Source organism: Bacillus cereus group sp. Bc010 (assembly GCF_027716745.1).
GTDB classification, from domain to species: domain Bacteria; phylum Bacillota; class Bacilli; order Bacillales; family Bacillaceae_G; genus Bacillus_A; species Bacillus_A pacificus.
The window spans coordinates 1-48,404 of sequence record NZ_JAQFUY010000032.1; the positions used below are offsets into that span (position 1 = coordinate 1).

Sequence of the window (48,404 nt, forward strand, 5' to 3'; positions counted from 1 at the left end):
CGGAAGTTAAGCTCTCTAGCGCCGATGGTAGTTGGGACCTTGTCCCTGTGAGAGTAGGACGTCGCCAAGCAACTAAAAACACAAGTCTTTTGACTTGTGTTTTTTTGTGTTTTCAAACAGTATGCAAAAAGAAGTAATGGTAATACAAACACGTTGCCCAAGGATGAATCATATTATATAAGAAATCGATGTATATTTTTCTGTAAATTGTTAAGGAATAGAAGTATAAAATATGTCCATTTAAATAGGGAGGAAAAGATATGAAATCACAAAACGAAGTTTGTATTGTTTGTGAGACAGAAAGAAAAGAAGGGATATATGTTTATAATAATTTAATATGTTATGAATGTGAAAAGGACATGGTGAATACAGAAACAAATGATCCGAAGTATATATATTATTTAAAACAGCTTCGGAAATTAGAAGTATCATATTTTTAAATAGGCATATGCCTATTATTTTTTTTGTTCTGTATAATAGATAAAGAATGAAATAATAAGGAAGAGATATAGATGAATCAAAATCGCATACCTTTATATGAAGCATTAATAGAGTTTAAAGAAAGAAGGCTGTTATCTTTTCATGTTCCAGGTCATAAAAATGGTTTAAACTTCCCTCAAGGGGCAGTAGAGGGGTTTAAAGATATACTATCTATCGATGTAACTGAGTTATCAGGGTTAGATGATTTACATAGTCCGTTTGAATGTATAGATGAGGCACAACAATTATTAGCTGATGTATATGAAGTGGAAAAAAGTTATTTTTTAATTAATGGTTCAACAGTCGGGAACTTAGCAATGATTTTGTCTTGCTGTAGGGAACATGATATTGTTCTTGTACAAAGAAATTGTCATAAATCAATTATTAATGGTTTAAAATTAGCAGGAGCAAATCCAATTTTTTTAGATCCATGGATTGATGAAGCTTATAACGTACCCGTGGGAATTCATGATGAGATTATTAAGGAAGCAATTGAAAAATATCCAAATGCGAAAGCACTTATTTTAACACATCCTAATTATTATGGTATGGGGATGGATTTAGAGGCAAGCATTGCTTATGCACATGCACATAAAATTCCTGTGTTAGTAGATGAAGCGCATGGAGCTCATTTTTGTTTAGGCGGGGCATTTCCAAAGTCAGCTTTAGCATATGGTGCAGATATTGTAGTTCATTCCGCACATAAAACATTACCTGCGATGACGATGGGATCCTATTTACATATAAATAGCCGCTTAGTGAAAGAAGAAAGAGTTTCTACTTATTTAAGTATGCTACAATCTAGTAGTCCATCGTATCCAATTATGGCTTCTCTTGATATTGCACGCTTTACGATAGCGCGTATAAAAGAAAAGGGACATGATGAAATTGTCGAGTTTTTACGGGAATTTAAAGAAGAATTGTCTTCTATCCCACAAATAGCTATTTTACAATATCCATTACAAGACGAGCTAAAAGTTACCGTACAGACACGTTGTCAGTTATCAGGATACGAATTACAATCTGTATTAGAAAAGGTTGGTATATATACCGAAATGGCAGATCCATATAATGTCTTATTTATTTTGCCTTTGCAAGTAAATAAGACGTATATGAAGGCTATAGAGATGATCCGGGCGGCATTGCAATCTTATGAGGTGAAAGACAAGACAGAATCTATTCGTTATACTTATAAAGGAGAAATTTCTCCTTTACCGTATACATATAAACAACTGGAAGGATATGAAACAAAAGTAGTATCTGTAGAAGAAGCAGTTGGGATGATAGCGGGGGAAATGGTAATTCCATATCCACCTGGTATTCCATTGATTATGTATGGGGAAAGAATTACTTCAGAACATAAAGAGCAAATTATGCATTTAGAGAGAGCAGGCGCCCGTTTTCAAGGTAGCACGAAATATATGAAAGTGTATGATATAGAAAGTAGGTTTTAGGATGAAGGGATTATTTGTAACAATTGAGGGGCCAGAAGGTTCGGGTAAAACAACGTTAATTCAAGGTTTATTGCCATACTTTGAACAAAAGGAACAAAAGGTAATGGCGACGAGAGAACCAGGTGGTATTGCAATTTCTGAGGATATTAGAACGATTTTACATAAGCAAGAATATACGATGATGGAAGCACGTACAGAGGCACTTCTATATGCCGCTGCACGTAGACAACATTTAGTGGAAAAAGTTATGCCGGCACTTAATGAGGATTACCTTGTATTATGTGATCGTTTTATAGATAGCTCTTTAGCGTATCAAGGCTATGCAAGAGGGTTAGGTATGGATAAAGTATTTGAAATCAATCGTTTCGCAACAGAAGATTGCATGCCTAGTTTAACAATTTACCTAGACATTGAACCAGAGGTTGGTTTAGCTCGAATTGCAAAAGATGCAGGACGTGAAGTGAATCGGTTAGATATGGAAGATATCACTTTCCATAAACGTGTGCGTGAAGGGTATTTACAAGTTGTAGAACGTTTCTCGGATCGTATTGTATTAGTAAATGCTGATCAACCAATGGAAAAACTTATAGAAGAAGTTATTCAAGTTATAGAAGATAAATTGTTATAATAGAAGGAAAGAATGAAATAAGTGAGGTATGCATTATGACGAAGACGTGGGAGCAGCTTTCTGCTATACAACCCATCGGTGTAAAAATGTTGATGAATAGCATCGCAAAAGAGCGTATATCCCACGCTTACTTGTTAGAGGGAGGGAAAGGGACAGGAAAGTTTGCGACAGCAATTCAAATGGCAAAGAGTTTCCTCTGTTCTCAGCGGAATGGGGTAGAGCCTTGTCATGTATGTACAAATTGTAAGCGAATTGATTCAGGTAACCACCCAAACTTACATATTGTAAAACCAGACGGATTATCTATTAAGAAGCAGCAAATTCATGATTTACAAGAAGAGTTTTCAAAAACAGGATTAGAAGCAAATAAAAAAGTATATGTTATTGAGCACGCAGACCGTATGACAGCAAATGCGGCGAATACACTGTTAAAATTTTTAGAAGAACCAAGTAGTGATACAACAGCTATTTTACTTACTGAACAAAGTCATCAAATTTTAAATACGATTTTATCTCGTTGTCAAGTTGTTACATTTAGACCGTTACCTACGGAATCTTTAATTAGAAGATTACAGGATGAAGGTGTTACGACATCTTTATCGACACTTGCTGCACAACTCACAAATAGTTTTGATGAAGCTTTAGCTTTATGTAGTGATGAATGGTTTGCACAAGCACGAGCTTTAGTGATAAAATTATGTGAAGCGCTCGAAAAAGATAAAGCCTCTATTTTTTTTGTACAAGAAAAATGGGGAAAACACTTTGGAGAGAAAGAACAATTACAGCAAGGTTTAGATATGTTACTCCTTATTTATAAGGATTTATTATATGTTCAACTTGGAGAAGAAGATCGTCTTGTTTTTCATGAGCAGAAAGAGATGTTTGAATCTTTCTCCTACGCTCAGAAGCGCATTGTATCAGCTCTCTTTAATATATTAGAGGCAAAAAATAGAATCAACGCTAATGTAAATGCGCAGCTTGTGTTCGAACAGTTAGTGTTGCGGTTGCAGGAGGGATGACCGTTTTGTATGATGTAGTAGGTGTTCGCTTTAAGAAGGCCGGAAAGGTGTATTACTTTGATCCGAATCAGTTCGATATCTCTGAAAATGAGTTTGTAATTGTAGAAACGGTAAGAGGTATTGAATACGGAAAAGTAGTTATTACCAAAAAGCAAGTTGATGAAAACGACGTTGTATTACCGCTAAAAAAGGTTATTCGCATTGCAAATGAAAACGATCGTACCATTGTTGAAGAGAACAAACATGCTGCAAAAGAAGCATATCAAGTTTGTCAGCAAAAGGTAGTAGAACATAATCTTGATATGAAACTTGTAGATGTAGAGTATACGTTCGATCGCAATAAAATTATTTTCTACTTTACTGCGGATGGTCGGATTGATTTTCGCGAACTAGTGAAGGACTTAGCAGCAATTTTTAGGACAAGAATTGAACTAAGACAAATTGGTGTTCGTGATGAAGCGAAAATGCTTGGTGGTATTGGTCCATGTGGTCGTATGCTTTGTTGTTCTACTTTTTTAGGGGATTTTGAACCTGTATCCATTAAGATGGCAAAGGATCAAAATTTATCATTAAATCCTGCAAAAATCTCTGGTTTATGTGGTCGCTTAATGTGTTGCTTAAAATATGAGAACGATGAATATGAGGCAGCAAAGGAACAACTTCCTGATTTAGATCAACGTATACAAACCCCGCATGGTACTGGCCGTGTTATCGGATTAAATATTTTAGAAAGATTAATTCAAGTGGAACTAGTAGACAAGGAACGGATAGTAGAATATACGTTAGATGAGTTAGTGAATAAAGGGGTCGTTTCGAGTCAAACCACAGATTAATGAGGTGGGTGCTTGTGGAGAAAAAAGATATTTTTGCATCGGTTTCTAGTATGGAAGAGCAAATTGGACATTTATACAAACAGTTGGGAGAATTAAAACAACATCTTGCAGAGTTACTGGAAGAAAACCAACATATAAAAATGGAAAATGAAAATTTGCGACACCGCTTTGAAGAAGTGCAGATTAAAGAAAAACAAAAAACTCAAAAACGTAAAGAAGTGAAGCCGAAGACAGATATTGGTGAAGGCTACGATAATTTAGCAAGACTATATCAAGAAGGTTTTCATATTTGTAATCTGCATTATGGAAGTGTACGTAAAGAGGGAGATTGTTTATTCTGCCTGTCATTTTTAAATAAAAAGTGAAATTACCTTTCCAATAATAATTGGAAAGGTAATTTTTTATACATGAGAGTAGAATCGAATATGTTTTTTATTAGTAGAAGATGAAATAGGGTAGGTTAAGTGTAAGAAAAGGAGCAACATATGAATTTATATGAAGATGAACGTTTAGATTACTTATTAGCACAAGATTTGAAGATTATACAAAGCCCATCAGTATTTAATTTCTCGTTAGATGCTGTTTTACTTGCAGACTTTGCTTGGGTGCCAATTCAAAAAGGTAATTTACTTGATTTGTGTACAGGTAATGCCGTTGTGCCCCTTCTATTAAGTACAAGGACGAAAGGGAATATTACTGGTGTAGAAATTCAAGAACGCTTATATGATATGGGAATAAGAAGTGTTCAATACAATAAGTTGGAAGAAAGAATTCACTTAATACACGGGGATTTGAAAGATATGCTGGAGAAACTTGGACGTCATCAATATGATGTTGTCACATGTAATCCGCCTTATTTCCAAACACCTGCAACTTCTGAAAAAAATATGAATGAACATTTAGCAATAGCTCGTCATGAAATTATGTGTACACTAGAGGATGTTGTATCTGCAAGTAGTCAGCTAGTAAAGCAAGGCGGGAAAGTAGCATTTGTACATCGTCCAGGTCGTTTACTAGACATTGTTACATTAATGCGTAAGTATAAAATTGAACCGAAGCGTGTACGATTTGTTTATCCTAAGGCAGGAAAAGAAGCGAATACATTGTTAATTGAAGGAATTAAGGACGGAAACGCAGATTTAAAAATATTGCCACCTCTTTTTGTATATGAAGAAAATAATGAATATACAAAGGAGATTCGTTCTATTTTATATGGAGAAGAATAAGCATTGTTTTTATGTAGTGGAGTGCTCTGATGGAAGTTACTATGCTGGATATACAAATCATATAGAGAAGCGGATTGAGACCCATAATAGCGGAAAAGGGGCTAAGTATACGCGTGCTAGACTTCCTGTTGCTTTAAAATACGTAGAGTTTCATGAAGATAAGCGTACAGCTATGCAAGCAGAGTACTATTTTAAGCAATTAAATAGAAAACAAAAAGAAGAATATATGCAAAAAGGAGAACCTTATGTGGCAACAAAAAAGTTTTCAACAAAATGAAAAGGGCGTTTTATATTTAGTACCAACCCCTATTGGGAATTTAGAAGATATGACATTTCGTGCAATCCGAATTTTAAAAGAAGCGGATTTAATTGCTGCTGAAGATACGAGACAAACGAAAAAACTTTGTAATTACTTCGAAATTGAAACGCCTGTTATGAGTTACCATGAGCATAATAAGGAAGTAAGTGGGAAGAAAATATTAGATAAGTTAGACGAAGGAAAGACAGTAGCACTTGTTAGTGATGCTGGTATGCCGTGTATTTCCGATCCAGGTTACGATATTGTTGTAGAGGCTGTAGCGGAACAGTATCATGTTATCCCGCTTCCTGGGGCAAATGCAGCCCTTACAGCATTAATTGCATCAGGCCTTGAAACAAAACAGTTTTATTTCTATGGATTTTTACAAAGAAATAAAAAAGAAAGAAAAATGGAGTTAGAGAAGCTTCGTTATATACAAACTACAATGATGTTTTATGAAGCACCTCACCGTTTGGATGATACTTTAATCTCGATGCAAGAAGTATTGGGAAATAGAGAAATTGTATTGTGCCGAGAGTTAACAAAAAAATTCGAGGAATTTATTCGTGGAACAGTTGAAGAAGCAATTGAGTGGACGAAACAAAATGAAGTTCGTGGTGAGTTTTGTATTTTAGTAGCTGGTTCAACGGAAGAACCTGCTCCAGAGGAACAATGGTGGGAAACTATTTCGGTATATGACCATATTGAACATTATATAAACGAAAAAGGTATGAATTCAAAAGAGGCGATAAAAACAGTTGCTAAAGATCGAGATTTGTCGAAACGCGATGTATATCAAATCTATCATGTCGATAAAAAATAAGCTTCTCATAATTGAGAAGCTTATTTTGCTGTTTCGATATAATCTTGAAGCTCGTTTAAGATTTGCTCAGCGCCTTCTTTGCTTAAGATAATTTTACCTTCAGCTAAAGATAGGTTACCATCAGATACTTCACCAGTTACTTGGCAAGTCATGTTTGGCTTATATTTTTTTAAGATGATTTTCTCGTCATCAACATAGATTTCAAGAGCATCCTTTTCTGCAATACCTAAAGTACGGCGTAATTCAATCGGAATTACTACACGACCTAATTCATCAACTTTACGAACGATACCAGTAGATTTCATAATTCTTTTCCTCCTAAAGAAATAGTTTATAAGTTTCGAGTCTATTTTTAGATTCGTCATTTTTCGACAAAATACCCTATGGACATATGATACCAATCATTTACATTTCCGTCAATTCTTTAATTCTATATTTTTTAAAAAGATTTATAGATTTCTTACTTCTTATATATAATAGAATTTGAGTAATTTCTACTATTATTTCACTTTATTTTCAGAAAAGTTCAGAAATTATAGGTAATGACTGTATATTTTCTTGAAATATGAGTAATAGATGATAAATATAAAAATATGAAGTTGTTTTTATCCTGCATTAACGAGTAGTAAGATTCTAAATTTTAAATTCGGCTGGGCCAAAGAAGTTAAGTGGAAGTCGGATTGCTCGTAAAAGTCCGATTGGTGTGGGTTGATAATCCGTGGGAATGAACAAGATCCTCACAGATTAAAGTTTCACTTTATATATAAGTTTTTGATATACTATTTATAAATACATATGAGGTTATCCGGGAGGTCCAAAACAATGACAAAGGAAAACAAATCCTTTTATATTACTACCCCAATTTATTATCCAAGTGGAAAATTACACATTGGACATGCTTATACAACAGTAGCAGGGGATGCTATGGCACGATATAAGCGTATGCAAGGATATAATGTTCATTATTTAACAGGAACTGATGAGCATGGACAGAAGATCCAAAAGAAAGCAGAAGAATTAAATGTTACACCACAAGCATATGTGGATAACATCGTTGCAGGAATTAAAGAACTTTGGGAGAAGATGGATATCTCCTATGATGATTTTATTCGTACAACGGAAGATCGTCATAAAGATGTTGTCGAAAAAATCTTCAAGCAACTAGTAGATCAAGGTGATATTTATCTTGATGAGTATGAAGGTTGGTATTCTGTACAAGATGAGACATTCTATACAGAGCATCAATTAGTAGATCCAATTATGGAAGGTGACAAAGTAGTTGGGGGAAAAAGTCCAGACAGTGGTCATGATGTAGAACTTGTTCGTGAAGAATCATATTTCTTTAGAATGGGTAAATATGTTGACAGACTATTAAAGTTCTATGAAGAGAATCCACATTTCATTCAGCCAGAGTCTCGTAAGAATGAAATGATTAATAACTTTATTAAACCAGGCTTAGAAGATTTAGCAGTTTCTCGTACTTCATTTGAATGGGGAGTTCGTGTTCCAGGTAATCCGAAACACGTTATTTACGTATGGGTTGACGCATTATCTAACTACATTACAGCATTAGGTTATGGAACAGAAAATGAAGAGATGTATAAGAAGTTCTGGCCAGCAGATGTGCATTTAGTTGGAAAAGAAATCGTTCGTTTCCATACGATTTATTGGCCAATCATTTTAATGGCATTAGATTTACCTCTTCCGAAAAAAGTCTTTGCTCACGGTTGGATTCTAATGAAGGATGGAAAGATGAGTAAGTCAAAAGGAAACGTAGTAGATCCAGTTACATTAATCGATCGTTACGGATTAGATGCATTACGTTATTACTTACTTCGTGAAGTTCCATTTGGATCTGATGGCGTATTCACACCAGAAGGATTTGTGGAGCGTATTAATTTCGATTTAGCAAATGACTTAGGTAACCTATTAAATCGTACAGTAGCTATGATTGATAAGTACTTTAACGGAGAAATTCCTGCATTTAAAGCAAATGTAACGGAATTTGATGAAACATTAGTAACGTTTGCACAGGATACATTGAAAAAAGTGGAAGAAGCAATGGAGAACATGGAATTCTCTGTAGCTCTAAGCTCAATTTGGCAATTGATTAGCCGTACGAATAAATATATTGACGAAACACAACCGTGGGTATTAGCGAAAGATGAGAATGATCGTGAAAAGTTAGCCTCTGTAATGGCTCACTTAGCAGAAGTACTTCGTCAAACAGGTATTATGCTTATGCCATTCTTAACAGTAGCACCAAGCAAGATGTTTGCTCAGCTTGGCCTTACTGAAGAAGCACATACATCTTGGGAAAGCCTGTCTACAATTGGATGCATTCCAGCTGGAACAAAAGTAGAAAAAGGAAACCCGATTTTCCCTCGTTTAGAAATGGAAGTAGAGGTAGCGTACATTAAAGAACAAATGAAAGCCTCTGCTCCTAAAGTAGAAGAGAAAAAAGAAGAAGAACCGAAGGCAGAAGAAATTACAATTGATGATTTCTTTAAAGTAGAATTACGCGTAGCTGAAGTTCTATCTGCGGAACCTGTGAAAAAAGCAGACAAGTTGTTAAAAATTCAACTAGACTTAGGCACAGAAAAACGTCAAGTGGTTTCTGGCATTGCAAAGTTCTATTCGCCGGAAGATTTAAAAGGTAAAAAAGTTATTTGTGTAACAAACTTAAAACCTGTAAAATTACGCGGTGAATTATCACAAGGTATGATTTTAGCAGGTGAAGAGAATGGCGTATTGTCATTAGCATCAATCGACCAAAATCTACCAAACGGTACAAAAATTAAGTAATTAAGACAAGAAAAGAGATGTTTCACGTGTAACATGTGTGAAGCGTCTTTTTTCTTTTTACACCTCAATTTTTGCATTAAGATTGTAGTATTGTTATCGTTAAGTTATAAAAGAGCTTATTTGCGTAGAATAAATTTGATTTCAATATAAAAGGAGTTATGTATGATGTTGTTTGATACACATTCACATTTGAATGCAGAGCAATTTGAAGAAGACTTGCAAGAAGTGATTGTCCGAATGAAAGAAGCGGGTGTTACTTATACAGTTGTTGTTGGTTTTGATGAAGTAACGATAAAAAAGGCGATTGAATTAACTGAAGCCTATGATTTTATTTATGCTGCGGTTGGATGGCACCCTGTTGATGCAATCGACATGACAGAAGAGCATTTAACTTGGTTAGAAGAACTTGCTTCTCATCCTAAGGTCGTTGCACTTGGAGAGATGGGCTTAGATTATCACTGGGATAAGTCTCCAAAAGAAATACAGAAAGAAGTATTCCGTAAACAAATTGCATTAGCGAAAAAAGTAAAATTGCCGATTATTATACATAACCGCGATGCAACTCAAGATATTGTGGATATTCTAGAAGAAGAGAATGCAGCTGAAGTAGGAGGCATTATGCATTGCTTTAGCGGTAGCGTAGAGGTAGCGGAGCGATGTGTTGATATGAACTTTTTAATTTCGTTAGGTGGACCAGTTACATTTAAAAACGCTAAGAAACCGAAAGAAGTTGCTACGGAGATTCCATTAGAGAAATTATTAATAGAGACGGATTGTCCGTATTTAACACCGCATCCATTTCGCGGGAAACGAAATGAACCAAGTTATGTAAAACTCGTAGCAGAAGAAATTGCGAACTTAAAAGGAATTTCTTATGAGGAAGTAGCAGAAATGACAACGAAAAATGCAAAAGCTTTATTTGGCGTTGAATAAAAGAGTGGGAGAACCCATTCTTTTTTATTTTTGTGAAAAAATAGCAGGCGTGACAGAGAAGATAAGGGCGAATGAGTAAGTGGTACAATAAGGAGAGAGAACAAAGTTTTGGACATTCTACTTTTTAAAATGTAACAATGGGGAAAATAATAATGGAAAAGTCGTCATTTTTTTGTTTTACTAAGTAGAGACGAAACGAGTGTGGAGGCAAGCATGAAAATTAAAGAGATTATCGTTGTAGAAGGTAAAGATGATACAGTTGCGATTAAGCGTGCTGTTGATGCGGATACAATTGAAACGAACGGTTCAGCAATCGGTGATCATGTTATTGAACAAGTTAAATTAGCGCTGCAAAAACGAGGCGTTATTATTTTCACAGATCCGGATTATCCTGGAGAGCGTATTCGAAAAATTATTTCTGATAAGGTGCCTGGATGTAAACATGCGTTTTTACCGAAGGAAGAAGCACTTGCTAAGAGGAAAAAAGGTGTCGGAATTGAACATGCTTCTAATGAATCAATTCGCCGTGCTTTAGAGAATATACATGAAGAAATGGAAGCTTACACAAGTGAAATCAGTTGGAGCGATTTAGTCGATGCAGGTTTAGTGGGCGGAGAAATGGCAAAGAGTCGCAGAGAAAGAATGGGTAAGCTATTAAAGATTGGTTATACAAACGCAAAACAGTTACATAAACGTTTACAAATGTTTCAAGTTTCAAAAGAATCATTTGCAGAAGCGTATAAGCAAGTCATACAGGAGGAAAGAAAATGAAGGATATCGCAACGCCAAATCGTACGAAAGACATTGTTGAAAAGTATGGATTTTCATTCAAAAAAAGTTTAGGACAAAATTTTTTAATTGATACGAATGTATTAAATCGTATCGTTGATCACGCTGAAATTGGTTCAGAAAGTGGTGCAATTGAAATTGGACCAGGTATCGGTGCATTAACAGAACAATTAGCGAAGCGTGCTAAAAAAGTAGTGGCTTTTGAAATTGATCAAAGGTTATTACCGATTTTAGATGAGACGTTAGCTCCATATGGCAACGTTACTGTTATCAATAAAGATGTACTAAAGGCAGATGTACATGAGGTGTTTAGTGAGCAATTTGAAGAAGGGCAAGATGTAATGGTAGTAGCTAACTTACCATACTATATTACGACGCCAATTTTATTTAAATTGCTGGAAGAGAAATTACCGGTTCGTGGATTCGTTGTTATGATGCAAAAAGAAGTTGGGGATCGTTTAGCGGCTAAACCTGGAACGAAAGAGTATGGTTCTTTATCCATTGCTATTCAGTATTATACAGAGGTAGAAACAGTTATGACTGTACCGCGTACGGTGTTTGTACCACAACCAAATGTTGATTCTGCAATTATCCGCCTCCTAAAGCGTCCGAAACCAGTGGTAGAGGTAACAGATGAGACATTCTTCTTTGAAGTAGTACGAGCAAGTTTTGCACAGCGTCGTAAAACTTTAATGAATAATTTATCAAATAATTTAAATGGTTTCCCGAAAGATAAAGAGCTGTTGGATCGAATTTTAACAGAAGTAGGAATTGATCCGAAACGAAGAGGCGAGACGCTATCTATCGAGGAGTTTGCAACATTAAGTAATGCATTAGTTCTTCATAAGTTATCATAAGAATATAAAAGGGACAGTTCAACTTGAACTGTCCCTTTTGTCACCTTCCCCCTCTTACATTCATACTTTAAAAACAGGTAAGATGGCCTAATGAGTTTGGAGGTAGGAGAATGGCTTTACATGTTGGAGAATTAGTGGAACGATACTCTCATAATAGGGATATTCTTTTTCGTATTATAGAAATAAAAGGCGAGATAGCTATATTGTTTGGAGAGGAAATTAGATTGGTGGCAGATGCGCCACTTGAAGATTTAATTAGTATAGATCAACGAGAACATAAAAAGAGAGCGAAGCGTGAGAAAGAAACGATGGAGCGGACGTATCGTTTGTTTCAACAAGATTACGTATTAATGAAACAAAGGCATGAACACACTTCAACTGGTGGATATACAAGTGAAGTGAATTATTTTCAAATGCCAGGGCGTGTCTTGCACATAGATGGAGACCCGTTATATTTGCGCAAGTGCCTAGATTTATATAATAAAATTGGTGTTCCTGTACAAGGTATTCATTGTAAAGAAACAGAGATGCATGAAAAGGTAGTAGATTTAATAGATCATTTTCGTCCGGACATTTTAGTTATTACAGGGCACGATGCGTATACAAAATCAAAAGGAGTAAAGGGAGATTTAGCAGCATATAGGCATTCAAGGCATTTTGTACAGGCTGTTCGAGAAGTGCGAAAAAAATATCCATCGTTGGATCAACTCGTTATTTTTGCTGGGGCATGTCAATCACACTTTGAAGCATTAATTCGAGCAGGCGCTAATTTTGCTAGTTCCCCATCTAGAATTAATATTCACGCACTAGACCCTGTATATGTGGTTGGTAAAATTAGTTTTACGTCATTTATGGAAAGGGTTAATGTATGGGATGTTGTACGTAATACGATTACTGGTGAAAAGGGACTTGGCGGGATTGAAACAAGGGGGATTTTACGAACTGGATTACCTTTTCAACATTATGAAGAATAAGCAAGGTACATATGTATCTTGCTTTTTTGTATGGAAAGGATTTAAATCAGTTTGGATAAAAAGAGACAAGAACGCACAGACTACATAATGATACTTTTACAATATAGTATTTCTTCTATCTATTCGAACGCATGATGCTTTTATAATGATATTGTCTGTGAGTTGCGGTTAATAATTGGGATAGATATATCGTGTTTTAAGTGTTCAATCTAAATTACAGCGAGGTGTAACGAAGTATATGTCAAAACGTTTAGATGAAATTAAAAGCGAATTAGATCACCATCTTGGACAGAGACTGATGTTAAAGGCGAACAGTGGGAGAAGAAAAACTGTAGAACAATCAGGTGTACTTGCAGAAACGTACCGTTCTGTTTTTGTTGTACAACTGGATCAACAAGAAGATGCGTTACAACGTGTATCGTATAGCTATGCGGATGTTTTAACAGAGACAGTAGAGTTAACATTTTATGGTGAACCTCATAATGAAGTGATTTTATAATTCATGTATCGTTACATATATTCCCACAAATGAAAAGCTATATTATTTTGCATACTAATGATACCGTAGCAAAATAAGGAGGGACTCTGCATTGAGTAGACGAAGAGGTGTCATGTCAAATCAATTTAAAGAAGAGCTTGCAAAAGAGTTGGGCTTTTATGATGTTGTTCAGAAAGAAGGATGGGGCGGAATTCGTGCGAAAGATGCTGGTAACATGGTGAAACGTGCTATAGAAATTGCAGAACAGCAATTAATGAAACAAAACCAGTAGTTGTAAGATACTTTCTATGCTACGGTAGCCGAGGAGTGATTCCTCGGCTTTTTGTACTATAAAAGGTGCCATCATTTTACATAAGTAGTTTCATTCTGAATGCTTTTCGTTATAATTAGGGAAGTGTCATCGTCTTACTATAAATTTATGGTAAAATAAACGATAAAAGATTGAGTACATAGAGTGGGTGAATAGATTGAAGCTACTAGTGAAAGCACCAGCAAAGATTAATCTGTCGTTAGATGTACTGGGAAAAAGACAAGACGGATATCATGAAGTGAAAATGATTATGACAACAATTGATTTAGCGGATCGTTTAGAACTAATGGAATTAGCAGAAGACCGTATTGAAATTTTATCCCATAATCGGTATGTCCCAGACGACCAAAGAAATCTGGCTTATCAAGCAGCGAAATTATTAAAAGAGAAGTTTAATGTAAAAAAAGGTGTATCTATTACTATTGAAAAAACGATTCCAGTAGCAGCTGGATTAGCGGGTGGAAGTAGTGATGCAGCAGCAACATTACGTGGTCTTAATAAATTATGGAATTTAGGGCTTACAATTGATCAGTTAGCAGAGCTTGGCGCAGAAATTGGGTCAGACGTATCGTTTTGCGTATATGGTGGGACAGCAATTGCCACTGGAAGAGGAGAGCAGATTGAGCACATAAAAACTCCACCTTCTTGTTGGGTTATTTTAGCAAAACCCCATATTGGTGTATCTACTGCTGATGTGTATGGAAATTTAAAGTTAAATCGAGTTACACATCCAAATGTAGATAAAATGGTGGATGTCATAAATGCTGGAGACTACAAAGGGATTTGTGATACTGTCGGTAACGTTTTAGAAGATGTAACGTTTGCGATGCATCCTGAAGTTGCACGTATTAAGGCACAGATGAAGCGATTTGGGGCAGATGCTGTATTAATGAGTGGTAGTGGTCCAACTGTATTCGGTCTGGTGCACCATGATTCGCGAATGCATCGTATATATAACGGGTTAAAAGGATTTTGTGAACAAGTATACGCAGTACGTTTATTAGGAGAGCGAGAAACGCTTGAATAAAGACGTATAATACGTTATGATTTGTTTAGAATATTCGTGATTTGAGGTGAGAGTATGAAAATTAGACGAAGTACAAGATTAGTCGATATGACTTATTACTTGTTACAAAACCCTCGTCAGCTAGTTTCTCTCACTTTTTTTGCTGAAAGGTATCAATCAGCTAAATCTTCTATTAGTGAAGATTTAGTTATTATTAAGCAAACGTTTGAACAACAAGGGGTCGGCACATTGCAAACGATACCAGGAGCAGCAGGAGGAGTGAAATATATACCATATATAAGTGAAGAAGAGGCAGATCTAATTATTGGTGAGCTTTGTAGCTTATTCGAAAATCCAGATCGTATTTTGCCTGGTGGTTACTTATATATGACAGATCTTTTAAGTAATCCTCGTCATATTAATGGCGCAGGTCGTTTGTTTGCTTCTGTTTTTGCTAGGCAACCAATTGATGCAGTTATGACGGTGGCAACGAAGGGGATTCCACTTGCATATGCAGTGGCGAACTACTTAGATGTACCGGTAGTGATTGCAAGAAAAGATAATAAGGTAACAGAAGGACCCACTGTTAGTATTAACTATGTATCAGGTTCTTCTAAGCGAATTCAAACAATGACGTTAGCAAAGCGTAGTCTTCCGGAAGGATCAAATGTTTTAATTATTGATGACTTCATGAAAGCTGGCGGGACAATTCAAGGTATGATGAGTATGTTAGAAGAGTTTAAGGCTAATGTTGTTGGTATTGGTGTATTAGTAGAATCCACGGATATTGAAGAAAGACTAATTAATAACTATGTATCATTGATTCGTCTATCGGAAGTTGATGTGAAAGAAAAAGCGATTCAAGTGGAAAAGGGAAATTATTCACTGGCACCATTTGATGAAGGGCTTGTAGAGGCTGAGTAAAAAGGTAAAGCAAATAGCTTTATCTTTTTTTATTCTATTTATAAGTTACAAAATAGATGGACAAACTGCTTTTCGTGCACTATTTTTAAAGAGTAAAAATAAATAATAAAAGGGTGAAAAGTATGAAAGTTGTTCAAACAAAAAATGCACCACAAGCAATTGGACCATATTCACAAGGGATTATTGTAAATAATATGTTTTACAGTTCAGGACAAATTCCGTTAACTGCAAGTGGAGAGCTTGTAGCAGGAGACGTAACAGTACAAACAGAGCAAGTATTTCAAAATTTACAAGCAGTATTAGAAGAAGCAGGTGCTTCATTTGATACGGTAGTAAAAACAACAGTATTCTTAAAAGATATGGATGATTTTAATGCTGTTAATGAAGTATATGGATCTTATTTCTCTGCTCATAAGCCAGCTCGTTCTTGTGTACAAGTAGCAAAATTACCGAAAGATGTTTCAGTTGAAATCGAAGTAATTGCCCTAGTTAAGTAATTCTTTGTAAGCGATAACCTCTACTAATCTCTATATTCAATTACATTAAAAATTTTTATCTTAAAAATTTTTAAAAAATTAAAGGGAAAATAGAAATTTTGTGGAATTTATACAAATATATCGCTTATTTAGAAAAGGGTGGTGAACACAAGATGGAAGTGACTGACGTAAGATTACGCCGCGTAAACACAGAAGGCCGCATGAGAGCAATTGCCTCTATTACTCTAGACCATGAATTTGTTGTTCATGATATTCGTGTAATTGATGGTAATAATGGATTATTTGTAGCAATGCCAAGTAAACGTACTCCAGATGGAGAATTCCGTGACATTGCACATCCAATTAATTCTGGTACACGCTCTAAAATTCAAGATGCGGTTTTAACAGAGTATCATCGTTTAGGCGAGTTAGAAGAGGTTGAGTTTGAAGAAGCGGGTGCTTCGTAAAATTCGAATGAAAAGGGCTTTTTAGAGAAGCCCTATAATTTTGCAACAAACTCCTGTAAGCATTTACAGGGGTTTGTTTTTTTGTGTTTATACATATATTTTATTCGGAAAATTCTAAATTAATAAAAAGAAGGGTGGGAACTTCTAATTTTTTCAAAATCATTTTAAATAGTATAGCTTATTTCTTAAAAAAGATACTAAAGAGTAAAACATCTTATAAGAATTATGGTAAAATTTAATAGTTAAAATGTGTTTCTTGAAATATATGATGATTTAGGATAATATCGTTAATGGATAAATAGGTTGCGATGGAGGGTCTATATGTCAAACAGATTTGCAGTGATTCTAGCGGCAGGTAAAGGCACACGTATGAAGTCTAAACTATACAAGGTGCTTCATCCTGTATGTGGAAAACCTATGGTACAACATGTTGTCGATCAAGTATCTCAATTAGGATTGCAGAAACTTGTAACAGTCGTAGGACATGGTGCTGAAATGGTACAAGAACAGCTAGGAAACGTAAGTGAGTTTGCATTACAAGCAGAACAACTTGGCACAGCACATGCTGTAGATCAAGCTGCAAGTGTACTTGCAAACGAAGAAGGAACAACTTTAGTTATTTGTGGTGATACACCGCTAATAACTGCTGAAACGATGGAAGCATTACTTCAGCAACATAAAGAAGCAGGGGCAATGGCAACGGTATTAACAGCTTACATAGAAGAACCTGCTGGATATGGTCGTATCGTTCGTAATGAGAATGGTCACGTTGAAAAGATTGTTGAGCATAAGGATGCAAATGAGAAAGAATTAGCTATTAAAGAAATCAATACAGGTACGTATTGTTTTGATAATAAAGCTTTATTCGCTTCACTTTCTAAAGTTTCAAATGATAACGTACAAGGTGAATATTACCTGCCAGATGTTATTGAAATTTTAAAAAATGAAGGTCATATTGTATCAGCTTATCAAACAGAGCACTTCGATGAAACGTTAGGTGTTAACGACAGAGTCGCTCTATCGCAAGCGGAAATTATTATGAAAAACCGTATCAACCGAAAGAACATGGTAAATGGTGTTACTATTATTGATCCAAGTAACACGTATATTTCTGCTGATGCAATTATCGGTAGTGATACAGTTCTTCATCCAGGAACAATTATTGAGGGGAACACTGTAATTGGTTCTGATTGTGAGATTGGACCGCATACAGTAATTCGCGATAGTGAAATTGGAGATCGTACGACAATTCGTCAATCTACTGTACATGATAGTAAGCTTGGTACAGAAGTATCGGTTGGCCCATTTGCACATATTCGCCCAGATTCAGTTATTGGAGATGAAGTACGCGTTGGAAACTTCGTGGAAATCAAAAAAACTGTTTTTGGTAATAGAAGTAAAGCTTCACACTTAAGTTATATCGGGGATGCACAAGTTGGAGAAGACGTGAATCTTGGTTGTGGTTCAATTACGGTGAACTATGACGGTAAGAATAAATTCAAAACTGTGATTGGTAACGGGGTATTTATTGGATGTAATTCAAACCTTGTGGCTCCTGTAACAGTTGAAGACGGTGCTTATGTGGCAGCAGGCTCTACAATTACAGAGAATGTTCCATCAAAAGCATTGTCTGTAGCACGTGCACGTCAAGTTAACAAAGAAGACTATGTTGATCAATTGCTGAATAAGAAAAAATCATAATGTGGAGGGTTAATCTAGATGTCGACTCAATATCTAAATTCTAATTTGAAAGTATTCTCTTTAAACTCTAATAAGGAACTTGCTGAGCAAATTGCAAAGCATATTGGAGTAGGACTAGGAAAATGTTCTGTTGATCGTTTTAGTGATGGAGAAGTTCAAATTAACATTGAAGAAAGTATCCGTGGTTGCGATGTATTCATTATTCAATCTACAAGCTTCCCAGTAAACGAACATATCATGGAATTACTTATTATGATCGATGCATTAAAGCGTGCATCTGCAAAAACAATTAATATTGTTATTCCTTACTATGGTTATGCGCGTCAAGACCGTAAAGCGCGTTCTCGTGAACCAATTACATCGAAACTTGTAGCAAACTTGCTTGAAACAGCAGGTGCAACTCGTGTAATCACTCTAGATTTACATGCTCCACAAATTCAAGGGTTCTTTGATATCCCAATCGACCACCTAATGGGTGTACCGATTCTTTCAGATTACTTTGAAACAAAAGGTCTTAAAGATATCGTAATCGTGTCACCTGACCACGGTGGAGTAACTCGTGCTAGAAAAATGGCAGATCGCCTAAAAGCACCAATCGCTATTATTGATAAGCGTCGTCCTCGTCCGAACGTATCTGAGGTAATGAACATTATCGGTAATATTGAAGGTAAAACAGCAATTTTAATTGATGACATCATTGATACAGCTGGTACAATTACATTAGCAGCAAACGCTCTTGTTGAGAACGGTGCTTCTGAAGTATATGCTTGCTGTACACACCCAGTATTATCTGGTCCAGCAATTGAGCGTATCCAAAACTCAAATATTAAAGAGTTAGTTGTAACGAACTCTATCGTATTACCAGAAGAGAAGAAAATCGACAAAGTACATGAACTTTCAGTTGCTCCACTAATCGGAGAAGCAATCATTCGTGTATACGAAGAAGAATCTGTAAGTGTATTATTCAATTAATTGGATAGAATGAGACGTAACCAAGATTGGTTACGTCTTTTCGTATCGAAAAAAGAAAGTAGTGGTACAAGAATGAAATTGATAGTAGGACTTGGGAACCCAGGTAGAGAATATGAATTAACAAGGCATAATATTGGATTTATGGCGATTGATGAACTTGCAAAGCGTTGGAATATTTCTTTGAACGAACAAAAATTTAAAGGAGTATTTGGTGCAGGATTTGTTAATGGAGAAAAAGTAATCTTATTAAAGCCACTTACATATATGAATTTATCTGGGGAAAGTATTCGTCCGTTAATGGATTACTATAAAATTGATGTAGAGGACTTCGTTGTTCTGTACGATGATTTAGACATCCCTGTAGGTAAATTACGTCTTCGTATGAAAGGCAGTGCGGGTGGACATAATGGTGTGAAATCAACAATTTCACATTTAGGAACACAAGAGTTTCAACGTATCCGCATGGGGATCGATCGTCCGAAAAATGGAATGAAGGTAGTAGATTACGTATTAGGACGTTTTACATCAGAAGAGATTCCTGATGTAAATCATTCTATTGAAAAAGCAGCAGATGCATGTGAAGAATGGTTAAATAAACCTTTTCTTCAAATTATGAATACTTTCAATAGTTAAGGGTACGATTGGGAATATTTTATTTTATTTTTACCCATACTAGCAGTAATTGGATTTTTAGGAGGCTAGTATGGAAGGGTATTATTATTGCAGACATTGCGGGAGTAATGTAGGCTCCGTTACCGCAGAAAAAGTATATAGCGACGTTTTATTTCAACTAACAGAGCAAGAAGTAGTAGAAATGATTCATTTTCATGAGAATGGAAATATATATATAAAAACGATTTGTGAATTGTGTCAAGAAACGCTCGCATCTTATCCTGAGTATTATGAATATGAAAAATTTCTGCAATAAAATGTTGTCGCTTTGGCATGTCCAAAGCATTTTTCTGTTTTCTTTTTCCGAAATATTTGCATAAAATATAGTGGCTTGCTCTTTTATGTTGAGAGGGGTTTTGAAAATGATAGGTTTATTAGAGCAATTTTATAAAAATGAAGAGATCCAATCGGTCATTAATGGATTAGAAGATGGTTTAAAAGAGCAACTTGTATCAGGTATGGCAACCTCTTCTCGTTCGTTATTAATGGCGGCCTTATATAAAAAAACAAAAAAATCACAACTTATTGTGACGCATAATTTATATCAAGCACAAAAAGTACATGAAGATTTAGTGGCGTTACTTGGTGAAAAAGATGTATGGCTATATCCAGTAAATGAATTGATAGCATCAGAACTTGGTGTTGCAAGCCCAGAATTGAAGGCGCAACGTATTGAAGTGTTAAATCGCTTAGCTGCAGGAGAGCACGGGATTATTGTAGCACCAGTTGCAGGACTACGCAGATTTTTACCAATGAAAGAGTTGTGGAAGCAAAGGCAAATCGAAATCAGTCTAGGGCAAGAGATTGATTTAGATACATTTTTGCATACTTTACATCATATCGGCTATGAGCGTAAGTCTATGGTAGAAGCTCCTGGAGAATTTAGTTTGCGTGGGGGAATATTAGATATATATCCACTAACTGAAGAGTTACCATTTCGTATTGAATTTTTCGATACAGAAGTCGATTCTATTCGATTATTTGATGTGGATGAACAGCGCTCTCAAGATAAAAAAGAAAGTGTTAGATTTGGTCCAGCAACAGAGTTTTTATTTTCGCAGGAAGAATTGAAATCAGGAATTAAGCATCTTGAAGAAGGTCTGACTAAGACGATGCAAAAACTTTCTGATGATAAGTTGAAGACTACAGTGCTTGAGACGGTAAGTCATGAAATTGAGATGTTAAAAAACGGGCAAAGTATAGAACAGATGTTTAAATATTTATCTATTTTCTATAACGAACCTGCTAGTCTGATAGATTATTTACCAGAAGATGGTGTTGTTATTTTAGATGAGATTTCACGTATTCAAGAAACAGCATCACATCTTGAAACGGAAGAGGCGGAATGGTATATATCCCTTCTCGGTGAGGGAACAATTATTCAAGATTTATCTTTCTCTCATTCGTTTGAAGAATTTCTTCATCATAAAAAAAGAAGTTTTGTATATTTAACGTTATTCTTACGTCATATAGCACATACACATCCGCAAAACATTGTGAATGTGACATGTAAAACAATGCAAGATTTCCATGGGCAGATGCAGTTGTTGAAAACTGAAATTGATAGATGGAACGAAGGGCATTTTACGACTGTTGTGTTAGGTATAGATGATGAACGTGTGAAAAAACTACAACATATTTTAAGTGATTATGATATTGAGGCAGATATTGTAGAAGGCACAGATATATTATTGCCTGGAAGGTTACAAATTGCTGTAGGTGATTTACATGCAGGATTTGAAATGCCGATGCAAAAGCTTGTTGTCATTACTGAAAAAGAGCTTTTTCATAAGAAAGTTAAAAAATCACAACGTAAGCAAAAGTTATCGAATGCTGAACGTATTAAAAGTTATTCGGAATTAAAAGTTGGGGATTATGTAGTTCATGTAAATCATGGTATAGGTAAATTCTTAGGTATTGAAACATTAGAGATTAACGGTGTTCATAAAGATTATTTGAATATTAAATATCAAGGTAATGATAAGTTATACGTTCCAATTGAACAAATTGACCAAGTGCAAAAATATGTAGGATCTGAGGGTAAGGATCCGAAAGTTTATAAACTGGGTGGAAATGATTGGAAGAAGGTCAAAACGAAAGTTGAAAAATCTGTACAAGACATTGCGGATGACCTAATTAAACTATATGCTGAGCGCGAAGCTTCAAAGGGTTATGCATATACACCGGATACGGCAGAACAACAAGAATTCGAGTCCTCTTTCCCGTATCAAGAGACAGAGGATCAATTACGTTCTATTGAAGAGATTAAAAAGGATATGGAACGCGGACGTCCGATGGATAGGCTTCTTTGTGGTGATGTAGGATATGGAAAGACGGAAGTAGCTATTCGTGCGGCGTTTAAAGCAATTATGGATGAAAAACAAGTTGCAATTTTAGTGCCGACAACGATCCTTGCACAACAACACTATGAAACAATTCGAGAGCGTTTTCAAGATTATCCAATCAATATAGGATTATTAAGTAGATTCCGTACGAGAAAGCAGCAAAATGAAACAATTAAAGGTTTAAAAGATGGCACAGTAGATATTGTAATCGGAACGCACCGTATTTTATCTAAAGATGTTACTTATAAAGATTTAGGTCTTCTTATTATTGATGAAGAACAAAGATTTGGTGTAACGCATAAAGAAAAAATTAAACAACTAAAAGCAAATGTTGACGTATTAACACTAACGGCAACTCCGATTCCGCGTACGCTCCATATGTCTATGCTTGGTGTGCGTGATTTATCTGTTATTGAGACGCCGCCGGAAAATCGTTTCCCGGTTCAAACATATGTAGTAGAGTATAATCCAGCATTAATGCGAGAAGCGATAGAACGGGAGCTTGCAAGAGGTGGTCAAGTTTACTTCCTATATAATCGTGTAGAGGATATCGAACGAAAAGCAGATGAAATTTCGATGTTAGTTCCAGATGCGCGTGTAACTTATGCACATGGGAAAATGAACGAGAGTGAATTAGAGTCTGTTATGCTATCGTTTTTAGAAGGACAGCATGATGTTCTTGTAAGTACAACGATTATTGAGACGGGTGTAGATATTCCAAATGTAAATACATTAATTGTATTTGATGCAGATCGTATGGGATTATCGCAGTTGTATCAGCTTCGTGGGCGTGTTGGACGTTCTAATCGTGTTGCATATGCTTACTTTGCATACAAACGGGATAAAGTGTTATCGGAAGTTGCGGAGAAGCGCCTGCAAGCCATTAAGGAGTTCACAGAGCTTGGATCTGGTTTCAAAATTGCGATGCGAGATTTATCAATTCGTGGTGCTGGTAACTTGTTAGGAGCCGAACAACATGGATTTATTGATTCTGTCGGATTTGATTTATATTCTCAAATGTTAAAAGATGCAATTGAACAGCGTAGAGGAACAGACGGAGTTGAAAATACAGTTAATGTTGAAATTGATTTAGAAGTAGATGCATATTTACCGGATGCTTATATTTCTGATAGTAAACAAAAAATTATGATGTATAAACAGTTTAGAGGTGTTTCTGCAATTGAGGATATTGAAGAGTTGCAGGAAGAGATGATAGATAGATTTGGTGATTACCCGCAAGAAGTTGGTTACTTATTACAAATCGCAAATATTAAAGTATTAGCAATGAAAGAACAAATTGAATTAATTAAGCAAAATAAATTTGAAGTAACAATTCTGTTCTCAGAACAAGCGAGTCAAAACATTGATGGCGGAAAATTATTCATGCTTGGAAATAGTTTTGGACGAATGATCGGTCTAGGAATGGAAGGATCACAATTGAAAATCGTCATGAAAACAAATGGCTTAGAGACATCGAAGTGGTTAACAATTGCTGAAAATTTATTAAAAGGCTTGCCAGATGTAAAAAAAGAAGTCATAAATGCCTAATATTAGATAAAAAAATGCAATTCGACGTGCATAGAAGAACTAATGTGTAAAATACTATGTCTAACAGTTGGTGATTTTTACATGAACAGGTAAATTCACCACTTTGATCATCAGTAGAAAGTGAGGCAGCATTAGAATGAAAGCAACTGGAATCGTACGTCGAATTGATGATTTAGGTAGGGTAGTAATCCCGAAGGAAATTCGTAGAACTTTACGTATTCGAGAAGGGGACCCACTAGAAATATTTGTAGATCGCGATGGAGAAGTAATTTTAAAGAAATATTCTCCAATTAGCGAGCTAGGTGATTTTGCAAAAGAATATGCAGATGCTTTATATGATAGCTTAGGACATAATGTGCTTGTATGTGATCGAGATTCTATTATCGCAGTATCAGGTGTATCAAAAAAAGAATACTTAAATAAAAGCGTTGGCGATCTAATTGAAAAAACGATGGAAGAAAGAAAGTCTGTTATTATGACGGACGAAAGTGATATTTCCATTATTGATGGTGTAACAGAAAAGGTTCATTCTTATACAGTTGGGCCGATTGTTGCAAATGGAGACCCAATTGGGGCTGTCATTATTTTTTCAAAAGAAGCGATTATAAGCGAAATAGAGCACAAGGCGGTCAATACTGCTGCCAGTTTCTTAGCGAAACAAATGGAACAGTAAAGGTGTATGGTTTTAGAAGTAGCAATCTTTCCTAATTATGATATTTCTTCTTGAGAAATCAATTATTTGGAGATATATGTATATTGAATGAAGGTAGCGCTTTGCTACCTTTTTTCATTGAATATTTCTAGCGTTGCACGAACGTATTCTTACTTGTGTAGGTAAGGAAGCTTGTCCTTTTCTTTATGATATAATACGAGGGGTGAGAATAGAAAAAGGAGTTTTCTTGCATGGAATCGAAGAAGTATCAAGCCTTTTGGCGTGGGGCTATTATATTAACAATCGCAAGTTTTGTTACAAAGGTATTAAGCGCCTTTTACCGTATTCCATATCAAAATATAGCGGGTGACGTTGGTTTTTATATTTACCAACAAATTTATCCATTTTATGGATTTTGTTTAATTTTAGCTACTTATGGGTTCCCTATTATAATTTCAAAAATGGTTGCGGAACGATTAGAGCGAGGGAAAAAACAAGAAGCAGAGGAAATTATTTGTGTATCTTTTTGGTTTTTATTAGGTATTGGTTTCATAGGATTTTTTACATTGTTCTTTGGTGCCGAAGCAATTGCGATAGCTATGGGCGATATACACTTAGATAAGCTATTACGCGTTATTTCCTTTTCATTCATATTGATGCCGTTTTTATCTGTAGCAAGAGGATATTTCCAGGGATTCAATAATATGATGCCAACAGCTGTTTCGCAAGTGATAGAACAAACGATTCGTGTTTCTATTATTGTATTTTTATCTCTATTCCTAATTGCTCACGAATTTGATTTATATACAGTTGGTGCAGGTGCTATGCTCGGTTCAATCGCAGGTGGATTGATTGGGATTATCGTACTTATACTTTATATGCGTCATGACTTTCGTTCTATATTCTTCAAAAGTGTAAAGAGGATTAAAGGGAAAAAGAAGATTATAAAAATCCTGTTTTGGCAGGGGTTAGCGATTTGTGTTAGTAACTTAGTGCTTATTTTTATACAAATGGCTGATTCTATTTCTTTCTATTCTCTACTTATTGGAGCGGGAGAGCCAGCTGAAAGTGCAAAGGTGTTAAAAGGTGTTTATGACAGAAGTATCCCGCTTATGCAATTAGGTACTGTCGTGACAACTTCCTTCTCGTTGTCGCTTATTCCAATTATTACAGCAGCGAAGGAAAGAGGAGATCTTACCTTTATTCGAGAAAAGGTAAGGTTAGCGATGAAAATAACATTTGTTATCGGGTTTGCAGCAGCCATTGGATTAACTTGTATTATCCAACCTACGAATATTATGTTGTTTGAAAATAGTGATGGGTCAGATGTTTTATCTATTTTATCTTTATCTATTCTATTTAGTTCATTGTCGATTACAACTGCTTCTATTTTGCAAGGGTTAGGACAAACATTAAAACCAGCAATATTCGTTATATTTGGCGGTTGTTTAAAGTTAGCTTTAAATTATATATTAATGCCATATTTTAGTGTGAAGGGAGCTGCAATTGCGACGCTAGTTGCGTTAATTGTAATTTCTATACTAAATAGTGTATTACTTATGCGAGCTGTATCCGAATCGCTTATCGACAAACGGAATATGTTAGGTGTAGTTATTAGTGGTATCGGTATGGGATTTGTACTAATAATGTTTATGCGTGTATTGCAAATGTCTGGATTAGTGATGGATACAAGTCATAGAGGTGTTGCAACACTTGAGGCGTTGTTAGGTGTAGCCATCGGCGGATTGGCATATATGTTTTTCATTTTAAAATTACGTGTATTTACAAAAGCGGAAATAGGAACCGTTATGAAAAAAGAGAAAAAAGAAGGTTCATTGAAGAAGAGTGGATAGAGGTGGCAGGTTGTGAGTGGAATCATTACTATTTTAGGATTAGGTGCTGGTGAATTAGATCAGTTAACGATGGGTGTATATCGAAAAATAAAAGAAGCAGATCACATGTTTGTTAGAACGAAGGAACATCCCGTTATAGAAGAGTTGGAGAAAGAAGGTATACAATATACTGCCTTTGACAATGTATATGAAGCACATGATACATTTGAAATTGTATATGAAACAATTGCGAATACATTGTTAGAACAAGCTGAAGATACAGAAATCATCTATGCTGTTCCAGGGCATCCGCTTGTAGCGGAAAGAACGGTTCAGCTACTATTGGAAAAAAGTGAAGTAGCGAATGTTGAAGTGCGAATTGAAGGTGGGCAAAGTTTCCTTGATCCTATGTTTGCAAGTCTTAAGATTGATCCGATTGAAGGGTTCCAATTAATTGACGCCACATCATTTGAAAGAGGACAATTAGAATTACGTCAACACTTAATCTTTTGCCAAGTATATGACGCATTCGTTGCATCAGATGTGAAATTAACATTAATGGAGATGCTGCCAGATGATTATGAAGTGTATATCGTAACAGCTGCGGGGACTTCATTTGAGCAAGTGAAAAAGGTGCCGTTGTACATGTTAGATCATGAAACGGAGTTGAATAACTTAACGAGTGTATATGTACCACCAGTTCAGGAACGTGCGTCCTTATATCAACAGTTTGATGTACTTCGAGAAATTATTGCAGACCTTCGTGGTCCAAATGGTTGTCCGTGGGATAAAAAGCAAACACATCAATCTTTAAAGAAGTATTTAATTGAGGAAGCGTATGAAGTGTTAGAAGCAATTGATGAAGAGGATGATGATCACTTAGTAGAAGAACTGGGTGATGTATTATTACAAGTTATGCTTCATGCCCAAATCGGAGAGGACGAAGGTTGGTTCTCTATAGATGATATTATTCGAACTTTATCTGAGAAAATGGTTCGTCGTCATCCGCATGTATTTGGGAATACGGATGTAAATAATGCCGATGAAGTAATTGCCAATTGGGAAGAAATTAAAAAACAAGAAAAAGGGTTTGTAAAAGAATCTGTTTTAAATGGAGTTCCAAAAAGTTTGCCGCAGTTACTACGCGCTTATGAAATCCAGAAAAAAGCTGGTAAGGTTGGTTTCGATTGGGTGGATGTACAGCCGATGATAGAGAAAGCCTTAGAAGAATGGCAAGAGTTCCAACAAGAAGTCGCAAACATGGATGAGGCGAAGATGTTAAGTGAATTTGGCGATTTACTATTTGCGTTTGTTAATATAGCTCGTCATTATAAAATAGATCCAGAAGAAGCGTTACGTTCAACAAATGAGAAATTCGTCAGTCGTTTTTTATACATGGAAGCAAAGGTAGCTGAAATGAATAAAGAGATGCAAGATTTATCATTAGAGCAGTTAGATGTTTTCTGGGAAGAGGCAAAACAAACAGAGCGTTAATAGGGGGATTTAATATGCGTCTAGATAAGTTTTTAAAAGTATCACGTTTAATTAAAAGAAGAACATTGGCGAAAGAAGTAGCTGATCAAGGAAGAATATCCATTAACGGTCAAGTGGCAAAAGCGAGTTCGGATGTGAAAGTAGCTGATGAATTAACAATTCGTTTTGGTCAAAAAATAGTAACTGTAAAAATAAATGAATTGAAAGAAACGACTAAAAAAGAAGATGCAGCAAATATGTATAGCTTAGTTCGTGAAGAAAAAGTAAAGGCCGAAGAAGGCTTGTTCTAAAATCGATTATCCCTTCATACATTACTATTAGCTAGTATAAATGTATGGGGGGATTTACGTGAATAATGGTTACTCACCTATGTCTTCTAATCAACAAAATGTTTCTGTAGAGCATGATATTATTATGCGTGGCAGACGTGTAATTGATATTACCGGTGTAAAGCAGGTAGAGAGTTTTGATAGCGAAGAGTTTTTACTTGAGACTGTAATGGGCTTTTTAACAATTCGTGGTCAAAATTTGCAAATGAAAAATTTAGATGTAGAAAAAGGTGTTGTATCGATTAAAGGGAAAGTTCATGAGATGCTGTATATTGATGAGAATCAAGGGGAGAAAACTAAAGGCTTCTTTAGTAAGTTGTTTAAATGAGTCTAACAATTCAGTTGTATACGATGCTCTCAATGATCGGAATGGGTGCTTGGATTGGAGCGTCTTTAGATACATACCAACGATTTTTAAAACGTCAAGAACGTAAGCGTTGGATTGTATTTATACATGATATACTATTTTGGATTGTCCAAGCATTATTCGTTTTTTACGTATTGCTTCTTGTAAATGAAGCTGAACTACGTATATATGTATTTTTAGCATTATTATGTGGTTTTGCGGCATATCAAAGCATGTTGAAAGCAATATACATGAGACTATTAAATTTTCTCATCTATATTTTTGTGCAAACAACACACTTTTTTGTTCAAATTATACAGCTACTCATGATAAAACCTGTTATTATTATAGCGCAGCTATTTATTGCATTTATATTATTCTTATTTCGTATACTGCTTTCAATTGGACATGTGTTATGGAAAATGGTGATTTGGATATTACTTTTCATATGGAAAGTTTTTTTCTGGCCTGTTCGATTTATTGCTTCGCTCATATGGAAACTTCTCCCTAATCGTGTTAAACTTTTTATAATGAAGCATGTAGGGTTCCTGCAATATATAGCAAAATTGAAGGGACATATCTTCCAATTATGGGAGCGTATAAAAAAGAAGTTAGGGGGACCTCGGAAATGAGGGAACTGAGACAAAGAACAATCGAAAAACAGAGTCCAAATCCTGTTAAAGAGCATATAATACAAACGGATGAGAACAGGAAGCGACTTTATCGCCGTTTAGCGGTTTTTCTTGTCTTTGCTTTTACAATTATTGCGAGTATTAGTGTAACGTTTTATCAACAAAACAGTTCCATTAAAGCAAAAGAAGCAAAAGTTAAGGACATGAAAAAAGAACTGGATTCATTAACGAACAAAGAAAAGAGTCTAAAAGACGAAGTTCAAAAGTTAAATGATGAAGAGTACGTATTAAAGATTGCTAGAAGGGATTATTTCTTCTCTGGAAAAGGGGAGATAATTTTTCCTGTTTCTAAGTAGAGTATGTCTTATTGACACTATATTTTAGGATTATATATAATAAAGTAAAATTTGACTTTTTAACCACTAAGGAGGAGCATTTTTTTTATGTCAATCGAGGTAGGCAGCAAGTTACAGGGTAAAGTAACAGGTATTACAAATTTTGGGGCTTTTGTGGAGCTGCCAGAAGGCTTAACGGGTCTTGTTCATATTAGTGAAGTTGCTGATAATTATGTGAAAGATATTAACGATCACTTAAAAGTGGGCGACCAAGTAGAAGTAAAAGTTATTAACGTTGAAAAAGATGGTAAGATCGGTCTATCTATTAAAAAAGCGAAAGAGCGTGAAAAAACAGAAGGAGATCGTCCACGTGGTGAATACCAACGCGGTGGTGATCAACAACGTTCTGGACGTCCACAACGTAATCGTTCTTTCAACAGAGATAACCGTGGTGGCGGTAACGACCGCGCTCCAAAAGAAACATTCGAGCAAAAGATGGCACGTTTCTTAAAGGACAGTGAAGATCGTTTAACTTCTTTAAAGCGTAACACTGAATCTAAACGTGGTGGCCGTGGCGCACGTCGCGGATAATAAGAACGTTTAATTCTTAGAATATAGAGAGGTGCCCAGGGCGATTGCTCAGGGTGCTTTTTTATATGTGAAAATATATTTTTAAAAAAGTTTTCAAGATGTGTTGACTTTAAATTATATCTGAGGTAAGATACTAATTGTCCGTTAAATAAGACGACATGGCGGTGTAGCTCAGCTGGCTAGAGCGTACGGTTCATACCCGTGAGGTCGGGGGTTCGATCCCCTCCGCCGCTATATTTAATTTAACGGCCCGTTGGTCAAGTGGTTAAGACACCGCCCTTTCACGGCGGTAACACGGGTTCGAATCCCGTACGGGTCATCTAAAAAGATCATGCAAATGCGCATGATCTTTTTTTGTTAAATAAATTAAGACATACAACACTTCTACAAAATCACCCTATATTTTCTGAATGTTCGATTAAAATATTAAAAATAAAATACATACTGTGTATATATGTAGAGTTATTTCGAATAAAAAGTCGAACGATTATAAAAGTGAAAACTGTTGTTTTGACAAAAATCCCAATAATCATCTTTTATAATGACAGTAATTAAACTATGCAGGTGGTGTTAAAAATATGCCTAAAGCAGGAAGGAATACTATGAATACAAGTGCATTGGCAATGAATGAAGGTCAGCTTGGAGGAGTAAAGTGGACGAGTAAGTTGCGAATGAAGTTTGAGCAAGTTTTCTTTAGATGGGGATTTATTATTGTTGTTATTGGTTTTCTTTTGGGACGAGCATATATATTAACAAACATTTTACCGTTTGCACTGCCGTTTTTTGCAGCTGTTTATGTTATGAAGCGGGATAAAATGCCGCTCGCGTTCTTGGCTCTAATGGGGGGCGCACTTTCAGTTTCGATAGATAATTTATTCTTTACCTTTGCATCTATTTTTACTTTCTTCATTTATAATATCTTCTTTAGTCGGTTTACACGTAAAACTGTTGGACTTGTACCATTCCAAGTATTTATCTCCGCATTAACTGCACATTTAGTTGTCGTATATTTTGCACAACAAACTGTTACCATGTACGATTTACTCGTTAGTACGATTGAGGCAGGGCTTAGCTTCGTATTAACTATGATATTTTTACAAAGTGTCCCGCTTTTAGTAGAAAGAAAAGGGAAACAACAAGCGTTAGAGACAGAAGAAATTGTTTGTTTAATTATATTACTAGCATCTGTTTTAACTGGTACAACAGATTGGTTCATATATGACGCTTCTATTCAACATATTTTTACTAGGTATTTAGTGCTTGTGTTTGCGTTTATCGCAGGAGCGGCTACAGGATCTACAGTAGGGGTCGTCACTGGGTTAATATTAAGCTTAGCAAATGTCTCTAGTTTGTCCCAACTTAGTCTGCTTGCTTTTTCTGGATTGCTTGGTGGTTTGTTAAAAGAAGGGAAACGCTTAGGTGTTAGTTTAGGTTTATTAATTGGGACAAGCTTGATTACGCTATATGTAGACAAGCAAACAAACATTGTGACAACTTTAATTGAATCTGGTGTGGCGATTGCTTTCTTTTTATTAACACCGAAACTTGTTATGGATCGTATTGCTAAATTTATGCCAGGTACACAGGAGCATTCGCAAGATCAACAACAGTATTTAAGAAGGATGCGTGATGTTACAGCGAATAAAATCAATCAATTTGCCAATGTATTTGCTGCTTTATCTAATAGCTTTTCTGTATATGGATATGTGGAGGAGGAAGATAAAGAGACGGAGGCAGATTTGTTTTTAAGTACAATTACTGCAAAAACATGTCAAACATGTTTTAAAAAGGACCAATGCTGGGTAGTTAATTTCGATAAAACGTACGATTATATGAAACAAATAATGAGCGAAACAGAAGAAGGAACTCTGCAGCATAATCGGAAGTTAGTTCGTGAATGGGACAAGCATTGTGTGAGAGGAAAGAAAGTGACGGATTTAGTAGCAGGTGAATTAGATCACTTCTATGAGGGACAAAAATTACGAAAACAAATGAAAGAAAATCGTAGAATAGTAGCAGAGCAATTGTTAGGTGTATCAAAAGTTATGGAGGATTTTGCCAAGGAGATACAAAGGGAAAGAGAAAATCATCAAGTACAGGAAGAGCAGATTCTGCAAGCATTTCGTGATTTTGGTGTAGAAATAGAGCATGTTGATATTTATTGTTTAGATAGAGGAAGTATTGATATTGAAATGTTGATTCCAGTTGCATCTAATGAACATGGAGAGTGTGAAAAATTAGTTGCACCAATGCTTTCTGATATCCTGAAGGAAAACATAGTTGTGAAACATGAAGAAAAATCTTCTTATCCGAACGGCCACAGTTTAATATCATTTGGTTCAGCAAAAACGTATTCCCTTGATACCGGCTTGGCCACAGCCGCGAAAGGCGGTGGGTTTGTTTCGGGTGATTCTTATGCAATGATGGATTTAAGTGTTGGGAAATATGCCCTTGCAATTAGTGATGGCATGGGAAATGGGCAAAGAGCTCATATGGAGAGTAAAGAAACAGTGAAATTATTACAAAAAATACTTCAGTCAGGCATTGATGAGGAGATAGCGATTAAATCTATTAACTCTATTCTTTCTTTAAGAACAACAGAAGAGATGTTTACGACATTAGACTTAGCTATGGTAGATTTGCGGGATGCGAGTGCGAAGTTTTTAAAGATTGGATCGACGCCGAGTTTTGTTAAACGCGCAAATAATATTTTGAAAATTGAAGCAAGTAATTTACCAATGGGAATTATTGAGGATGTTGAAGTTGATGTAGTGGGTGAGCAATTAAAAACAGGTGATATTCTTATTATGATGAGTGATGGGATTTTTGAGGGCGCGCAGCATGTGGAGAATCATGAATTATGGATGAAGCGGAAAATTAAAGAATTACAAACTGAAGATCCGCAAGAAATTGCTGATATCATTATGGAAGAGGTGATTCGATCTGGCGATGGTTATATAAATGATGATATGACTATTGTAGTAGCGAAAGTGAAGAAAAATATGCCGAAGTGGGCTACCATTCCAATTGTAGGAATGCAAGCGCAATAAAGTGAAACTTGAAATATGATGTTTCTTTCTAAAAACCTAGGTGGATGCCTAGGTTTTTTGCTTTAAAAGATAATATTATTATTTTTGTGAATATGTACGAATGATGTAAGATAAAAATGTAATTTTTGTATATCTTTTTTTTGCACAATGTTTGTAAAAGTTGTACCATTATAAACAAGGTAACTAACGTTGCTGTTCTTGTTTAATGAAAGGTGATTACGAAGTTGAAAGATACATTTGTTGAAAAGGTAGATGACTTTGTAAAGCAGCATGATGTATTAAAGGAACGCTCAACAATTGTTGTGGGTGTTTCTGGTGGTCCTGACTCTGTGGCTCTTCTATATTATTTGTTAGAAAAAAGAGCAGCAAAACAGTTTGAGATTGTAGTGGCGCATGTGGATCATATGTTTCGAGGTGATGAATCTCATGAGGACCTACAGTTTGTGCAAGACCTTTGTAAAGAGCTAGGAGTTATTTGCGAAACGATAAGGATTAATGTGTCGCAATATCAACAGCAATACGGGATGAATGCACAAGTTGCTGCTAGAGAATGCAGATATGCATTTTTGGAAAGAATAATGAAGAAATATGATGCGAGGTATGTAGCTCTTGGACATCATGGTGATGATCAAGTAGAGACAATTTTAATGCGCCTTGTACGAGGGAGTACTCCGAAAGGATATGCAGGCATTGCAGTGAAGCGTCCTTTTCATAATGGGTATTTAATTAGGCCGTTACTTGGAGTAACGAAGGAAGAGATTGTTGATTACTGTCATAAGTTAAAAATAATTCCTCGTATAGATCCAAGTAATAAAAAGGAAGTATATACAAGGAATCGATTACGTAAATATGTTCTTCCTCATTTGAAAGAAGAAAATCCACAAGTGCATGAGAAATTCCAAAAATTTAGCATGCAGATGCAAGAGGATGAGGCGTATTTGCAGGAATTAGCTTTTGAGAAAATGAATAAAGTAATTACAAAAAAAAGTGATAAACAAATTAGCTTATCAATTCCTGCCTTTGAATCCATGTCTATGCCTTTACAAAGAAGAGGGATTCAACTAATATTAAACTATCTTTATGAATATAAGATTCCATCTTCTCTTTCCTCTATACATATTGACAAAGTGATTGAGTTTTTTAAGCGGACACAACCTTCGGGTTCACTTGATTTCCCAGGTGATTTAAAAATTGTTCGCGCATACGAGGAGTGCAGCTTTGGATTTAAACAAGAAATTGTTTCCCCTTTTTTACAAGATTTATCAGTGCCCGGGACAATTACGCTATCGAACGGGGATAAGCTTGTAACAGAGGTGAGCGAAGATATACCAAGTAACATGAATGAAACAGTTTTTGTTGCTAAGTATAATGATATATCATATCCACTTCGTGTTCGTTCTAGAGAAAATGGAGATCGCATGTCAATACAAGGTATGAATGGCACCAAAAAGATAAAAGCTATTTTTATCGAAGCGAAAGTACCAAGAGAAAAAAGAGAAGAATGGCCGGTCGTTTGTGATGCAAGAGGGAATGTTATTTGGTTACCCTTGTTGAAGCGATCTGCATTTGCTATCTCGAAAGAGACAGCAAAGAAGGATAAATATATGATTATTCACTACAAAAGCAAGGAGTCTTCCGGGAGGATAATGAAATGATGAATCAAGATATCGAAAAAGTATTAATTTCTGAAGAGCAAATACAAGAAAAGGTGCTCGAATTAGGCGCGATTATTGCAGAGGATTATAAAAACACAGTACCTCTTGCGATTGGTGTACTAAAGGGTGCAATGCCATTCATGGCAGATTTATTAAAGAGAACAGATACATATCTTGAAATGGATTTTATGGCTGTATCTAGTTACGGTCACTCAACTGTTTCAACAGGCGAAGTGAAAATTTTAAAAGACCTTGATACTTCTGTAGAAGGTCGCGATATTTTAATCGTTGAAGATATTATTGATAGTGGTCTTACGCTAAGCTACTTAGTAGACCTATTTAAATATCGTAAAGCGAAGTCTGTAAAAATTGTTACGTTATTAGATAAACCAACAGGCCGTAAGGTAGATTTGAAAGCGGATTATGTTGGATTTACTGTACCGCATGAATTTGTTGTAGGGTATGGATTAGATTATAAAGAGCAGTACCGTAATCTTCCTTATGTAGGAGTACTAAAACCAAGCGTTTACTCAAATTAATTAAATACAGGCGTCACAATTGTATAGGAAAGTTTTTCTATGTTACGATTTACTATAGTGTTTATGCCGTGAGAGGAGGTTAGGAATGAATCGTATCTTCCGTAATACCATCTTTTATTTACTGATATTCCTAGTAGTAATTGGAATCGTGAGCTATTTTAATGGTTCGACACAAAAAACGACATCAGTTAGCTACGATAAATTCATTACTAAACTAGAAAAAGGTGAAGTTCGTAATGTGCAACTTCAACCGAAAAATGGTGTGTTTGAGGTAAAAGGACAATTTAACAACTCTAGCCAAGGAGAACAATTTGTTACTTACGCACCAAATACTGAGGAATTACAAAAGAAAATTAATGACAAAGCGCAAGGTGCTGAAGTTAAGTATCAACCAGCAGAAGAAACAAGTGCTTGGGTAACATTCTTTACTTCTATCATTCCGTTTGTTATTATCTTCATTTTATTCTTCTTCTTGTTAAACCAAGCTCAGGGCGGCGGTAGCCGTGTTATGAACTTCGGGAAAAGTAAGGCGAAGTTATATAATGACGAAAAGAAAAAGGTTCGTTTCAGAGATGTTGCTGGGGCGGATGAAGAGAAACAAGAGCTTGTTGAGGTAGTTGAATTCTTGAAAGATCCTCGTAAGTTCGCTGAAGTTGGTGCCCGTATTCCGAAGGGTGTTCTATTAGTTGGACCTCCAGGTACAGGTAAAACTTTATTAGCACGTGCTGTTGCAGGTGAGGCAGGCGTTCCGTTCTTCTCTATCAGTGGTTCTGACTTCGTAGAGATGTTCGTCGGTGTCGGTGCATCACGTGTACGTGATTTATTCGAAAATGCAAAGAAAAATGCTCCTTGTATCATTTTCATTGATGAAATTGATGCAGTAGGACGTCAACGTGGTGCGGGTCTTGGTGGTGGCCATGATGAGCGCGAGCAAACGTTGAACCAATTACTTGTTGAAATGGATGGCTTCGGTGCAAACGAAGGTATTATTATCATCGCTGCGACAAACCGTCCTGATATTCTTGACCCAGCATTATTACGTCCAGGTCGTTTTGACCGTCAAATTACAGTAGATCGTCCAGATGTAAATGGCCGTGAAGCTGTACTGAAAGTACATGCTCGTAATAAACCGCTTGATGAGAATATCAACTTAAGAGCAATTGCAACTCGTACACCGGGATTCTCTGGTGCCGATCTTGAAAACTTATTAAACGAAGCTGCGTTAGTAGCTGCGCGTCAAGATAAGAAGAAAATTGATATGAGTGACATTGATGAAGCAACGGATCGTGTTATTGCAGGTCCGGCTAAGAAAAGTCGTGTTATCTCTGAAAAAGAACGTAATATCGTTGCTTTCCATGAAGCAGGCCATACTGTAATTGGTGTTGTTCTTGATGAAGCAGATGTCGTTCATAAAGTAACAATTGTCCCTCGTGGTCAAGCTGGTGGATATGCAGTAATGCTTCCGAAAGAAGATCGTTACTTCATGACAAAGCCAGAGTTACTTGATAAAATTACTGGTTTACTTGGTGGTCGAGTAGCCGAGGAGATTGTATTTGGTGAAGTGAGTACAGGTGCTCACAACGACTTCCAACGTGCGACTGGCATTGCAAGACGTATGGTAACGGAATTTGGTATGAGTGATAAGCTTGGACCAATGCAATTTGGTAGCTCACAAGGTGGTCAAGTGTTCTTAGGAAGAGACTTCCATTCAGAACAAAACTACAGTGATGCAATTGCACACGACATCGATGTGGAAATGCAAACGATTATGAAAGAATGTTATGCTCGTGCAAAAGACATTCTTACTGAAAATCGTGATAAGTTAGATCTTATTGCAAAAACGTTACTTGAAGTAGAAACGTTAGATGCTGAGCAAATCAATCATTTATGTGATTATGGCAGATTGCCAGAACGTCCAACATCTTCAGCTGATGTGAAAGTAAACATCAACATGAAGAAGGATGATGAAGAATCAGAAGATAAGTAAGAAATGAAGGAGTGACGGTGGTCACTCCTTTTTTTTTATTTGTGTAACGAAATGAAGTAGAAAAAGAATTTAAATAAATCTGGTATTAAAAATTGAAATAGGGAGTAATCTTTTTGTAAAATGATGAGGACAGAAAAGCTGATTATATAAGTATGTGTGATATGATGTTTTTATAAGTTTTATACATACTGCACAAATATAGATTAAATAAGATAAGTGGTGAGAATATGATTTTTGTATTGGATGTAGGGAACACAAATGCTGTACTGGGCGTGTTTGAAGAGGGGGAACTTCGTCAACATTGGCGCATGGAAACAGATCGTCATAAGACAGAAGATGAATATGGAATGCTTGTAAAACAGTTGCTTGAGCATGAGGGTCTTTCGTTTGAAGATGTGAAAGGTATTATCGTGTCTTCAGTCGTACCACCAATTATGTTTGCTTTAGAGCGCATGTGTGAAAAGTATTTTAAAATTAAGCCGCTTGTAGTAGGCCCTGGAATAAAAACGGGGCTAAATATTAAATATGAAAATCCACGTGAAGTAGGTGCGGATCGAATCGTAAATGCAGTAGCAGGAATTCACTTATATGGAAGTCCGCTTATTATTGTCGATTTTGGTACGGCTACTACATATTGTTATATTAACGAAGAAAAGCATTATATGGGTGGCGTTATTACACCGGGAATTATGATTTCAGCAGAGGCTTTATATAGTAGAGCGGCAAAACTTCCTCGTATTGAAATTACAAAACCAAGCAGTGTTGTTGGGAAGAATACGGTAAGTGCGATGCAATCTGGTATTCTTTATGGTTATGTTGGACAAGTGGAAGGTATTGTTAAGCGCATGAAAGAGGAAGCTAAACAAGAACCAAAAGTTATTGCAACAGGTGGATTAGCGAAATTAATTTCAGAAGAATCGAATGTAATTGATGTTGTAGATCCATTCTTAACATTAAAAGGTTTGTATATGTTATATGAGCGTAATGCAAATTTACAGCATGAGAAAGGTGAATAAATAAATATGAAAGATTATTTAGTAAAAGCGTTAGCGTTTGATGGTGAAGTGCGTGCGTATAGTGTACGTACTACAAATACGGTAAGTGAGGCGCAAAGACGTCATGATACATGGAGAACAGCTTCAGCAGCACTTGGTCGTTCTTTAACTGCAGGTACAATGATGGGTGCAATGTTAAAAGGTGACCAAAAGCTAACGATTAAGGTAGAAGGTAATGGCCCGATTGGTCCGATCTTAGTAGATGCTCATGCAAATGGGGATGTGCGTGGTTATGTAACGAATCCACATGTTGACTTTGAAGGAACAGAACAAGGGAAATTACGTGTATATCAGGCGGTAGGTACTGAAGGATTTGTAACGGTAATTAAAGATATTGGTATGCGTGAGCCGTTTATTGGTCAATCTCCAATTGTTTCAGGAGAATTAGGAGAAGACTTCACGTATTATTTTGCAGTTTCTGAGCAGACGCCTTCTTCTGTAGGTGTTGGTGTCCTTGTAAATGGAGATGATAGCATATTAGCAGCGGGTGGATTTATTCTTCAAATTATGCCAGGTGCACAGGAAGAAACAATTTCATTCATTGAAGAGCGTTTACAGAAGATTCCTCCTGTATCAACATTGATCGAACAAGGGCTTTCTCCAGAAGAGTTACTGTATGCAGTCCTTGGAGAAGATAAGGTAAAAGTATTAGAAACGATGGATGTTCAATTTAATTGCACATGCTCTCGCGAACGTATCGAGAGTGTGTTAATTAGTTTAGGTAAAACGGAGTTAGAGCAAGTTCGTGAAGAAGAAGAAGAAACAGAAGTTCATTGTCATTTCTGTAATGAGCGATACAAGTTCTCTAAAGAAGATATTACAAATTTAATTGAGAATTTGTAATAAGGGAATTCGCCCTCTAAATACATTGACAAACAGGGAATTTTCTGACAAAATCTAAATATAGATAAAACCAATAAAAATACTCGGTGTTAGGAGTGACAGGAATGCGAGTGGCACAATCAGTTTCAGAATTAATCGGGAAAACGCCGATCGTTAAGTTGAACCGCATCGTAGAATCAGACAGCGCAGATATATACTTAAAATTAGAATTTATGAATCCAGGGAGCAGCGTTAAAGATCGTATCGCATTAGCTATGATTGAAGATGCTGAGAAAAAAGGATTATTAAAAGAAGGCGATACAATCATTGAACCGACAAGTGGTAACACGGGAATTGGTTTAGCGATGGTAGCGGCTGCTAAAGGATATAAGGCAATTTTAGTAATGCCAGAAACAATGAGTATTGAACGTCGTAATTTATTACGTGCTTACGGTGCGGAATTAGTATTGACTCCAGGGCCTGAAGGAATGGGTGGAGCAATTCGTAAAGCGACTGAATTAGCAAAAGAGAATGGTTACTTTATACCACAACAGTTCAAAAACCAATCGAATCCAGAAATTCACCGTTTAACAACAGGTCCAGAAATTGTTGAACAAATGGGCGACCAATTAGATGCGTTTATTGCAGGTATTGGTACGGGTGGAACGATTACTGGTGCTGGTGAAGTGCTGAAGGAAGCGTATAAAGATATTAAAATTTATGCAGTAGAACCTGCGGATTCACCAGTATTATCCGGTGGGAAACCAGGTCCGCATAAAATCCAAGGAATTGGGGCTGGATTTATCCCAGAGACATTGGATGTAGAAGTATATGATGAAATTGTTCAAGTGAAAACGGAGCAAGCGTTTGAATATGCAAGAAGAGTGGCAAAAGAGGAAGGTATTCTAGTTGGTATCTCTTCTGGAGCAGTTATTTATGCAGCAACAGAAATTGCGAAAAAGTTAGGCAAAGGGAAAAAGGTACTTGTTATTATCCCAAGTAACGGTGAACGTTATTTAAGTACACCACTTTATCAATTTGAGTCTTAATTATATGTGATTGAAAAAGCATCCTTGAAAAAGGATGCTTTTTCTTTTTGGATTGGAAATAGGAAAAGAGTGAATGACTAGAAAACTTCATGTAAAATAAGAGGTAGTATAATTAATTTATTTTCACTAGCCCTCGAGTATAATCATTCTCCATATACATAACACATGTAGTTTGAAATGATTAATCTAAGAGGGTGGGATAAAAGAAGACGGGGTGTTGATATGCAACGAAGAAAATCTTTAGCGCTTTCTATTCCATATCAGTTAGATTTCTTTAAGCAATATAAATTTCTTTCTAAGGATAAACCGCAACATATTTTGTTAGAGAGTGGGCGTGGCGGTCGTTATAACATTGTGGGGTTAAACCCGGTAGCGGTAATCCGAGGGAAGGGTGAAACGTTACATATAAGTGAAAGTGGTAAGGAAACAATAAAGCAAGGAAACCCATTAGATTTAATGCAGGAATATATGGGGCGATGGAAAACGGATTATAATCCGGAATACCCGCCTTTTCAAGGTGGTGCAATTGGTTATTTTAGTTATGATTGCATCCGTTATATTGAAAAACTTCCTTCTCTTGCGGAGGATGATATTAATATACCTGATATATTCTTTTTATTATTTGATGATGTGTTTGTGTATGATCAAGAAGAAAAAGTATTATGGATTATTACACATTATGCAGATAAGCATGAAGAGGCAAAAGAACGATTAAATGAATGGAAGGTTCTTTGGACGACAGAAGCGCCAGAAGTGACTATGCCGTTTGCGTGCCCTGAAAAGAAAAGTGAAGCAGTTGCTTTTACTGAAGAAGGTTTTATGAAGGCAGTTGAATGTATTCAAGAATATATTGGTGCTGGTGATGTGTTCCAAGTGAACTTGTCAACAAGACAAGAAAGAACGTTACAAACACACCCATTAGAAATTTATACAAGTCTTCGCGAAATTAATCCATCTCCATATATGGGTTACTTGGAGCTTGGGGATTTTCAAATTGTTAGTGGATCGCCGGAGTTGCTAATTAAGAAACAAGGAACTGAAGTAAGTACAAGACCAATTGCTGGAACGAGATCTAGAGGGGCGAATGAGCAAGAGGATGAAGAGTTGGCAAGAGAATTAATTGAGAATGAAAAGGAACGAGCAGAGCATGTCATGCTTGTAGATTTAGAGCGAAATGATTTAGGGCGTGTTTGTAAATATGGAACTGTAGAAGTAGATGAATTTATGGTAATTGAGAAATACTCACACGTTATGCATATTGTTTCTAATGTGCGTGGTGAGGTGGAAGAAGATAAAGATGCTTTTGATTTAGTGAAGGCTGTATTCCCTGGGGGGACAATTACTGGTGCCCCGAAAATACGTACGATGGAAATTATTGAAGAACTAGAACCTGTTCGCCGAGGGATTTATACAGGTTCAATTGGTTGGATTGGTTATTCTGGAGATACAGAATTGAATATTGTGATTAGGACACTTCTTGCTAAAGATGGAAAAGCACATGTACAAGCGGGAGCGGGAATTGTAATTGATTCAAATCCGGAAAATGAATATAAAGAGTCGTTAAAAAAGGCGATTGCTTTATGGCGTGCAAAAGAACGTAGCGAAGAAACGGTTAGGTGAGAGAAATGATATTAATGATTGATAATTATGATTCTTTTACATTTAATTTAGTGCAGTTTCTTGGAGAACTTGGACAAGAGCTTGTTGTTAAACGTAACGATGAAGTGACTATTTCAGATATTGAGAATATGAAACCAGACTTTTTAATGATTTCACCAGGTCCATGTAGTCCGAATGAGGCAGGGATTAGTATGGAGGTTATTCGATACTTTGCTGGAAAGATTCCGATTTTTGGGGTTTGTCTAGGGCATCAATCTATTGCGCAAGTGTTTGGTGGAGAGGTTGTCCGTGCAGAGCGATTAATGCATGGGAAAACATCGCTTATGCATCATGATGAGAAGACGATTTTTTCGGATATCCCTAATCCATTTACTGCGACGCGCTATCATTCCCTTATTGTTAAGAAAGAGACATTACCGGAGTGCTTAGAGGTAACATCTTGGACGGAAGAAGGGGAAATTATGGCGCTCCGTCATACAACATTACCGATTGAAGGTGTACAGTTCCATCCGGAATCTATTATGACTTCTCACGGAAAAGAGTTGTTGCAGAATTTCATTCGTAAATATAGTCCAAGTGTGACATCATGTTAATTTACGTAAATGGTCAGTATGTAGAAGCGAGTGAAGCGAGAATTTCGCCGTATGACCACGGTTATTTATATGGACTTGGAGTTTTCGAGACGTTTCGTATTTATAATGGTCATCCTTTCTTATTGGATGATCATTATGACCGTTTAATAGATGCGCTGGATACGTTGCAAATTAAATGGTCGATAACGAAAGATGAAGTAATACTTATTTTGAAGAATTTACTCGTTAAGAATAAATTAGAGCATGCGTATGTCCGTTTTAATGTATCGGCGGGTATAGATGAAATTGGATTGCAAACAGAAATGTATGAAGAGCCGTCTATTATTGTTTTTATAAAACCTTTAGCGGCCCCGGGAGATGTAGTGGAAAAAGAAGGGGTTGTCTTAAATCAAGTGAGAAATACACCAGAGGGTGCATCTCGCTTGAAGTCTCACCATTATTTAAATAACATTTTGGGGAAACGCGAAATAGGCAATGTTGTGAATAAGGAAGGTATTTTCCTTACTGAAACAGGTTATGTTGCAGAGGGCATTGTTTCGAATCTCTTTTTTGTAAAAGGTGATATTTTATATACACCTTCTTTAAAAACGGGGATTTTAAATGGTATCACTCGTGCGTTTATTATAAAGGTTGCTGAAAAGATGGGTATAGAAGTAAAGGAAGGTCTCTTTACAAAAGATGAATTACTTTCAGCTGATGAAGTCTTCGTAACAAACTCGATTCAAGAAATTGTTCCGCTTAATCGTATAGAGGGGCGAGATTTCCCGGGTAAAGTAGGTGTGGTTACAAAAAGGTTTATGGATCTTTATGAAATGCAGAGAGAGAAATTGTGGAGCAGAAATGAATTACGAAGAGGAGATGTGTAGTTTGAAGTGGGATTATGATTTGCGCTGCGGCGAATATACATTGAACTTAAATGAAAAAACGTTAATTATGGGGATTTTAAATGTAACACCAGATTCGTTTTCTGATGGTGGGAGTTACAACGAGGTAGATGCTGCAGTGCGCCATGCGAAAGAAATGCGAGAAGAAGGTGCTCATATTATTGATATTGGTGGCGAATCTACTCGTCCGGGCTTTGCTAAAGTATCGGTGGAAGAAGAAATAAAACGAGTTGTTCCAATGATTCAGGCTGTTTCAAAAGAGGTGAAATTGCCTATTTCTATCGACACGTATAAAGCGGAAGTTGCAAAACAAGCAATTGAAGCTGGTGCTCATATTATTAATGATATTTGGGGAGCGAAGGCGGAACCAAAAATCGCTGAAGTTGCAGCTCATTACGATGTACCTATTATCTTAATGCATAATCGCGATAATATGAATTATCGTAATTTAATGGCTGATATGATTGCTGACTTATATGACAGTATTAAAATTGCTAAAGATGCTGGCGTGCGAGATGAGAATATCATTTTAGACCCAGGTATCGGTTTTGCTAAAACGCCTGAACAAAATTTAGAAGCGATGCGTAATTTAGAACAGTTAAACGTACTAGGTTATCCAGTTCTCTTAGGTACTTCGAGAAAGTCCTTTATTGGGCATGTGCTAGATTTACCGGTAGAAGAACGTCTTGAGGGGACGGGAGCTACCGTTTGTCTTGGTATTGAAAAGGGTTGTGAGTTTGTTCGTGTTCATGATGTGAAGGAAATGGCGCGTATGGCTAAGATGATGGATGCGATGATTGGTAAGGGGGGAAAGTAATTGGATAAAATTTATATTCATGATATGGAGTTTTACGGTTATCATGGTGTATTCCCAGAGGAAAATAAATTGGGCCAGAGATTTAAAGTGGACTTAACGGTGGAATTGGATTTGAAACAAGCAGGAGAAAGTGATGACTTAGAGCATTCTGTTAATTATGGAGAGCTTTTCGAATTATGTAGGAAAGTTGTAGAAGATAGAACATATAAGCTTGTAGAGAGTATTGCTGAAAATATTGCTACAGATATATTGAAACAATATGAGAGTATTTCAAGATGTACGATAAAGGTAATTAAACCAGATCCGCCGATACCGGGACATTATCGTGCTGTAGCGGTAGAAATTACGAGAGAACGTCCATGAATAATATAGCTTACATTGCATTAGGTTCAAATATTGGAGAACGTTATACGTATTTAACTGAAGCGATTCAGTTTCTGAATAAAAATCCTTATATCAAAGTTGAGGATGTTTCGTCTGTATATGAGACGGAACCGGTTGGCTATACTGACCAGAGTTGCTTTTTAAATTTAGTTATAAAAATTTCTACCAATTTATCACCGCAAGAATTATTGAAAGTAACGCAAAAAGTAGAAAATGATCTAGGAAGAAAAAGGGAAATTAGGTGGGGACCTAGGACTATCGACCTTGACATTTTACTATATAATCAAGAAAATATTGAAGCAGAGAATCTTATTGTTCCGCATCCGCGGATGTTCGAAAGAGCTTTTGTTATCGTTCCGTTGTTAGAGATTAATCAAGATATAAAACAAAACATTTCACGTTCACAAGTAGAAGAAATGAAAAGGCGAGAGGGAGTAACGGTATGGAAGCAGAAAAATGGGGAAGACGCATTCGTGCTTTTCGAAAACTAAAAGGTTATACGCAAGAAGGTTTTGCAAAAGAATTAGGGGTATCTGTATCTGTTTTAGGTGAAGTTGAGCGAGGGAATCGATCGCCTTCCCAAGACTTTGTAGTGGAAGTTGCTAAAGCATTGAAGGTCTCGATAGATGAGCTAATGCCAAAGTGACCATGAAGGAAGGAGTAAATCGAGTGTTAAAAATCGCAAATATTGAGATGAAAAATCCGGTTGTATTAGCACCGATGGCGGGAGTGTGTAACTCTGCATTCCGTTTGACAGTAAAAGAATTCGGTGCAGGCCTAGTTTGTGCTGAAATGGTAAGTGATAAGGCGATACTACTGAACAATAAAAGAACATTAGATATGCTATATATTGATGAGAGAGAAAAGCCATTAAGTTTACAAATTTTTGGTGGCGAGAAAGAAACTCTTGTAGATGCTGCGAAATACGTAGATCAATATACGACAGCAGACATCATTGATATTAATATGGGGTGCCCAGTACCAAAAATCGTTAAGTGTGATGCAGGAGCAAAGTGGCTTTTAGACCCAAATAAAATATATGAAATGGTAGCGGCAGTTGTAGATGCTGTAGAAAAACCAGTTACAGTTAAAATGCGTATTGGTTGGGATGAGGATCATATTTTCGCAATCGAGAATGCGAAGGCTGTTGAGCGTGCTGGTGGACAAGCGGTAGCGGTTCATGGGCGCACACGAGTACAAATGTATGAAGGAAAAGCGGATTGGGATATTATTAAACAAGTAAAGCAAGCTGTAAATATCCCGGTTATCGGAAATGGTGATGTCGCAACGCCACAAGATGCAAAGCGTATGCTTGATGAAATCGGTGTAGATGGTGTTATGATTGGCCGCGCTGCCCTTGGAGATCCATGGATGATTTATCGTACGGTAAAGTATTTAGAGACGGGTGAATTAATGCCAGAACCGACAGTACGTGAGAAAATTGACGTATGTATGTTGCATCTAGATCGTCTGATCGATTTAAAGAATGAAAATGTCGCTGTAAGAGAGATGAGAAAGCACGCAGCTTGGTATTTAAAGGGCATTCGTGGTAATGCAACTGTACGTAATGGTATCAATGCTTGTAATACGCGTGAAGACTTAGCGAATGTATTAGGTACATTTGTAGAAGAAGTAGAAGCGAAACAACAAACAATTCACGTTGGTTAATAATAGGGAGGGAAGATTGACATTCTTCTATACACTTCCTATAATTACGTGAAAGAAAGAAGAACTGCCAGTTAGTTGCTGGCAGTTTTTCTAGTTGAGTAGAAAATGCTATACTGTATATATTGTAAAAATTAATAGAGCTGGAGTGATATCAATACCATGGATAACATGAACCACGAAGAATTAAACGACCAATTGCTTGTTCGTCGTGAAAAGCTACATAACTTACGTGAGCAAGGGATCGATCCGTTCGGTAAACGTTTTGAACGTACAAATGCAACAAATGAATTATTAAGTCTATATGGAGAGTTCTCTAAAGAAGAATTAGAGGAGAAAGAAATCTCTGTTTCTATCGCTGGTCGTATTATGACAAAACGCGGTAAAGGAAAAGCTGGATTTGCACATATTCAAGATTTACATGGACAAGTTCAAATTTACGTTCGTAAAGATGCTGTTGGAGATGAAGAGTACGAATTATTTAAAACAGCAGATTTAGGTGACTTAGTAGGTATTGAAGGTAAAATTTTCAAAACGAACGTTGGAGAACTTTCGGTGAAAGCAACGAGCTTTACGCTATTAACGAAATCTCTTCGTCCATTACCGGATAAATATCATGGATTAAAAGATGTTGAACAACGCTACCGTCAACGTTACTTAGACTTAATTACAAGTATGGAAAGCCGTGAAACATTTGTTACTCGCAGTAAAATCATTCGTGAAATGAGAAGATACTTAGATGACAATGGTTATCTTGAAGTGGAAACACCTATGATGCACGCAATTGCAGGTGGAGCTTCTGCGCGTCCTTTCATCACGCACCATAATGCGTTAGATATGGAATTATATATGCGTATCGCAATTGAACTTCATTTAAAACGCCTTATTGTGGGTGGATTAGAAAAAGTTTATGAAATCGGCCGTGTATTCCGTAACGAGGGTGTATCAACTCGTCATAATCCCGAGTTTACGATGATTGAATTATATGAAGCGTATGCTGATTATAAAGATATTATGAAATTAACAGAAAATATGGTTGCTCATATCGCGAAGCAAGTACTAGGTACAACAACAATCCAGTATGGTGATTATGAAATTAATCTAGAACCAGAATGGACACGTCTTCATATGGTAGATGCAATTAAAGAACATTCTGGAGCAGATTTCTGGAATCCGATGAGTGTAGAAGAAGCGCGTGAACTTGCAAAAGAACATAATGTAGAAATTAAGGATACAATGGAAGTTGGTCATATTATTAATGAATTCTTCGAGCAAAAAGTAGAAGATAAATTAATCCAACCAACATTTATTTACGGTCATCCGGTAGAAATTTCGCCACTTGCGAAAAAGAATGACGAAGATCCACGATTCACAGATCGTTTCGAATTATTTATTGTTGCACGTGAACATGCAAATGCATTCACTGAATTAAATGATCCAATCGATCAGAAAGAACGTTTTGAAGCACAATTAAAAGAACGCGAACAAGGTAATGATGAAGCTCACATGATGGATGATGATTATATTGAAGCTCTTGAGTATGGTATGCCTCCTACAGGTGGACTAGGAATTGGTATTGATCGTCTTGTTATGTTATTAACGAATGCACCATCTATTCGTGACGTACTATTATTCCCTGCTATGCGTCATAAACAAGACTAAGCTTTGGAGATTTCTCCAAAGCTTTTTTTATTTGAGTATGAACGTGGGGCATTAGATGCCGATGTTGGGAGAAATTATATTTATATAGAAGAAAAGTGCTGTTTTTATACTTTTTTACTAAGTTAAAAATTTTATTAGAAAAACTATTGCATTTTAATAATCAAACTGGTATATTTATATTCGTTGCCACGAAAGGTAACAAGCAAAACAAACGAAAAACAACTTATTGAAAAAAGTTGTTGACGAAAATATAACGAAATGTTATATTAATAAAGTCGCTTCTGAGCGACGAAGCAGTTCTTTGAAAACTGAACGAAACAAACAACGTGAAACGTCAATTTTTATTTTAGATGCTAGACAAACTAACTTTAT

50 protein-coding genes and 2 tRNA genes are annotated in these 48,404 nt (G+C 36.2%); 51 read left to right on the top strand and 1 reads right to left on the bottom strand.

Annotated elements, in window-relative coordinates; translation table 11 throughout:
- The first annotated feature begins 260 nt into the window (after positions 1-260).
- The 9 genes from PDQ68_RS23520 (at position 261) to rsmI (ending at position 6,761) form a co-directional block, all read left to right on the top strand.
- Positions 261-440: a sigma factor G inhibitor Gin gene (locus tag PDQ68_RS23520; RefSeq protein ID WP_000842028.1), complete on the top strand. Its 180-nt coding sequence runs from the start codon at positions 261-263 to the stop codon at positions 438-440.
- A 72-nt stretch (positions 441-512) separates the two neighbouring features.
- Positions 513-1,934 (top strand): aminotransferase class I/II-fold pyridoxal phosphate-dependent enzyme, encoded by a 1,422-nt coding sequence (locus PDQ68_RS23525; protein ID WP_061183153.1) that lies wholly within the window; start codon positions 513-515, stop codon positions 1,932-1,934.
- A gap of 1 nt (position 1,935) precedes the next feature.
- The gene (tmk, locus tag PDQ68_RS23530; protein ID WP_000677230.1) at positions 1,936-2,562 is read left to right on the top strand and encodes a dTMP kinase; all 627 of its coding nucleotides are present in this window, start codon (positions 1,936-1,938) and stop codon (positions 2,560-2,562) included.
- A 35-nt stretch (positions 2,563-2,597) separates the two neighbouring features.
- Entirely contained in the window at positions 2,598-3,581 is a 984-nt protein-coding gene (gene holB / locus PDQ68_RS23535) for a DNA polymerase III subunit delta' (RefSeq protein WP_000169574.1), read from the top strand.
- Between the two features lie 5 nt (positions 3,582-3,586).
- The gene (locus PDQ68_RS23540) at positions 3,587-4,414 is read left to right on the top strand and encodes a PSP1 domain-containing protein (RefSeq protein ID WP_000272429.1); all 828 of its coding nucleotides are present in this window, start codon (positions 3,587-3,589) and stop codon (positions 4,412-4,414) included.
- Positions 4,415-4,428: 14 nt separating this feature from the next.
- Positions 4,429-4,779, top strand: coding sequence for a DNA replication initiation control protein YabA (gene yabA, locus PDQ68_RS23545; RefSeq protein ID WP_000412056.1), 351 nt, complete (start codon positions 4,429-4,431; stop codon positions 4,777-4,779).
- Between the two features lie 120 nt (positions 4,780-4,899).
- Positions 4,900-5,640: a tRNA1(Val) (adenine(37)-N6)-methyltransferase gene (locus PDQ68_RS23550; RefSeq protein ID WP_061183154.1), complete on the top strand. Its 741-nt coding sequence runs from the start codon at positions 4,900-4,902 to the stop codon at positions 5,638-5,640.
- On the top strand, positions 5,627-5,917 hold the full coding sequence (locus tag PDQ68_RS23555) for a GIY-YIG nuclease family protein (RefSeq protein ID WP_000414339.1): 291 nt from the start codon (positions 5,627-5,629) through the stop codon (positions 5,915-5,917). Before PDQ68_RS23550 ends, PDQ68_RS23555 begins: the two co-directional genes overlap by 14 nt.
- Positions 5,886-6,761, top strand: coding sequence for a 16S rRNA (cytidine(1402)-2'-O)-methyltransferase (rsmI, locus tag PDQ68_RS23560; RefSeq protein ID WP_000267806.1), 876 nt, complete (start codon positions 5,886-5,888; stop codon positions 6,759-6,761). Before PDQ68_RS23555 ends, rsmI begins: the two co-directional genes overlap by 32 nt.
- Positions 6,762-6,781: 20 nt before the next feature.
- Here the strand turns inward: rsmI and PDQ68_RS23565 are convergent, their stop codons facing one another.
- Positions 6,782-7,066, bottom strand: a complete 285-nt coding sequence (locus PDQ68_RS23565) for an AbrB/MazE/SpoVT family DNA-binding domain-containing protein (protein WP_000843036.1) — start codon at positions 7,064-7,066, stop codon at positions 6,782-6,784.
- 517 nt (positions 7,067-7,583) lie between these two features.
- Between PDQ68_RS23565 and metG the strand changes: the two genes are divergently transcribed.
- The 42 genes from metG (at position 7,584) to lysS (ending at position 48,032) form a co-directional block, all read left to right on the top strand.
- Complete coding sequence (metG, locus tag PDQ68_RS23570) at positions 7,584-9,566, top strand: methionine--tRNA ligase (protein WP_270787005.1); 1,983 nt, start codon at positions 7,584-7,586, stop codon at positions 9,564-9,566.
- Positions 9,567-9,731: 165 nt separating this feature from the next.
- On the top strand, positions 9,732-10,499 hold the full coding sequence (locus tag PDQ68_RS23575; protein ID WP_270787007.1) for a TatD family hydrolase: 768 nt from the start codon (positions 9,732-9,734) through the stop codon (positions 10,497-10,499).
- Positions 10,500-10,712: 213 nt separating this feature from the next.
- Positions 10,713-11,270, top strand: coding sequence for a ribonuclease M5 (rnmV, locus tag PDQ68_RS23580; protein ID WP_000692830.1), 558 nt, complete (start codon positions 10,713-10,715; stop codon positions 11,268-11,270).
- The gene (gene rsmA / locus PDQ68_RS23585; protein WP_000651552.1) at positions 11,267-12,145 is read left to right on the top strand and encodes a 16S rRNA (adenine(1518)-N(6)/adenine(1519)-N(6))-dimethyltransferase RsmA; all 879 of its coding nucleotides are present in this window, start codon (positions 11,267-11,269) and stop codon (positions 12,143-12,145) included. Before rnmV ends, rsmA begins: the two co-directional genes overlap by 4 nt.
- 110 nt (positions 12,146-12,255) lie before the next feature.
- Positions 12,256-13,119 carry a sporulation peptidase YabG gene (gene yabG / locus PDQ68_RS23590; RefSeq protein ID WP_001173738.1) on the top strand — a complete coding sequence of 288 codons (864 nt, stop codon included), beginning with the start codon at positions 12,256-12,258 and terminating at the stop codon, positions 13,117-13,119.
- 238 nt (positions 13,120-13,357) lie between these two features.
- Positions 13,358-13,618, top strand: a complete 261-nt coding sequence (gene veg, locus PDQ68_RS23595; protein WP_000044349.1) for a biofilm formation stimulator Veg — start codon at positions 13,358-13,360, stop codon at positions 13,616-13,618.
- 91 nt (positions 13,619-13,709) lie between these two features.
- Positions 13,710-13,889, top strand: a complete 180-nt coding sequence (gene sspF, locus PDQ68_RS23600; protein ID WP_001985066.1) for an acid-soluble spore protein SspF — start codon at positions 13,710-13,712, stop codon at positions 13,887-13,889.
- A gap of 196 nt (positions 13,890-14,085) precedes the next feature.
- Positions 14,086-14,955: a 4-(cytidine 5'-diphospho)-2-C-methyl-D-erythritol kinase gene (gene ispE / locus PDQ68_RS23605; RefSeq protein WP_000772094.1), complete on the top strand. Its 870-nt coding sequence runs from the start codon at positions 14,086-14,088 to the stop codon at positions 14,953-14,955.
- Positions 14,956-15,009: 54 nt separating this feature from the next.
- Positions 15,010-15,858: a pur operon repressor gene (gene purR, locus PDQ68_RS23610; protein ID WP_000702474.1), complete on the top strand. Its 849-nt coding sequence runs from the start codon at positions 15,010-15,012 to the stop codon at positions 15,856-15,858.
- A gap of 122 nt (positions 15,859-15,980) precedes the next feature.
- Positions 15,981-16,355, top strand: a complete 375-nt coding sequence (locus PDQ68_RS23615; protein ID WP_000869804.1) for a RidA family protein — start codon at positions 15,981-15,983, stop codon at positions 16,353-16,355.
- A 152-nt stretch (positions 16,356-16,507) separates the two neighbouring features.
- On the top strand, positions 16,508-16,801 hold the full coding sequence (gene spoVG / locus PDQ68_RS23620; RefSeq protein ID WP_000454041.1) for a septation regulator SpoVG: 294 nt from the start codon (positions 16,508-16,510) through the stop codon (positions 16,799-16,801).
- 321 nt (positions 16,802-17,122) lie between these two features.
- Positions 17,123-18,502, top strand: a complete 1,380-nt coding sequence (gene glmU / locus PDQ68_RS23625; RefSeq protein ID WP_000071036.1) for a bifunctional UDP-N-acetylglucosamine diphosphorylase/glucosamine-1-phosphate N-acetyltransferase GlmU — start codon at positions 17,123-17,125, stop codon at positions 18,500-18,502.
- A gap of 18 nt (positions 18,503-18,520) precedes the next feature.
- Positions 18,521-19,474 carry a ribose-phosphate diphosphokinase gene (locus tag PDQ68_RS23630; RefSeq protein ID WP_000107420.1) on the top strand — a complete coding sequence of 318 codons (954 nt, stop codon included), beginning with the start codon at positions 18,521-18,523 and terminating at the stop codon, positions 19,472-19,474.
- Positions 19,475-19,546: 72 nt separating this feature from the next.
- Complete coding sequence (gene pth, locus PDQ68_RS23635; protein WP_001979768.1) at positions 19,547-20,107, top strand: aminoacyl-tRNA hydrolase; 561 nt, start codon at positions 19,547-19,549, stop codon at positions 20,105-20,107.
- A gap of 70 nt (positions 20,108-20,177) precedes the next feature.
- Positions 20,178-20,402: an anti-sigma-F factor Fin gene (locus tag PDQ68_RS23640; protein WP_000399440.1), complete on the top strand. Its 225-nt coding sequence runs from the start codon at positions 20,178-20,180 to the stop codon at positions 20,400-20,402.
- A 106-nt stretch (positions 20,403-20,508) separates the two neighbouring features.
- Positions 20,509-24,039, top strand: a complete 3,531-nt coding sequence (gene mfd / locus PDQ68_RS23645; protein WP_061183156.1) for a transcription-repair coupling factor — start codon at positions 20,509-20,511, stop codon at positions 24,037-24,039.
- 136 nt (positions 24,040-24,175) lie between these two features.
- A complete protein-coding gene (gene spoVT, locus PDQ68_RS23650) occupies positions 24,176-24,712 on the top strand; it encodes a stage V sporulation protein T (RefSeq protein WP_000648302.1) in 537 nt (178 codons plus the stop codon).
- Positions 24,713-24,942: 230 nt separating this feature from the next.
- Positions 24,943-26,544, top strand: coding sequence for a putative polysaccharide biosynthesis protein (locus tag PDQ68_RS23655; protein ID WP_000444152.1), 1,602 nt, complete (start codon positions 24,943-24,945; stop codon positions 26,542-26,544).
- Positions 26,545-26,556: 12 nt separating this feature from the next.
- Entirely contained in the window at positions 26,557-28,017 is a 1,461-nt protein-coding gene (yabN, locus tag PDQ68_RS23660; RefSeq protein ID WP_000014256.1) for a bifunctional methyltransferase/pyrophosphohydrolase YabN, read from the top strand.
- Positions 28,018-28,031: 14 nt separating this feature from the next.
- Complete coding sequence (locus PDQ68_RS23665) at positions 28,032-28,307, top strand: RNA-binding S4 domain-containing protein (protein ID WP_001234876.1); 276 nt, start codon at positions 28,032-28,034, stop codon at positions 28,305-28,307.
- Positions 28,308-28,365: 58 nt separating this feature from the next.
- On the top strand, positions 28,366-28,674 hold the full coding sequence (gene yabP, locus PDQ68_RS23670; RefSeq protein ID WP_001059101.1) for a sporulation protein YabP: 309 nt from the start codon (positions 28,366-28,368) through the stop codon (positions 28,672-28,674).
- Positions 28,671-29,324 carry a spore cortex biosynthesis protein YabQ gene (gene yabQ / locus PDQ68_RS23675; RefSeq protein ID WP_000059762.1) on the top strand — a complete coding sequence of 218 codons (654 nt, stop codon included), beginning with the start codon at positions 28,671-28,673 and terminating at the stop codon, positions 29,322-29,324. Before yabP ends, yabQ begins: the two co-directional genes overlap by 4 nt.
- Positions 29,321-29,680, top strand: coding sequence for a cell division protein DivIC (gene divIC, locus PDQ68_RS23680; protein ID WP_001208736.1), 360 nt, complete (start codon positions 29,321-29,323; stop codon positions 29,678-29,680). The genes yabQ and divIC overlap by 4 nt, the downstream gene beginning before the upstream one ends.
- A gap of 87 nt (positions 29,681-29,767) precedes the next feature.
- Positions 29,768-30,250: a S1 domain-containing RNA-binding protein gene (locus PDQ68_RS23685; RefSeq protein ID WP_000021452.1), complete on the top strand. Its 483-nt coding sequence runs from the start codon at positions 29,768-29,770 to the stop codon at positions 30,248-30,250.
- Between the two features lie 160 nt (positions 30,251-30,410).
- Positions 30,411-30,484: transfer RNA gene (locus tag PDQ68_RS23690), tRNA-Met, on the top strand.
- A 13-nt stretch (positions 30,485-30,497) separates the two neighbouring features.
- Positions 30,498-30,569: transfer RNA gene (locus tag PDQ68_RS23695), tRNA-Glu, on the top strand.
- 259 nt (positions 30,570-30,828) lie between these two features.
- A complete protein-coding gene (spoIIE, locus tag PDQ68_RS23700) occupies positions 30,829-33,300 on the top strand; it encodes a stage II sporulation protein E (protein ID WP_001123528.1) in 2,472 nt (823 codons plus the stop codon).
- Positions 33,301-33,524: 224 nt separating this feature from the next.
- Positions 33,525-34,955, top strand: a complete 1,431-nt coding sequence (gene tilS / locus PDQ68_RS23705; protein WP_000655455.1) for a tRNA lysidine(34) synthetase TilS — start codon at positions 33,525-33,527, stop codon at positions 34,953-34,955.
- Positions 34,952-35,494: a hypoxanthine phosphoribosyltransferase gene (gene hpt / locus PDQ68_RS23710; protein WP_000981838.1), complete on the top strand. Its 543-nt coding sequence runs from the start codon at positions 34,952-34,954 to the stop codon at positions 35,492-35,494. Before tilS ends, hpt begins: the two co-directional genes overlap by 4 nt.
- An 85-nt stretch (positions 35,495-35,579) precedes the next feature.
- A complete protein-coding gene (gene ftsH, locus PDQ68_RS23715) occupies positions 35,580-37,481 on the top strand; it encodes an ATP-dependent zinc metalloprotease FtsH (protein ID WP_001079658.1) in 1,902 nt (633 codons plus the stop codon).
- Between the two features lie 227 nt (positions 37,482-37,708).
- Positions 37,709-38,497 carry a type III pantothenate kinase gene (locus tag PDQ68_RS23720; protein ID WP_000578367.1) on the top strand — a complete coding sequence of 263 codons (789 nt, stop codon included), beginning with the start codon at positions 37,709-37,711 and terminating at the stop codon, positions 38,495-38,497.
- 6 nt (positions 38,498-38,503) lie between these two features.
- Positions 38,504-39,379: a redox-regulated molecular chaperone HslO gene (hslO, locus tag PDQ68_RS23725; RefSeq protein ID WP_000656366.1), complete on the top strand. Its 876-nt coding sequence runs from the start codon at positions 38,504-38,506 to the stop codon at positions 39,377-39,379.
- Positions 39,380-39,483: 104 nt separating this feature from the next.
- Positions 39,484-40,407, top strand: a complete 924-nt coding sequence (cysK, locus tag PDQ68_RS23730; RefSeq protein ID WP_001261701.1) for a cysteine synthase A — start codon at positions 39,484-39,486, stop codon at positions 40,405-40,407.
- 222 nt (positions 40,408-40,629) lie between these two features.
- Entirely contained in the window at positions 40,630-42,027 is a 1,398-nt protein-coding gene (gene pabB, locus PDQ68_RS23735; protein WP_016716241.1) for an aminodeoxychorismate synthase component I, read from the top strand.
- A gap of 5 nt (positions 42,028-42,032) precedes the next feature.
- Complete coding sequence (pabA, locus tag PDQ68_RS23740; protein ID WP_000602301.1) at positions 42,033-42,620, top strand: aminodeoxychorismate/anthranilate synthase component II; 588 nt, start codon at positions 42,033-42,035, stop codon at positions 42,618-42,620.
- Positions 42,614-43,486: an aminodeoxychorismate lyase gene (gene pabC, locus PDQ68_RS23745; protein ID WP_016716242.1), complete on the top strand. Its 873-nt coding sequence runs from the start codon at positions 42,614-42,616 to the stop codon at positions 43,484-43,486. Before pabA ends, pabC begins: the two co-directional genes overlap by 7 nt.
- The gene (gene folP, locus PDQ68_RS23750; RefSeq protein WP_061183158.1) at positions 43,461-44,321 is read left to right on the top strand and encodes a dihydropteroate synthase; all 861 of its coding nucleotides are present in this window, start codon (positions 43,461-43,463) and stop codon (positions 44,319-44,321) included. Before pabC ends, folP begins: the two co-directional genes overlap by 26 nt.
- Positions 44,322-44,684: a dihydroneopterin aldolase gene (folB, locus tag PDQ68_RS23755; protein WP_000358059.1), complete on the top strand. Its 363-nt coding sequence runs from the start codon at positions 44,322-44,324 to the stop codon at positions 44,682-44,684.
- The gene (gene folK, locus PDQ68_RS23760; RefSeq protein WP_001059445.1) at positions 44,681-45,196 is read left to right on the top strand and encodes a 2-amino-4-hydroxy-6-hydroxymethyldihydropteridine diphosphokinase; all 516 of its coding nucleotides are present in this window, start codon (positions 44,681-44,683) and stop codon (positions 45,194-45,196) included. Before folB ends, folK begins: the two co-directional genes overlap by 4 nt.
- Positions 45,148-45,351 (top strand): helix-turn-helix domain-containing protein, encoded by a 204-nt coding sequence (locus PDQ68_RS23765; RefSeq protein ID WP_000387027.1) that lies wholly within the window; start codon positions 45,148-45,150, stop codon positions 45,349-45,351. The genes folK and PDQ68_RS23765 overlap by 49 nt, the downstream gene beginning before the upstream one ends.
- Before the next feature lie 23 nt (positions 45,352-45,374).
- The gene (gene dusB / locus PDQ68_RS23770) at positions 45,375-46,373 is read left to right on the top strand and encodes a tRNA dihydrouridine synthase DusB (RefSeq protein ID WP_000912258.1); all 999 of its coding nucleotides are present in this window, start codon (positions 45,375-45,377) and stop codon (positions 46,371-46,373) included.
- A 159-nt stretch (positions 46,374-46,532) separates the two neighbouring features.
- Positions 46,533-48,032, top strand: coding sequence for a lysine--tRNA ligase (gene lysS, locus PDQ68_RS23775; RefSeq protein WP_016716244.1), 1,500 nt, complete (start codon positions 46,533-46,535; stop codon positions 48,030-48,032).
- The last annotated feature ends 372 nt before the right edge of the window (positions 48,033-48,404 follow it).

Excerpts from the sequence above, each read along its gene's own strand:
- PDQ68_RS23520 (WP_000842028.1), top strand. The coding sequence starts at position 261 with ATGAAATCACAAAACGAAGTTTGTATTGTTTGTGAGACAGAAAGAAAA.
- PDQ68_RS23525 (WP_061183153.1), top strand. The coding sequence starts at position 513 with ATGAATCAAAATCGCATACCTTTATATGAAGCATTAATAGAGTTTAAA.
- tmk (WP_000677230.1), top strand. The coding sequence starts at position 1,936 with ATGAAGGGATTATTTGTAACAATTGAGGGGCCAGAAGGTTCGGGTAAA.
- holB (WP_000169574.1), top strand. The coding sequence starts at position 2,598 with ATGACGAAGACGTGGGAGCAGCTTTCTGCTATACAACCCATCGGTGTA.
- PDQ68_RS23550 (WP_061183154.1), top strand. The coding sequence starts at position 4,900 with ATGAATTTATATGAAGATGAACGTTTAGATTACTTATTAGCACAAGAT.
- PDQ68_RS23555 (WP_000414339.1), top strand. The coding sequence starts at position 5,627 with ATGGAGAAGAATAAGCATTGTTTTTATGTAGTGGAGTGCTCTGATGGA.
- rsmI (WP_000267806.1), top strand. The coding sequence starts at position 5,886 with ATGTGGCAACAAAAAAGTTTTCAACAAAATGAAAAGGGCGTTTTATAT.
- PDQ68_RS23565 (WP_000843036.1), bottom strand. The coding sequence starts at position 7,066 with ATGAAATCTACTGGTATCGTTCGTAAAGTTGATGAATTAGGTCGTGTA.
- metG (WP_270787005.1), top strand. The coding sequence starts at position 7,584 with ATGACAAAGGAAAACAAATCCTTTTATATTACTACCCCAATTTATTAT.
- PDQ68_RS23575 (WP_270787007.1), top strand. The coding sequence starts at position 9,732 with ATGTTGTTTGATACACATTCACATTTGAATGCAGAGCAATTTGAAGAA.
- rnmV (WP_000692830.1), top strand. The coding sequence starts at position 10,713 with ATGAAAATTAAAGAGATTATCGTTGTAGAAGGTAAAGATGATACAGTT.
- rsmA (WP_000651552.1), top strand. The coding sequence starts at position 11,267 with ATGAAGGATATCGCAACGCCAAATCGTACGAAAGACATTGTTGAAAAG.
- yabG (WP_001173738.1), top strand. The coding sequence starts at position 12,256 with ATGGCTTTACATGTTGGAGAATTAGTGGAACGATACTCTCATAATAGG.
- veg (WP_000044349.1), top strand. The coding sequence starts at position 13,358 with ATGTCAAAACGTTTAGATGAAATTAAAAGCGAATTAGATCACCATCTT.
- purR (WP_000702474.1), top strand. The coding sequence starts at position 15,010 with ATGAAAATTAGACGAAGTACAAGATTAGTCGATATGACTTATTACTTG.
- PDQ68_RS23615 (WP_000869804.1), top strand. The coding sequence starts at position 15,981 with ATGAAAGTTGTTCAAACAAAAAATGCACCACAAGCAATTGGACCATAT.
- spoVG (WP_000454041.1), top strand. The coding sequence starts at position 16,508 with ATGGAAGTGACTGACGTAAGATTACGCCGCGTAAACACAGAAGGCCGC.
- glmU (WP_000071036.1), top strand. The coding sequence starts at position 17,123 with ATGTCAAACAGATTTGCAGTGATTCTAGCGGCAGGTAAAGGCACACGT.
- PDQ68_RS23630 (WP_000107420.1), top strand. The coding sequence starts at position 18,521 with ATGTCGACTCAATATCTAAATTCTAATTTGAAAGTATTCTCTTTAAAC.
- pth (WP_001979768.1), top strand. The coding sequence starts at position 19,547 with ATGAAATTGATAGTAGGACTTGGGAACCCAGGTAGAGAATATGAATTA.
- PDQ68_RS23640 (WP_000399440.1), top strand. The coding sequence starts at position 20,178 with ATGGAAGGGTATTATTATTGCAGACATTGCGGGAGTAATGTAGGCTCC.
- mfd (WP_061183156.1), top strand. The coding sequence starts at position 20,509 with ATGATAGGTTTATTAGAGCAATTTTATAAAAATGAAGAGATCCAATCG.
- spoVT (WP_000648302.1), top strand. The coding sequence starts at position 24,176 with ATGAAAGCAACTGGAATCGTACGTCGAATTGATGATTTAGGTAGGGTA.
- PDQ68_RS23655 (WP_000444152.1), top strand. The coding sequence starts at position 24,943 with ATGGAATCGAAGAAGTATCAAGCCTTTTGGCGTGGGGCTATTATATTA.
- PDQ68_RS23665 (WP_001234876.1), top strand. The coding sequence starts at position 28,032 with ATGCGTCTAGATAAGTTTTTAAAAGTATCACGTTTAATTAAAAGAAGA.
- yabQ (WP_000059762.1), top strand. The coding sequence starts at position 28,671 with ATGAGTCTAACAATTCAGTTGTATACGATGCTCTCAATGATCGGAATG.
- divIC (WP_001208736.1), top strand. The coding sequence starts at position 29,321 with ATGAGGGAACTGAGACAAAGAACAATCGAAAAACAGAGTCCAAATCCT.
- PDQ68_RS23685 (WP_000021452.1), top strand. The coding sequence starts at position 29,768 with ATGTCAATCGAGGTAGGCAGCAAGTTACAGGGTAAAGTAACAGGTATT.
- spoIIE (WP_001123528.1), top strand. The coding sequence starts at position 30,829 with ATGCCTAAAGCAGGAAGGAATACTATGAATACAAGTGCATTGGCAATG.
- hpt (WP_000981838.1), top strand. The coding sequence starts at position 34,952 with ATGATGAATCAAGATATCGAAAAAGTATTAATTTCTGAAGAGCAAATA.
- ftsH (WP_001079658.1), top strand. The coding sequence starts at position 35,580 with ATGAATCGTATCTTCCGTAATACCATCTTTTATTTACTGATATTCCTA.
- PDQ68_RS23720 (WP_000578367.1), top strand. The coding sequence starts at position 37,709 with ATGATTTTTGTATTGGATGTAGGGAACACAAATGCTGTACTGGGCGTG.
- hslO (WP_000656366.1), top strand. The coding sequence starts at position 38,504 with ATGAAAGATTATTTAGTAAAAGCGTTAGCGTTTGATGGTGAAGTGCGT.
- cysK (WP_001261701.1), top strand. The coding sequence starts at position 39,484 with ATGCGAGTGGCACAATCAGTTTCAGAATTAATCGGGAAAACGCCGATC.
- pabB (WP_016716241.1), top strand. The coding sequence starts at position 40,630 with ATGCAACGAAGAAAATCTTTAGCGCTTTCTATTCCATATCAGTTAGAT.
- pabA (WP_000602301.1), top strand. The coding sequence starts at position 42,033 with ATGATATTAATGATTGATAATTATGATTCTTTTACATTTAATTTAGTG.
- pabC (WP_016716242.1), top strand. The coding sequence starts at position 42,614 with ATGTTAATTTACGTAAATGGTCAGTATGTAGAAGCGAGTGAAGCGAGA.
- folP (WP_061183158.1), top strand. The coding sequence starts at position 43,461 with ATGAATTACGAAGAGGAGATGTGTAGTTTGAAGTGGGATTATGATTTG.
- folK (WP_001059445.1), top strand. The coding sequence starts at position 44,681 with ATGAATAATATAGCTTACATTGCATTAGGTTCAAATATTGGAGAACGT.
- PDQ68_RS23765 (WP_000387027.1), top strand. The coding sequence starts at position 45,148 with ATGGAAGCAGAAAAATGGGGAAGACGCATTCGTGCTTTTCGAAAACTA.
- lysS (WP_016716244.1), top strand. The coding sequence starts at position 46,533 with ATGGATAACATGAACCACGAAGAATTAAACGACCAATTGCTTGTTCGT.